The sequence below is a fragment of the uncultured Bradyrhizobium sp. genome, from assembly GCF_964252615.1.
In the GTDB taxonomy this organism is placed as follows: domain Bacteria; phylum Pseudomonadota; class Alphaproteobacteria; order Rhizobiales; family Xanthobacteraceae; genus Bradyrhizobium.
Window position 1 is genome coordinate 1 of record NZ_CAXUNQ010000024.1, and the last position, 54,726, is coordinate 54,726.

A 54,726-nucleotide genomic window follows, 5' to 3' on the forward strand; every position below is an offset into this window, starting at 1 on the left:
CCCCCGTGATGATGCCCGCCGAATGGACGTCCCCGCCATAGAGATCGAAAGCCGCGAGCGGCGAGAGCTCGAGGAATGCCGTCCCCGGATCGAGCAGGAGGTCGACGCGGTGGCGCGCCAGCATCTTGCCGCGCGAGGTGTGCCTCTTGCGGGAGGCTTCGCCGCCGCCGCCGGCCACGCCGCCGAGCTTGTCCTTGAGATCGGCAACCAGCGTTCGCATGGTGTTTGCGTTGTGGGCAAACTCCGATGAGGTGGGATCGATACTGGAACGAAGCGACATGGCCTTCCGGGGTTGGTTGTGCGCCGCAACTGCTCGGGCGGCCGGCTTATGGTGTCACTGCGCCGCGGTCCAGCGCAACCTCAACTTTGGGTCGGCGCCGGGCTTGCACGTCCAAAGAAAGAGAATTAAGCGACTGAGAATATCAGTGGGTCCAGGGTTCGCCGCGCCGAAATGCAAAATTATCGGCATAGGCGGCCTGCCGGCGCGCCGGCACCTTCGGCTCGATCACCTGATAGGGAATGCCCTCGCGCTCACAATAAGCGACGGCGTCTTCTTTTGTATCGAAACCGAGGGTGAGCTGCTGCTTCATGTCGCCCGAGCTGGTCCAGCCCATCAACGGCTCGATCACGCGCGGCTGCTCAGGCTCGTAGTCGAGCTGCCATTGCTTGGTCCTGGAGGTGCCCGATTGCATCGCGTTCTTGGCTGGCTTGGAAATGCGGGCGGTCATGGATTGACGAAGCCTGTTGAGATGCGACACTGCGCGGAATTGGTGGAAAGGACGGGCATAGGCTAGGATCACCTGTCGGGAGTTAATCTGCGATTCCGTCCTCGGACGGGTTTATTTCGGACTGGTATAATCTTTTCGTAGCCTGGTTACAATCTCGGCCGCCCGGCCGCTCCACTGAGCATCATCCATGGAAATCCACGCAATCCTCCCGTCCAAAGGACGCGATCTTCGGCTTGACTTGTTTCGCGGGGTCGCCAACTGGGCGATCTTTCTGGATCACATTCCCGACAACGTGGTGAACTGGATCACGACTCGAAATTACGGATTCAGCGACGCTGCGGATCTGTTTGTCTTCATCTCCGGCTACACCGCATCATTCGTTTACGCGAAAATGATGCTGGAGCGCGGGTTCATCGTCGGTGCGACCCGGCTCTTCAAACGCGTCTGGCAGCTCTATGTCGCCCACATCATTCTGTTCGTGATTTACATCGTATCGATCGGCTATGTCGCGTTGCGTTTCGGCGATCCCGACATCATCAACGAATTCAACGTCGCGGGGCTGGCGGGAGACAGCGCGATCGAAACGTTGCGCCAGGGCTTGCTGCTCAAATTCAAGCCGCTCAACCTTGACGTGCTTCCGCTTTATATTGTGCTGATGGGATTTTTCCCGCCGGTGCTGTGGATCATGTTGCGCCAGCCCGACCTGACCATGCTGGCATCGATCGCATTGTGGCTGGCGGCGCGGCAGGTCGGCTGGAATCTCGCCGGCTATCCCGGCGGGACATGGTACTTCAATCCGTTCTGCTGGCAATTGCTGTTCGTGTTCGGCTCATGGTGCGCGCTCGGCGGCGCGGTGAAGTCGCGCAGGATCGTCGACCTGCCGATCACCCTCTACCTCTGCATCGCCTATCTGATCCTGGCGATGGTCATGACATTTGCCGGAAAGTTCGCCGATTTCGGAGCGCTGTTCCCGCACTGGCTCTATGACACCTTCAATCCGAACGACAAGACCAATCTCGCCTGGTACCGATTCCTGCATTTCGTCGTCATCGTGGTTCTGACGACGCGATTCGTGCGCAAGGATTGGCCCGGTCTGGAGTGGAAAATCTTCGATCCGGTGATCAAATGCGGCCAGCAATCGCTCGCCGTGTTCTGCGTCGGAGTCTTTCTCTCCTTCGTCGGCCACTTCGTACTGGCGTTGAGCTACGGCTCGGTGTGGGCGCAAATCGGCGTCAGCGTCGCTGGAATCGCGATCATGACCGCAGTCGCCTATTACATTTCCTGGTCGAAGCAACAGGACAAGCCGCTGCTGAAGCCGGCCTCCAAATAAAAGGGAGGGCAAGCGCCCTCCCCCGGATTCGGTACCGTTACCAGCGGCGTCCCCCGCCCCGCCGATGGCCGTGATAACGCGGGCCGACATGGCCATACCGATAAACCGTGGGAGCGACATAATAATTCGGTCGCCACCAGCAACGGCCCCACGCATTGCAGACCATCACGACGTTCTCGATGTTGGACGGCCGAACGGCCGCCGGCATGCCGTTCGGCATCGCCGAAGCCTTACCGGGACCGAGCGCTGCGCCGCCAAGCGCAGCCAGTCCGACAACCGCGTATTTGAGATTGATCATCAAACTCCTCCTGGAAATATTTTGTAACACGATGACAACCGAAGAGCGGTCGGCCGAACGTCGCGAGGCGATCTAGTTCTCTGGAATGTGGTTTTTATGGCGATCCCCGCGTTCAACGAACAGGGTTGCCCGCATCAGGAGGCAACCCTGTCGCGATCTAGGGCGCCCGCGCGCCGGCCATTACCAGCGTGGCCACGTCGGTATAGACGCGCACCAGCGGCGCCACGATCGTATGAAGCGCGTTTTTGGCGATCAACGTGTCATGCAGCACCAGGTTGTCGATGCCGGTGGTCAAAAAGCAGATCACGGCATCGCGCGGCGTTTCCACGATCGGCTCGCCCTTGACGTTGAAGGACGTGTTGATCAGCACCGGCACGCCGGTGAGCGCCTCGAACTGCTTGAGCAGGCGATACAGGGCCGGATTGGTGTCGTGCGATACCGTTTGCACCCGCGCGGTCCCGTCGACATGAACGACGGCCGGAATCCTGTGTTGCCATTCGGCGCGGACCCGCTTGGCAATCAGCATGAAGGGAGAATCTTCCTCGCCTTCGAATATCTCTTGCGCCCGCTCGGCGAGGACGATCGGCGCGAATGGCCGGAACGGCTGACGATGCTTGACCCGGCTGTTGAGAATGTCTTTCATTTCCGCCTTGCGCGGGTCCGCCAGCAGGCTGCGATTGCCGAGCGCGCGCGGGCCGAATTCCGACCCGCCCTGAAACCAGCCGATCACCCGCTGCTCGGCCAGCAGTTTTGCGGTGTCGCGGCAGATGTCGTCGCTGCGAACCGCGGTGGTCTGGATCCGCACCAGGAATTTCCGCAGGGCCTTGTCGATGTCTTGTTCGGCATAGGGCTTGCCGACATAAGACTGCTTCATGACGAATGAACGCGGCTGCTTCAAAACCTCGAGCTGGCCATAGGCAGCGCAGCCGATCGCGATTCCGTCATCGCCCGCTGCGGGCTGGATCCAGACATTCTCAAATCCGGCTTCCCGTGCAATCCGGCCATTGGCGACGCAGTTCAGCGCCACGCCGCCTGCGATGCAAAGATTTTTGGCGCCGGTGGTTTCGCGCAGCCAGCGGGCGCGCGCCAGCAGCACCTTTTCGGTATCGTCCTGAACCCGCCAGGCGAGATCCTCCCAGTGCCGCATCGAGCGGCTGGTTTCCCATTTTCCGCCGCTGTCCATGACATAAGGCTGGTTGAACTCGGCCGACCAGCGCGGCACACGCAATTCATTATCGGCGATGTCCAGCAGCGGTTTTATCTGCTCACGGCGTCCATACGGAGCCAGCCCCATCAGCTCGCCGCATTTATTCCAGTCGCCGAAAATGTAGGACGAGGCCCGGCTATACAACGCGCCGAGACCGGGCATGTTGTAGAACTCGTCGCTGAGGAAGCCCCGATCCGGCTCCATCCAGACTTTCTTCAGACATTCGATTCCGGAGCCGCTGAACCGATAGTAGCTCTCCGACTCCCGCGCCAGCGGCGTGGCCGTGTCGGCGGCCGGATATGGCTCGGAGACATCCGACCGGTAGCTGCCGACGCCGTCGACCACCATCACGACGCCTTCCTCGAAAGGCGAGACGGCGAAAGCACTGTAGGCATGCGCCAGATGGTGCGAAATCGTCACCACCTTGGGCGAATGCGACCGATACAGCGGATGTCTGGCGACGTCTGCGCGTTCGTATTCGGGCAGAAAGCCCGGCATGTCCTGATAGACCAGCCGATCTTCCATTTCAGCAACCGGCAGGATGTAGCAGTTGCGGACAACGAGATCGACGTCATCGAGCGTGATGCCTTCAGCATCCAGGCAATATTCGATGACCTCCCTGTAGAAGCCGCTGGCATGTTTTTCGCGCGTGATGCGCTCCTTGGCGATTGCGAAGGCGATCGCGCCGTCCCGCAGCAGGCAAGCGCTCACGTCGTGGTCGTAGGTGTTGAGGCCGAGGACATAGGTGTGTTGGTTGGACATGGACAGTTTCTGCATTCATCAAGTCGATGGCGGAGTTCGTCTGGTCTTAGGCTGCCACCTGATGTTTGGCGAGAGCCGCTAAATGGAAAAATCGTTTATTCATGAAGGTGAACGAATGTTGCAGAGCAACATGTCTTAAATATCTGTTTTCCATGCTGGAACCAGCATTCTGCAACTCGGCTTACTTGACCGGAAGCGCGCCTTCGCTCTATCCTGATTTGTGGAAGCGCGCCCACTTTGTTTTACGTTAACGATCTAGTCGCACGCATCTGAAACAAGGCTTGGCAGTCGAACGACGGAAGAGTCCGCCATGTCGAACTGCTTTGCGGACCGGGAGATCCAAATGGCACAGAAAACCCCTCGCAACTTGCTCACGCGTTGCCTTGCAACGTTTGCGCTGGTCTGCGTTTACATGGTCAGCATCGTCGGTGCTTCGACGCTGCTACTGACCGCATCGAGCACGTCGGCGGACGCCCGCGGCGGCGGAGGTCGTGGCGGCGGCGGACGTGGTGGCGGCGGACGTGGTGGCGGCGGTTTCCGCGGCGGCGGCCGGGGCGGCGGCATTGTCCGTGGCGGTGGCTATCGCGGTCGCGGCTGGGGCCGCGGCATCGGCATATATGGCGTAGGCTGCTACTGGAGCCCGCGCTGGGGCCGGACCATCTGCCCGTATTGATGATCCGCTGATCCGCGCGTCATTCGCGCCGATCCGGGATAGACCACAAATCAGGTGCGCGCCGGTCGCCGGCCGCACCTGATTTCGTTTGCGCGGCCGGCCAGGCCGTCTCGACGCCTTGCTGGCGCCGCATCAAACGTGTATCGACGGTGTTTCCTGGCAATCCTTAAGTAATCCGGGGTATAGCGCAGCCTGGTAGCGCGGCAGTTTTGGGTACTGCAGGTCGTTGGTTCGAATCCAGCTGCCCCGACCATTCTCAAATTGCGATAGCGTTGACGGCGGCTGTTTCAGCGTCCGTTGAATAACGGGTGCGCCACCCGGTCGCCCGGTGCAATGCCGTATTTCCGCGCCGTGCCCGCGATCACTTCCAGCACGCCTTTCGCCAGACCGCCCGACGGAATGATCTTGGTGGAGAGCGGCTCGGTATTCTCGGCAATCCGCAATATCCGTCCGTCGGCCCGGATGAAAATCATGTCGAGCGAAATATAGGTGTTCTTCATCCACATCGACACCGGCTGCTCCGGCGAGAAATCGAACAGCATGCCTTTTCCATCCGCAAGCTCCTTGCGGTACATCAGGCCGGTTTCCTTCTCCTGCTCGGTGGTCACCATCTCGACCGAAAAGACGTGCACCCCGGACTTGGTGACGATCTCGAGCGGCTGGATACTCGCCGCATGCGCCTCGACGTCGATCAATGCGAGCGCCGCGGTCACGGCGACCAGCGCGACCCATGACCTGATAGTCCGGCCGACAAGATGAAATCCCATGAACAGCAAATCCGAAATTCGTCCGCACCCGCCGCACGGCGGGACCTGACCGGAGCGTGGCAATTACCAGACCGCAGTGACGCAGCGCAATGCGGTTTGCGCGCTGGAATGACGGCTTGGCTTCAGAACGCGGGATTGTGATCAATGCGAGGAAAGGCCCGGCGAGCCGGTTTCGGGCTGGATCTCGGCAGCCATCATGCCCTTGGAACCGGGTCCGAACCGGACCAGCACGAACTGGCCGGGGCGCAGTTCGGTCATGCCGAAGCGGCGCAGGGTCTCCATATGCACGAAAATGTCGGGCGTGCCCTCCCCGCAGGTCAGAAAGCCGAAGCCGCGCAGCCGGTTGAACCACTTGACCTGTGCCCGTTCCAGGCCGCTGGTCGGGGTGACGCTGACGTGGGTGCGCGGCGGCAGCATCTGCGCCGGATGGATCGCGGTGGATTCGTCCATCGAGACGACGCGGAAGGCCTGATAACCCTTGGCGCGCTGCACGCACTCGCAGACGAGGCGCGCGCCTTCATAAGCCGTCTGATAGCCGTCTCGCCGCAGCACCGTGACATGCAGCAGCACGTCGGGCCAGCCATTGTCGGGCACGATGAAGCCGTAGCCCTTTGACGCGTCAAACCATTTAATGACGCCGCTGATCTCGACCAGGTTGGCGGCGGCGTCGCCGAGGCCTGCAAACGCATCACTCGCAACGTCGCGGTCGGCCCCCGAAAATTCATTCGGCCCCAGCCTTGACGGTGCGGTCCCGCTCAGCGCGGCGCTTCCAAGCTTTTTGGACTCAAATCCGTCCGACCCCATGACCCCGGACCCCACACGTCTTCTGCGGCCTGCCATTTCTGCGACAGCGCCGAAACACGCGCCCATCCATGACAATTCATGATGACGCAACGCGAATCTTGCGAATCGAAGATAACACTCTCGCCTGCGCCGCATAGACAAAAAACATTTTTGTCCGGACCTATGAACAGTCTTGCGCGGCTGCGAATCATTTCGGCATCAGTTGCCCATGAAGGGGCCGAGGGTTTCCCCGATATCGTGGCGGATCACGAGGTCGGCGAGGTCGTCCTGTTCGGTCGGCTCGTTGTTGATGATCACGAGCTTGGCGCCGCAGTTTTTGGCCAGCATCGGAAATCCGGCGGCCGGCCAGACCACCAGCGACGAACCGATGGCAAGGAACAGGTCGCAATGCTGAGCAAGTTGAGCGGCCCGCCGCATCGCGTCTTCCGGCATCGCCTGCCCGAACGAGATGGTCGCCGTCTTCACCGGTTCGCCGCAGGCCGGACAGTCCGGCGCATGGGCCGTCGCATCCATGCGCTCCCTGACCCAGGCGAGGCCATGGGATTCGCCGCATCCGATGCAGCGCGCATAGGTGGTGTTGCCGTGGAGTTCGATCACGTGGTCGGGGGCGAAGCCTGAATTCTGATGCAGATTGTCGATGTTCTGGGTCACGACAGCGGGAATCTTGCCGGCTCTATAAAGCGCCGCCAGCGCACGATGGCCGCGGCCCGGCTTTGCCGCGGCAAAGGTCGGCTCGATCGCAAAACGCCGCCGCCATGCTTCGTCACGGGCGTCCTGACTGGCAACGAATTCATCGTATGGAATTGGGCGGTTGCGGGTCCAAATCCCGCCGGGCGAGCGGAAATCCGGAATGCCGCATTCGGTAGAAATGCCGGCCCCGGTAAAGGGAACGATGACTTTTGCCTCGGCGATCATGTCGCCAAGCTTTTCCACACCGCCGCGAAGATCTGACGCGATCATCTGGAATTGGTCCGGGCCCGTGAACGATCGTAACGACCATAGTCTGCAAGGCACGCCGAACATTTGCAATGCAACGGCAGCGAACCACCCGGCGCCGGCGGGCGGTTGCAGCGCACATAGAGGAACGCGAGGTTACTTGGCTTTGACCCGTTTCTTTTCCGGCTTTACGATCAGGAAATCTTCCCGCTTCTTTCCGGCCTTGATTTCCTGTGCCAGCCATCCGGCGGTGCCGCCCCTGCCGCTCCACGTTTCGCCGGTCTTGGGATGCCGGTATTTCGGCGCGACCTTGGTCCCCTTCACCGAGCCGGCCTTCCGGACCATGCGGCCGTCGCCGCCGATCTGCGCGAGCTGGGACTGCAATTCGGTCTTTTTCGACTGAAGAAGCTTGTCGATATCGGCCCGCATCGCGAGCAATTGGGATACGGAAAGGTTCTTGACATTGGTCGGTGGCATTACACACTCCAGATGAAAATGGCATAGCTTTATAAAGGCCTTTGAAACCCAATTACAGCACGCCGTAGTTGAATAAATTGGATGGTTGAAATTGTCGGAATGGCGCGGCGAAATTTTTGCAATGACGCTCGGTCATCCTTCAGGACGCGAGGCTGCATGGTGTGTCCCGTGACGCGTCAAGCGTGGCATGCTGTGGCCGACGGGCCACGTGCGGGGCCGATCTCTCGCCGGACCCTGGAAATCCGTTGATCTTCGCATCAACCTCCGGTGATATGTTTCCGGCAATTCAGGGGTATGCAGAATGAAGCGATGGATGCGTGAGCGCGACCAGTTGATCGAACAGACGTTGGCGTTTGTGGAGGGGGTCGCCGCGGCAAGGCCTGCTCGGACTGAGCCGGTTATTTCTGCGCATGGCGGGCCTTCCGGGCCGGTCGAGCCGCCCAAACTGCCTCCGCTTGAGGTCGTTGCCCGTGATCTAACCATCTCCGAACGCGCCGCGATCCAGCGGCGGGTGGCCAGTTTCAAGGCCCATCAGCAGAAATTCCAGCTCCAGCGCGAAGAGCACTACAACGCGATTATTTCAAAAGCCCGCGCATCGCCCGGGAACTCCGCCCGCCCCTGAACGTTATCATGGCGGAGCAACCCCCCTTTGCTCTATCTCGTAGAAAGCCCCGCTCCATCCCCAGCGGGGCTTTCGCGTTTCCGACGGAAACCGAACTTAGCGATTGGCCGCTCGCTGCTGGGAGGCTCGGCACATCTCGGCACATCTTGCGCTATCCGCCGCCCATCCCATTCACGCCTCGATCCCGGTCCCGAATGACGGGCAGGAATCGATAAGGATCAGCATGCCGACACAAGACAGACTAGCCGTAGAGCGCTAGGAAATCGCATCGCGCGTGGCAAGCTTCAGAGCCACCCAGGAAAAATTCCAGCGCGAGCCTGACCAGTATTACGCGACCACGATGGAGAATGTCCGACCGGGGCGGGTCGGCAGACATCCTAACCATACACCGTACAATCGCTCAGGCCGACCGGCGGCTTTCTCTTGAGACATCGTCATACCCGCGCGCATCGCCCTGCCCTTTGCTGCATTTTACTGCTATGGAATGCGCCGCACGGCCCAATGATAATTCTGCGATCAGGTCAGGGAGACGACACCATGCGTTACCTCCACACCATGCTGCGCGTTCGGAATCTCGACGCCGCAATGAAATTCTACCAGGACGCGCTCGGTTTGAAGGAGGTCCGGCGGGTCGACAACGACAAGGCAAAATTCACCCTGGTGTTCTTGTGCGCTTCCGAAGACGAGGGTTTGCTCAAGCAATCGAGCGGGCGCGGTGCGCCGCTTGTTGAACTGACTTATAACTGGGAGGAGGAAAAATACGGCGAGGACCGCTATTTCGGCCATCTCGCCTACGAGGTCGACGACATCTATGCCACCTGCGACCGGCTGATGAAGCTGGGCATCACCATCAATCGTCCGCCGCGAGACGGTCAGATGGCATTCATACGCTCGCCGGATCTGCATTCGATCGAGCTGCTGCAAAAGGGCGACGCAAAGCCTCCAGCGGAGCCCTGGATCTCGATGCCGAACACCGGACATTGGTAGCCAGGCAAAGTTTGCCCAAATCTGGTGCACGCCCGTGGAACCCGCGGCATCGCTTTGCGTTCTTTGATGCGACATTGGTTCATGGAGGCGAAAATGGGACGCGGACTTTTGCTGTGGCTGCTGGGTGTGCCTATTCCGATCATCATCCTGCTATGGTTGTTCTTCGGCCGTTGACGGCCGTCGCCTGCAAGGCAGGCCGGGTTGCTCGATGAATCAGGCTCCGTCTGCGGCGGAGCCTGATTTATTTCCCGCCTCAACCCTTTTCCCTTGAAAAATCCGCTATGAGCGGCAATCAAGACAGCAAGGGAAAACAAACGTGACGACCACCGACCGGCAAGACCTGACGATCTGGGGCCGCGCCAATTCGGTGAATGTTCAGAAGGTGCTGTGGTGCGCCGAAGAGCTGGGCCTCAGCTACCGGCGGATCGACGCCGGCATGGCGTTCGGCCGCAATACCGATCCCGATTATTTGGCGATGAACCCTAATGGCCGCGTGCCCACCCTGGTGGACGGCGACTTCGTGCTGTGGGAATCCAATTCGATCATGCGGTATCTTGCGCTGACCTATGGACAAGGTTCGGCCATCTACCCCGTCGCGCCGAAGCAACGCACCGCTGTCGATCGCTGGCTCGACTGGACGCTCTCCACGCTGCAGCCGGTGGACCGGCCGGTATTCTGGGCGCTGGTCCGGACTCCGGTGGAAAAACGCGACATGGCCGCGGTGCAGAAGGACGCAGACGCCGAGGCGGCGGTGTGGCGGATTCCTGAGGCCCAACTGGCGGCACGGCAATTCATCGAAGGCGAGCACTTCACACTCGCCGATATCGCGCTCGGCGCCTATGCGCGCCGCTGGTTCGGCGTCGAAGGCATCAGCAAGCCGGCGCTGCCGCATCTGGAGCGGTGGTTCGCGCAATTCGCGACCCGGCCGGGCTTCCGGAAGTTTCTAGCGCCGCCGATGACATGACGGCCGCGAATATCAGCGGCCCGTTCGCTCGAACAGCAGAACACAGGCAATCAGCACCAGCGTGACGACGGCGACCGTCAACCGCGCGGTCCAGGTCATTGCGCGGCCGACCCACCACAGCAGCGCGCAGCTCATCAGCACGGGAATAATGATATCGAGTTGCAACCGGCCCTCGTTTTCCGAAACGCTTAGCGCGACCCGCCTGCCCCTACGCTGAGGCTGCCGCCGATCTTCATACAGGTCGACGATCCCTCGATCCGGACAAAGCCGGCGCCATATTCCGCGCATGGATTTGCGGCGGGCTTGGCCGGACGCGGCGGCAATGTGACGGCGGGCTTGTGCGGCCTGCGGTCGCCGGATTGCTGCGCCCACGCCGATGAGGCCGACGACATTGCAAGGACGATAACGAGGAACGTGTTTCGCATCCTGCGCTTTTATCGCGGGCGAGGCGCTTTTACTACCGGACGAACTTGACCCCGAGCGCCTTGCCCCGGCGCCAGATCACCTCACAGGTGCGTCCGGTGCGGGCATCGCGTGTAAATGCCAGCCGTACCTTAGCCGGCACCGCCTGCGGATCGTCGATGGTGATCTTTGCACCTGCCGACGACAGATCGAGTACGGTGCACGGACGCGCGGCGAAACCGCCATCCAGGATGATCCATCCGGACTGGCGGATTGATTTGCGGGCTTCCCGCTTCTTGGGGGCTGCTGCCATCTTCGCCACTCCTGAGGGCTTCTGATTGCTACCGGCATAGGTTTTAGAAAACGTTGCGGCCGCAGGCAAAATCGAAAGGGATGGCCGGGGGTCGAACCGGCTCGGCCAGCGACAAAAACCGGAGCGGAGACGGCTTGCCCGGCCGGACAAACGCCACTATACGTTCGCGCGCCGTGGCTTGCATGTGTGGTCACGGCCCGCCGTCGCCGCAGGTTTAATGCGTTGATTTAGCGGCCATATCTGTTGCGGCACGTGCGAAACGGCGGTTTTTTGCGGCTAGCCCGGTCGCGGTAAACCGGCATTTTCGCTCCCTTCGTCTATCGGTTAGGACGCCACCCTTTCACGGTGGAGAGAGCGGTTCGATTCCGCTAGGGAGCGCCAACCTTCATCAAGACTTCGCATTCAACGGACACCCGTGACCAACGGATCGCCGGACCTTGGACGCGTTTGCCAAAGCAACCGCCGAATGCGCGCGCGATCTTGACGCGCGCCTGTCCGGCCGCCGTCGAGCGCTGTTTTTCGCTGCCCGGTTCCAGAATTAACCCGCAGTGCGGACATCAAGCTTAACCCGCGAGTCTCGTTGCGCGACGGCCCTTCAGGACGCTAGCGTCATCCTCGGTAAGACTTTGCTAACCGTAATGAGTAGCGTCCATGAAAACCCTGTATGCGTTCGCAGTTCTCGCCCTCATGTCGGGTTCGGCACAGGCATGGGACATCAATACCACCTGCACCTACAGCAGGTTCTATGGTTCGACCTGCAAGACCCAGGTGCTTGCCGACCCTCCGCGCGATTACGCGCGCGAAGCCGAAGACGAAGCGGCCAAGCAGGAACGCATCAGGAAATGGGAAGAGTTTTGCAAGCCGGCCCGCACCTATGACAGCGAGGGCGTGATCCGGCTGGTTTACGCGCGCAAGGGCTGCGAGTTCGGTCGGAGCGAATAACGCGGCATTCAAGCCTCCGCCTGAAACTCCGGTGCAGCGTCATCGCATTTCCGCAACCGGACCGCTGCCCTCGCCGCTGCGGCCGAGATCGCAGCCGGCCTTGGCATAGCGCAGCCGGGTAATGCCCATATCGTCGATAAAACTGGTGGGCTTGCAGAATTCTTCCCACTTGCGAATGCGGGCTTCCTTCTCTTCCCGGTAAATCCGTTCTTCCACGATGCTCATCTGCCTCTGATTTGTCGACTCCGAGCCGCTGCCCGTGGTGGTCGTCGTCGTACATTTCGACGGGCCGTAGGCGCTGCTCTTGCAGCTCGTCGAAACCGTGGACACCGTGGTTTCCGCGTGCGCGCTCCACGACGCCAGAACGGCAGCGGACATCGCGATGGCAAAAAGGGTTTTCATGGGACTCTCTCCAAACCAGACCGCACATGCGTTTCGAATGACGATGCTGCAAAGGCATACAGCAGCCGCGTGAATTTCCGGTTCGGGGAACGCTTAAAATTTTAATGGAATGGGAATCAGCCCGCAGCCATCCCTTCGACCCCGGCTCATCCGCATATGCCGACGTGAGCAGCGAGGGCGCGCATCAACGCCCAAATGAGAATATCCGCGGCTGGGGAACGAAGCGCCGCCCTCGCCCCGCGTCTAGAGCATGATGCGTTTTGTTGAATCGTCATTGCGCGCCGACGGGTCCGGCTTTGCCGGCCCGATCAGATCGCTTGGATCATCGGTGCGTCCAAGCCGGGCCAGTGTCTGCGCAAGCGCGTCCGGATCCCCAGACGCCGCGCCGCTGTCGATCGCGCGGCGGAGTGCGGCTGCGGCGACTTCTCGTGCAAGCCGGGTATAGTCGGTCCATACCAGGACCAGCATCAGCGGCGGCTTCTCGCCATTCGCCAGCATCTGGCGGCAGCGCGGACCGGAGCCCTCCGTTGTCCACCATTGCTGCGCGAGCACGACAAGCTTCCTGAAGTGGTGCAGCGTGCCTGAAACTCTGTCGCGATCGACCCCGGCCAGGACCGCGCAGTGATTGAGCCAGTTGAAGCCGGCGAAAACCGCAATGGCGACGTCGTTCATTGAGGATCCGGTGAAATCGATTACGGTATCTCCATGCGGTTGCTGCCGGAGAAAGGCATCGAGCATGTCGGACTGCCGAGCCGGCTCGACTAGCAGATCGATTCCATGGCCGGGGACCATTGTCAGGTAGCGCATGGCTTCCAGCCGGGTGTGATCCCAGACGGCGCGGACATCGGCGGCGCTCGAAATGGATTGTCTGCAGGCGGGATAGGTCAGCCTGCCCTGATCGGCGTCATCGACATATCGCGGGACGCGCTTGGCAAGGTCTTCGAGGATGGCCCGTGGGCCGGACAGCACGGCTTTGTCCGCAACCACCGGTGCTTTCGCGGACCGCCAACCGAACCAGCCCATTCCCACCTCCGGGGTCAATGGCACGATCGGGCACCAACAGACCGGTCAATGTCCGAAGCAAGCCGCTATGTCAGCGCGTGGAAAACCAAAACTGGCGACAGGCCCAGCACCAGCGCCCAAATTCCGAACGCCGAAACCATAAGAATATCTTGTGCCGCCAAAGCGCGGCGGCTGCTCGGATAAAGCGCCGAATGCCTGATCTGAATGTTCATTATCTCCCCCAACGCCTTGTTGCAACGACAATAAGCATCGAATTTTAAACAACCCCGCCGCGATTTCGCGCGCATTTGAACGCCGGTCCGCACCGGGCATTAACCATCCGCTGTTGCCGTGCCGACGCCGCCCCGGAGCAGCCAGGTGCCAGCGCCTCAGCCATCCGGCAACCCCCTCGTGCTTGTTCTGGTCAATTCAACGAGAAATTAGGTTATTTGCCGCTACGTTGCGTCGGATACGGTTACGCTGTGCAGGAACGATCATGTTCAAGGGACTTTACAAGGTTGAATTCAAGACCCCCCGGCGCAAGGCAATTGGCATCCTCTACGCCGCCGACGGCAAACTGCATGGCGGGAATTCTGCATTCGCCTATGTCGGCTCCTTCAAGGAGAACGGCAACACCATCACCGCGGTCGTCTCCAGCATGCGCCATACGCACGATCCCAACCATCCGCCGGTTTTCGGCCTCGACCGCGTGACAATCGATTGCCAGGGATCGGCGAAGGGCGAATTTGCGACCTTCGAAGGCACGGCCGCCGAAGCACCTTCGCTCTGTTTTAAGGCGTTCCTGACCCGAATTTCCGACTGACAGCCGAAACCGGCTCGCGCCGCCCTTTCTGCCGGCGAGACCGGCGTGCGACGTTGGTCGCCCCGATCGCAGCGCGATACATCGATTGCCTGAAACGCCGTCATCCGTGATAAATGGAACAGCCGCGGTTTCCGGCGCGGCCTTTATTGGTGGAGTGCATGTCAGCCAAGATTACCATCAGCGCCAAGCTGCGGTGGCCCGACGTCAAGGACGATTATGTCCTTGAGTTCGACGGGCATTCGATCGGCCGGGTCCGCCTCGACGGAACGAGGTGGATCTGGAGCATCATCATCCCGATGGCGCTGCCGGAATGGGCCGAAGGGACTGCGGCCAACCGCGACGAAAGCTTCAAAACACTTGCGGCAGCCTGGCGCAGGTTGCTGGCTCAGACCGATCCCGGGCGCCTGCAACGGGCGTGGGATATGGAAAAGGCCTTCGAGGCTCGCCAGCGAAGGACCGCGGCCGCAAAACCGGACCAGGTCCAGACCTAATTCTGCCGGCGTTCGCAGCATCGCGCGTTCCAAGAAATCCGGTCATATTTCCCTGCCCATGCATCTGCTCGAATCCCTCCCCACCGTCATCGGCACCGCCGCCATCGCACCGGCCCTGCTGCTGCTATGGCTGGTGATCGCCGCCGAGGAACGGCCCGGGCCGCCGCTGCAGGTCTGGACCGCATTCCTGCTCGGTGCCGCCAGTATTTCGCTGCTGGGTGCTGCGCGCGCGCCGTTCATGTCGGTGCTGGCGGTCACCGATAACCCCCGGCTCGCGCTGGCCTTGCGCTCGGTTTTCGGCGTTGCCGCGCCGGAGGAAATGGTCAAGGTCCTGGTGATCGTCGCGGTATCGTGGCAGCGCCGGCGGTTTGCCGATCCAATGGAAACCGTGGTCTACGGCGCTGCGGCCGGTCTCGGCTTTGCCGCGTACGAGAACCTCGCCTATCTCGTACAGCATCCGGAGATGTGGCGGTCGCTGGCGGTGTTGCGCAGCGTGCTGACGGTGCCGTTTCACGGCGCGCTCGGAATCATCGCCGGCGCCTATCTGGCGATCGCACGCTCCGGCACCGCGCTCGGCGCGCACCGCCGTCACCGCGACTGGGCGCGCGTCAGTACGCGAATTTCGATCCTGCTGGTGCCGGTGCTGCTGCATTCGGGTTTCGATTTCCCGCTGCTGACGCTACAGCAAAATCCCGACATCGAGGGGCCGATCCGGCTGATGCTGGAATGCGCGGGCATGCTGATCGGGTTCGGCACCATCGCATTTGCGGTGCGGCTGGTGCGGCGGGTCGGTCGCCATCATGCGCCGCGAACCGAGATGTCGCGCGAACGGCTGAGCAACCTGCGCCGGATGTGGGCGCTGCTGGTGGCGGGCGGTGGTGCGGGGTTTGCGGGTCTGGCATTCATGCTGTCGTCGGTCCACCATTGGCTGGTGGATCCCGGACGGAGTGCGACGCCGGCGCTGATCCCCATCGGTTTTGTTTCGATCGTGACCGGCATTGCGCTGCTGGTGTTCACGACGGCGGTCTATATCCTCGGCCGCAATCGGCTGCGTACCGCGGCATCCGGCCTGTCGGCGCCCGGCCAGGGCTGAAAACAGCGTGAACAATTTTGGCCCGGCCGCCTCCTTGCGGGATATATTGTTGCCTGCCAGCCTCTTTTCCTCAGCGGCATCGGGAGATTCAAATGACCCTTCCCCGGGACGTGTCAGCCCTCCAAACCAGAATGAGCGCCGCGGTGCGCGGGCATTGGAAGGCCTTTCTGATCGAGGGCATTCTGCTCGTCATCCTCGGCCTGGCGGCCATGATCGTGCCGCCGCTGGCGAGCCTTGCCGTCACCATTTTCTTGGGCTGGATGTTCCTGATCAGCGGCGTCGCCGGCCTCGTGCTGACCTTCTGGGCGCGCGCAATGCCCGGTTTCTGGTGGTCGCTGATTTCAGCCATGCTGGCGATCGGCGCGGGCCTCGTTCTGCTGGCGCAGCCGGTGCAGGGCACGCTGACCCTCACCATCGTCGTCGGCGCTTATTTCCTGGCCGAAGGCGTCGCCACCGTCATGTACGCGCTGGCGCACCGCAACGAACTGTCCGAACGCTGGGGCTGGCTGCTTACCGCCGGCATCATGGACATCCTGGTTGCCGGCTTCATCATCGCAGGATTGCCCGGTTCGGCGCTGTGGGCGCTGGGATTGCTGGTGGGCATCAACATGCTGTTCGGCGGCGCCACGCTGATCGCAATGGCACTGGCGGCGCGCGACGCGGCGTGACGGCTCAGCAGCCCCGGCAGATGCTCTTGATTTTTTTCTCGAGCGCGGCGTTTTCCCTGCCGAGGGGATCGTTCGGATCGCTCGGATTCCTTTCCGACGGCAGGTCGCCCGCGCGCGGCTGACGATGGCCGTTCGGAGCTTCACGGCTTTGCTGCGAGCTTGTCGCCGCCGCCGACCCGGTGCCTGCGGTTTGCGCCGTCACCGGCCCGCCGGCCACGGCCAGCAGTGCCGTCGTCATGATCAGGTATCGCATTCGCTCCTCCTTCATCAGCAACTCCAGTCTAGCGCACCCGGTCGGGAATTTCGAGCGAGGCGCAGTTACGGCGACCCTGTGCCGCGCAATCCTGCACCTTGCGCACGTCGGCCATGGTGCCGAGCAGCCAGATGCCCGCGGCCGCCAGCACCACGAAGAAGCCGAGCATCACCGCGTTCTCGATGGTGCGGTTGTCCTGATCCTCCGGCGGCTCCGGCTCTGCCATTGCAACTCTCCGCCGGTCATGGCTTCGGAGGGTAAAGATGAACGTCGCCGCAGTAATCCACGACCCGATAGCGTGCTTCGGGGTGGGCTTCACCGTCCGTAAACGACAAATAATTCGGACCGACCGGCGCCTTGCCGTGGCCGCCGGGGATATCGAGCACGTACTCCGGCTGGCACAGCCCCGACACGCGTCCGCGCAAAACCCGCATCAATTCCTGGCCCTGCTCCAGCGTGGTGCGCAGATGCGCCGTGCCCGGCGCCAGATCGCCGTGGTGCAGGTAATACGGCTTGATGCGGCATTCGGCAAAAGCCCGCATCAGCGCTTCCAGCGTCGCCGGATTATCGTTGACGCCGCGCAACAATACCGACTGGCTGACCATGGGGATGCCGGTGTCGATCAGGCGCGCGCAGGCGGCGCGGGCGTTGCCGGTCAGTTCGCGGGGATGATTGGCGTGCAGCGCAACCCATGTCGTGGCGCCCGCTATTTTCAGGGCAGCGACCATCTCGGGGGTGACCCGCGCCGGATCGGCAACGGGGACGCGGGTGTGCAGCCGGATGATCCGGACGTGATCGATGGCGGCGAGATCGGCCATGATTTCGCTAAGCCGCCGCGCCGACAGCATCAGGGGATCGCCGCCGGTGAGAATGACCTCCCAGATTTCACCATGCGCGCGAATGTAGTCGAGCGCGCCGCGGTAGGACCGCTGCGACAGCGCCGTCTCCCGGCCCGGCCCGACCATTTCGCGGCGGAAGCAGAACCGGCAATACACCGCGCAGACGTGTACCAGCTTGAACAGCACGCGGTCGGGATAGCGATGCACGATGCCCTCGACCGGCGAATGGGCCTGATCGCCGATCGGGTCGGCGCGCTCGCCGGGATGCACCGTCAGTTCATCGACGCTTGGAATATACTGCCGCGCGATAGGATCATCGGGATCGCCGCGGTCGATCAGCGCCGCTATCTCCGGCGTTACCGCCACCGCATAGCGCGCCGCGACTTTTTCCAGATGGGACAATGCCCTCGCCTCGGCAAAGCCGTGCGCGACCAGCTCCGACGGATGCCGCAACGTCGGAACGGCGTTGCGATTGATCTTGCTCATGAATCACCCGCCGGCGGCGTCCAGACCACCTGATCGATTTTTGCAGCACCAGTTGCCAGCATCACCAGCCGGTCGAAACCGAGCGCAACGCCGCTCGCTTGCGGCATTGCGCCGACCGCATCGAGAAAATCCTCATCGAGCGGATAGCGTTCACCATAGCGCCGTTGCTTCTCGTCCATGGCGCCGGCGAAACGGCGGCGCTGTTCCTGCGCATCGGTGAGTTCGCCAAATCCATTGGCAAGCTCGACGCCGCAGGCGTAAACCTCGAAACGTTCGGCAACGCGGAGATCGCCGGGTTTTACGCGCGCCAACGCTGCTTCCGGCGCGGGATACTCGAACAGCACCGTCAACCGCCCCTGCCCCAGATGCGGCTCGATGTGTTCGACCAGCACCTTGCTGAAAATATCCGACCAGGTGTCGTCCTCCGACACCCGCACCCGATCCGTTGCCGCCAGCGCCAGCGCGGCGCGATCGCCGTGGCGGTCTTTGACGGTGGCCAGCAAATCGATCCCCGCAAAGCGCTCGAATGCCGCAGCCACCGTCAGCAGCTGCGGCTCCGCGAATGGGTCTGCGGTGCTGCCGCGAAACGAAAATTCGCCAATCCCGGTCGCCTGCGCGGCATGGGCGATGACGACGATGCTGTCCGCCATCACGGCGTCGTAGCTGGTGCCGGCGCGATACCATTCCAGCATGGTGAATTCCGGCAGATGCAGGTCGCCACGCTCGCGGTCGCGAAACACACGCGCAAACTCGACGATCTTGGTCTCGCCCGCCGCCAGCAGTTTCTTGGCCGCGAATTCGGGCGAGGTCCTGAGATAGCGTACCGAGCGTTGTCCTGCGCTGTCTCTCAGCTCGGTCCGCGGCGCGTGCAGATGGGTTTCATTTCCCGGAGATAGCTGGAGGATGCCGGTTTCGACCTCGATAAAACCCTGCTCGCCGAACCACGTCCGCAACGCCTGGGTGACGGCGCTCCGCGCGGCTAAAAAAGGCCGGCGATCGGTATGACGCGCCGGAGACCACCACGGCGACATCTGGTCCATCCCGGTCTTCAACGGGCTGCCTCGTCGGCCGGTAAAACACTGGCGTCCGCAGGCAAAATCAGTATGTTGCAGCCCGAAACCGGCACAACGGCCTTGGGACGGGCAACTTCAGGACATACCTGTCGGGATCGGTCCCGCCCCCAAAATCCAGGAAAAACAGCTTTGAAAGTCATCGCCAGTTCTATTCGCAAGGGCAACGTCATCGAGCAAGACGGCAAGCTTTACGTGGTTCTGACCGCCGAGAACATCCATCCCGGCAAGGGAACCCCGGTCAGCCAGATCGAAATGCGCCGAATCAGCGACGGGGTGAAGGTGTCGGAGCGCTACAAGACCACCGACCAGGTGGAGAAGGCGACCATCGAGGATCAGAATTTCAACTACCTTTACAAGGACGCCGACGGCTTTCATTTCATGAATAACGACAATTACGATCAGGTTCAGGTGCCGGAGGACATCATCGGCAATGCCGCCCCCTATCTGCAGGAAAACATGACCGTAAAACTGTCGCTGCACGGCGCCATTCCGGTGGCGATCCAGATGCCGCAGCGGGCGACGCTCGAAGTCGTCGATACCGAGCCGGTCACCAAGGGCCAGACCGCATCGTCATCCTACAAACCGGCCAAACTGTCCAACGGCGTGCGCACCAACGTGCCGCCCCATATCGGGGTCGGAACGCGGATCGTGGTGATGACCGAGGATGGGTCCTACGTCGAACGCGCCAAGGATTGACGCCACTCACGCTGCCGGTCGTCTCCGCGCCGGCGGAGACCCATGCCCTCGCCGTCCATGAAATATCAGTAGATTCAATGACGGCGCGGTCTACGTCATGCCCGGATAACGCCGGGCAGCGCGTTCAACGTCATGGCCGGGCTTGTCCCGGCCATCCACGTCTTTGCTCCACATCAGAAAGAAAGACGTGGATGCCCGGCACAAGCCGGCATGACGGCGAAATGTGTGCATCCAGTAGGGCTTGACCCGGCAATCCGTCCCCTTCGAAACGACTCTTGCGAAGACGGATGGATACGCGGGTCAAGCCCGGCAATGACGGCGGAGATGTGTGAACACGGCAGCGCCTGCGCGGGAACGACGTCAATGCAGCGCACCGCCCGCAAGAGCTGCGCGGCATCCGGGGCGCGAGACGTTACGACGCCTTCGCCTGCGGCGCCTGCCTGCGCATCGGCGGCGTCCAGCGATAGGGCGCGCCAATCCTGTTCCAGACATTGATAGCCGCGATCGCGGTGGAGAGATAGGCCAGCTCTTTTTCCGAAAATTCCGCGCTGACTTCGGCATAGAGTTCGTCGCTGACGCCATGCGACACCAGCGTCAGCGCCTCGGTCCACGCCAGCGCCGCGCGTTCGCGGGCCGAAAAGACCGGCGCCTCGCGCCACACCACGACCAGGTTGAGCTTGTCGATGGGAACGCCGAGCGTTTCCGACACGAGGATGTGGTGCTGCACGCAGAACGCGCAGCCGTTGATCTGCGAGGCCCGCAACTTGATCAATTCAAGCAATTGCTTGTCGAGGCCGTTATGCTCGGCAAGCTTGTTGAGCGCGAGTATGGCGTCGATCGCATCGGGCGCCAGTTGCGTGAAGGTTTTCCGATCGGTGCGAGGAGCGTGATTTTGTGACACGGCTAGCACTCAGGCTGCGCGGGTTTTGACTCAACGGGATTGCTCTCCGGAGCCTGATATTGCGTCCAGTGGGCAACAGCGAGGATGAGGACGAGTGCAAAGACAGGCATAAGGATGGCGATGGCTTGAAATTGCGTCATTCCTCAAGTCCTCCGAGAACCTGCCTTCCAACAAATGTAATATCATGCTCACCGCAAGGCAAACGGCGGAACTGATAAGCACCAAGGTTTGATCGGCACGATTTGACCCAAATCCATCGGTTTGCGACGCTGCGGGAGCAAATACACCAGCGTTCCAGCGGCGAATTGGCCTCTGCCAATGAACCCTCCAGGCCATTACAATGAACCGATGAACCAGATCGATTCTCGAAAATCGCTGACCCGCCGGACCCTGCTGCAATCCGGCTTCGGCGCTGGTGCCCTGCTCGCGCATCCCGCATTGGCGTTCGCCGCGGCACCGCCCGGCTTCGAGCAATGGCGCGACGGATTTCGTGCCCGCGCGCTCGCCAAAGGCATCTCGGACGCCACCTACACCCGCGTCATGGGCCGTATCGAGCCGGACATGACCGTGTTCAAGCAGATGCAGCGCCAGCCAGAGTTCTATGAACAGATCTGGCAATACATCAATCGCCGCGTCTCGGACTGGCGCATCATTGCCGGCAAGGAGGCGTTGCGGAAAAACCAGGCGCTATTCGCCCGCATCGAACAGGATTTTGGCGTCGAGCGCGGCACGCTGCTGGCGCTGTGGGGCGTCGAATCCGCGTTCGGCGATCCCCTGGTGCAGCAGAACCACATGCGCCCGGTATTCCCCTCGCTGGCGGCGTTGGCGTGGAACGAGCCGCGCCGCCGCGCCTATTGGGAAACCGAGCTGATCAACGCGCTGCGGGTCGTCGACCGCGGCTGGAGCACGCCGGAGGAGATGCGCGGCTCGTGGGCCGGCGCCATGGGGCATACCCAGTGGATGCCCGAGGTCTGGCTCAATGTCGGAATGGACTACGACAAGGACGGCCGCGTCTCGCCGTTCGGCAGGCCCGACGATGCGCTCGGTTCCACCGCGCGGTATCTGGTCAATCGCGGCAAATATCACCGTAATGAGCATTGGGGCTACGAAGTACGCGCGCCCGGCGCCGCCCCGAGCGGCAGCCGGAGCTATGCGGCCTGGAGCAGTGCCGGCGTCACCCGAGCCGACGGCGAGCCTTTTCCGCAGCCGAATGCCGGCGCGCAATTATGGGTGCCCGTATCAGGCGGCCCGGCGTTTTTGCTGGGACCGAACTTTTATGCGGTGCGCAGCTACAACCCCTCCATGAACTACGCGCTGGCGATCTGCCATCTCGGCGACCGCATCCTGGGCAGCCCGCCGTTCATCCAGCCGTTTCCCGGCTCCGAGCGTGCCTTGACCCTGGCCGAAGTCCAGGAAGTCCAGACCCGCCTGACAAAAGCCGGCTTCGACACCGGCGGCACCGATGGCCGCGTCGGCAACGACACCATGAAGGCGGTGAAGGATTATCAGACCAGGATCGGCCTGCGGCCCGCGGACGGTTATGGCGGATTGAAGGTGCTGGCGCGGTTGCGGCAGGGCGGTTGATCCATCGTCACTGCGGGGAAGCGAAGCAATCCAGTCCATGTTCGTCAGGATGGATTGCCTGGTCGCACCAGCTCCTCGCAACGACCAAACAAGGTCAGCGATCTAACGGATCACCGCCGGCCCCATATCCGGCGCCGCCACATCCATCACGCGCAACTGTACGCGCTCGGCGCCCTGATAGCGGTCGACCGCGAGACATCCCGCCACATGCAGCGGCTGGCCGCGATGCTCGGCCAGCGCGTTGCCGAGTTTTTGCCCGATCGAACGAAACGCGATGCCGTTGACGATGGCGCCATCGCCGGATTTGAACCGCACCCGCATATGGGCTTGTCCGACCTCGTCGGCGAACACCAGTTGATGCGACGGCAATGCGATCACCGGCTCCGGATTGCCGCTGCCGAAGGGGCCGGCGCGATTGAGCGTCGCGACCAGCTCCGGCGTTACCGCCCGCGCGCTCACCGCGCCATCGATGAAAAGTTCATGGGCGTGGCGCGACTGGGCGACGTCGTTGGCGAGCGCGCTTTCCATCGCGGCGCGGAATTCCGCCAGCCGCTCTTTCCGCAAGGTCACGCCCGCCGCCATGGCGTGCCCGCCCCCTTTGATCAGCAGACCGTCGCTCACCGCCTGGCGCACCGCGCGGCCGAGATCGACGCCGGAGATGGAACGGCCCGAGCCGGTGCCGATGCCGCCCGGCTCCAGCGCGATCGCAAACGCAGGCCGCGAGAATTTTTCTTTCAGCCGCGACGCAACGAGCCCGACCACGCCGGGATGCCAGCCCTCCGACGCCGTCACGATCACCGCACCCTTGTCCTCCAGCCCAAGCGACGCCAGCGCCTCGGCTTCGGCTTGCGCTTCCGCCATCTGTTCGATGACGCGACGTTCGGTGTTGAGCCGGTCGAGCTCGGCGGCGATCCTGGCGGCTTCCGAGACGTCGCCCTCGAGCAATAGCCGCACCCCGAGATCGGCGCGCCCGATCCGTCCGCCGGCATTGATGCGCGGCCCCAGCATGAAGCCGAGATGCCAGGCCTCCGGCGGTCCGTTCAGCCGCGACACGTCCATCAGCGCGGTATGGCCGACATGGTCGCGCCGCCGCATCGCGATCAGGCCTTTGGCGACAAAGGCGCGGTTGAGGCCGATCAGGGGAGCAACATCGGCCACGGTACCGAGTGCCACGTGATGCAGCATGCCGAGCAAGTCAGGCTCCGGCATCTCGGCCGTCCAGAATCCCCGCGCGCGCAATTCCCTGTTGATCGCGACCAGCGTAACCAGCACGAGGCCGACCGCGGCGAGATGACCGAGGCCGGAAAGGTCGTCCGACCGGTTTGGATTCACCAGGGCTTCGACGATGGGCAACTCGTCGCCGCACTGATGATGATCGATCACGACCACCGACATGCCCAGACGTCCGGCCTCGGCCAGCGGCTCCAGGCTGGTGGTGCCGCAATCCACCGTCACCAGCAGCGTCGCACCCTTTTCCGCGAGCATCCGCACCGCTTCGACATTGGGACCGTAGCCTTCGAAGATGCGGTCCGGAATATGGATCAAAGGGTCAAGCCCGCAATGACGCAGGTGCCACGCCAGCAGCGCCGCCGAGGTTGCGCCGTCGACATCGTAGTCGCCGAAGATCGCGATCTTTTCGCGGCGTATCGCGGCGTCCGCGATACGCTTCGCCGCGGTTTCCATCTGCGTTACAGTATGCGGATCCGGCATCAGCTTGCGGATGGTCGGATCAAGGAAATCCGCCACCGCGTCGATCTCGACGTCGCGTCCGGCCAGCACCCGCGCCAGCATTTCGGGCAGTTGATAGCGTTGCGCAATCGCCAGCGCGCGCGCAGCCCCGCGCGGATCGAGCCGATCGCGCCACAGTTTTCCCGTCGCCGACAGCGACACGCCGAGAAAGGCCTGCGGCGATTCGACCGGGAGTGCGGATGCGGGGAGTGTCATGCTAGGTCAGGAGATAGGCAGGTCGGCCTGCAGTTCAATGATTCGCGCAGACCGCCGCGGCTTAAATCCATCATCTTAAGCGCAACACGTCCGCCGTGATCCTGACGAGGTGCTCGCCGTTCTTCACGGCGAGCCCCGAAGGATGGGCCGCAACATGTGCCTGGCTCCATCCTTGGAGACGCCGCCTTGCGGCTTGTTCAGGATGACGGCGGTGGATGCGGCGCAGCCTAGCAGCCCATCCGCCCCGCGATCTCGTTGAAATCCTTGGCAACGATATCCCAGTCGCCCTTGGCCTCGAAATCGTATTTCTGCAGCGGGCCGTATTCGGTCGGGCGCGCGACGAAGGCCGTCTTCAATCCCAGTTTCTGCGCGGCCTTGAGGTCGTGATTATGCGCCGCCACCATCATCACCTGCTCCGGCGGCAGGCCGAGCAGCCTTGCCGCGCCGAGATAGGTTTCCGGATCCGGCTTGTAATGCTCGAACAGTTCTGCCGACAGCACCAGATCCCACGGCAGCCCGGCGAACTTTGCCATGTCGGTAAGCAGCGCGACGTTGCCGTTCGAGAGCGGGCCGATGATGTATTTTGTTTTCAGCCGCGTCAGGCCCGACACGCTGTCCGGCCAGGGATGGAGCCGATGCCAGCCCATGGTCAGATAATGCAGGTCCGCCTCGTTCAGTCCCGAAATCGAATGTTGCGCCACCAGTTTTTCCAGCGACCGCCGATGCAGCGTGTCCAGTATCACGTAGCCGCGCTCCGGGTGCTTGCGCACCTCGTCCATCGACGCCGCATACACCGCGCGCCAGCCATCTACCAGCCCGGTCCAGTCCGCGGTGATGCCGCGAGTGGCCGACCATGTCGTGAAATCGGCGATCAGACTGCTGCGCCAGTCGACCACGGTGCCGAACACGTCGAATACGAGGGCTTTTACGGTGGATACGTCAGGCATGTTTCACTCCTATTTTTCCGTCATTCCAGGATGCGCCTCCTGGCGCAGGCCGGAATCCATCATCCCGATCGTGTTGATGGATTCCGGGCTCGCTCGCTTCGCTCCCGCCGCGGAATGACGCTGTCAGAGCACTTTCCGGTATTGAATGAATCCGAGATTGTCGGCGACCTTGTCATACAGCGCGCGGGCCTGCGCGTTGTTCGACTGCGTCAGCCAGTACACGCGGCTCGCGCCGGCGGATTCCGCCTTGCGGTAGACTTCTTCGATCAATGCGCGGGCCAGCCCGCGATTGCGCGTCTGTTCCGACACGTACAAATCCTCGAGATAGCAGTAACGGTTGCGCGCCCATGTGGAGCGGTGAAACAGATAATGCGCGAACCCCATCAACCGGCCGTCGACATAGCCGCCTAATGCAAATAACGGCTCGCCGGGATCATGAAACCGCGCCCAGGTGGTATCGCTGATCTCCTGCGTCAGCGTCGATTTGTAGAATGTGAGGTATTCGGCCCACAGCGGATTCCACGCGTCACGTTCGTCTTCGCCAATTGCACATACCAGGACATTGGCCGCCATGGTCGACTCAATCCAGGTGGAATTTTTCGAACTGGCGGTGTTCGGCCTTGATGTAGCGCACGGTGCCGGTCACCGAGCGCATCACCACGGTTTCGGTCTCGATCACGCCCTTGCGGAACTTTACGCCGGACAGCAGCGAGCCGGTGGTGACGCCGGTTGCCGCGAACAGGCAGTCGCCTTTCGCCATGTCCTCGATGCCGTAGATGAAGCGCGGATCGGTGACGCCCATTTTGCGGGCGCGCTCCCGCTTCTCCTCGGTATCGAGAATCAGCCGGCACTGCATCTGCCCGCCGATGCAGCGCAACGCCGCCGCCGCCAGCACGCCCTCGGGCGCGCCGCCGGTGCCGATATACATGTCGACCCCGGTGTTGTCCGGATCGGCGGTGTGAATGACGCCGGCGACGTCGCCATCGGTGATCAGGCGCACGGCGGCGCCGGTGCCGCGCACCGCGGCGATGATATCGGCGTGACGCGGACGATCGAGCACCAGCACCGTGATGGCGGAAGCGTCGACACCTTTGGCCTTGGCGAGGCGGCGGACGTTGTCGGCGGGAGTAGCATCGAGTTCGACCACGCCTTTAGCGTAGCCCGGACCGACCGCGATCTTCTGCATATAGACGTCGGGGGCATGAAGCAGCGTGCCGCCGTCGGCCATCGCCATGGTCGCGATCGCGCCCGGCATGTTCTTGGCGCACAGCGTGGTGCCCTCCAGCGGATCGACGGCGATATCGACCTGCGGACCGGCATTCATTCCGACTTTTTCGCCGATGAACAGCATCGGCGCCTCGTCGCGCTCGCCCTCGCCGATCACAATGGTGCCTTCGATCGGAAGTTTGTTGAGTTCCCGGCGCATTGCGTCAACGGCGGCCTGATCGGCGGCTTTTTCCTGGCCGTGGCCGCGCAGCCGCGCCGCCGACACCGCGGCGCGCTCGGTGACCCGCACGATTTCCAGGGTCAGGATGCGCTCCAGCAAAAGCTGCTGCGGAACGGAAATTTGGGTCGACATCGATATAAACTCCTCAGGCATCTTAGCGGGCAATGGCCCGAAGCATTTCATCGAAGCGCCTGACCTTTCGGATCACGCGCTGGTTCGTTGCGCTAGTTCTTCTCAATTCGTATCACCTGCGGACGTCCGCTGATGACCTTGTCTCGCTGCACCGCCTGCAGGGCGCGGCGCACCGCGTCCTCGCTGGTCGCGTAGGTAATCAGAATCACCGGCACCGGGGACGGTTTCCGCGCCGCGCCGTTGGCGTCAACGCCATCGGGATGGCGTTGCACAATGGATTCAATGGAAATTTTCTGCTCCGCAAGGCGGGTCGCGATCGTCGCTGCGGTGCCGGCGAGATCGCGCGCCATCAGGCGAATGTAGTAGCCGCCTTCATGGCGCTCCATCGGAGCTTTTTTGGTGGCGCGCAGTTTCGCCACCGGGCGGCCGAACGGCATGGCACGAATGCCGCGCGCAATATCGGCAATGTCCGCAACGACGGCAGACGCGGTCGCCGCCCCGCCCGCGCCGGGACCTACCAAGGTAATCGGCGAAATGCCCTCGCCGTCGATGGTCACGGCGTTGGTGACCCCCATCACCTGCGCGATCGAGGACGACTTCGGCACCATGGTCGGATGCACGCGCTGCTCGATGCCCTTGGCGGTCCGCACCGCGACGCCGAGCAGCTTGACGCGGTAGCCGAGGTCTTCGGCAGCGCGCAGATCGGCCGGCGCGATCGAGGATATGCCTTCCACGTAGACTGCGCCCTGCGCGACCTTGGTGCCGAAGGCGAGACTGGCCAGAATCGCAAGTTTCTGCGCGGTGTCGTGACCGTCGACGTCGAACGACGGATTGGCTTCGGCATAACCGAGCCGCTGGGCGTCCTTCAGGCATTCGGCGAACGACAGCCCCTCCTGCTCCATCCGGGTCAGGATGTAGTTGCAGGTGCCGTTGAGAATGCCGTAGATGCGGTTGACGCCGGTACCGGCAAGGCCCTCGCGCAACGTCTTGATGACCGGGATCGCCGCACCGACTGCGGCTTCGAAGTTGAAGGCGCCGCCATGCTTTTCGGCCGATGCCGCCAGCCGCAGCCCATGCTTGGCGATCAGCGCCTTGTTGGCCGTGACCACTGATTTTCCGGCTTTCAAGGCGGCCTCGATGGCGGAGAGCGCAGGTTCGCCGGAGCCGCCCATCAGTTCGACAAAGCAGTCGACGCCGGGATCGTTGGCCAGCGCCAAAGCGTCGGCGGTCCACGTGATGCCGCGCAGATCGAGACCGCGCTTCCTGGCTTTCGAACGCGCGGTCACCGCGACCACGCGGATGGCACGGCCGGCGCGGGCCGACAGCATCCCGCTTTGCGCTTCAATGAGGCGGACCACCTCGGCGCCAACAGTGCCGAGCCCCGCAATACCCACTTTCAGGGGTGCGACCATAACGCGAAAACCTGCCGGAATAAGCCTTGTTGAGGCACGATCTGGCCCGAAAACCGGAGTCCGCTTTTCGGGATCATGCCTATCGCCGGTTGGCGAGAGGAACCACGTTGTGCAACGTTTCGATGCCGCTTTCAAGGAAGCGGCGCACGCCGCGCGCGGCCTGGCGGATACGCTGCTCGTTTTCCACCATTGCGATGCGTACATAACCCTCGCCATGCTCGCCGAAGGCGACGCCGGGCGAGACCACAACGCCGGATTTCTCCACCAGCAGGGTTGCAAATTGCATGCTGCCGACGTCTTTGAATGCCGGCGGCAGCGGCGCCCAGGCGAACATCGAGGCGCTCGGCGGCGGAATCTCCCACCCGGCACGGCCGAACGATTCCACCAGCGCGTCGCGGCGCTTACGGTAGGTGTCGCGCATCTCGCGGATGCAGTCTTCCGGACCGTTGAGGGCCGCGGTTGCCGCGACCTGCACCGGCGTGAAGGCGCCGTAATCCAGATAGGATTTCACGCGCGTCAGCGCGCCGATGATGCGCTCGTTGCCGACCGCGAATCCCATGCGCCAGCCGGCCATGGAAAACGTCTTTGACATCGAGGTGAATTCGACGGTGACGTCGATGGCGCCGGGAACCTGCAGCACGGAGGGCGGCGGATCGTTGTCGAAATAGACCTCCGCATAGGCGAGATCCGACAGGATGAAGACCTCGTGCTTCTTGGCGAACGCCACCAGGTCCCGGTAGAAATCGAGGCTCGCCACATAGGCCGTCGGATTGGATGGATAGCAGACCACGATCGCCAGCGGCTTTGGGATCGAGTGAATGATGGCGCGCTCGCACGCCTCGAAGAACTGCGGCGTCGGCTCCGACGGAACCGATCGGATCACGCCGCCCGCCATCAGGAAGCCGAAGGCGTGGATCGGATAGCTGGGGTTCGGGCACAACACCACGTCACCCGGTGCGGTAATCGCCTGGGCGACGTTGGCAAAGCCCTCCTTGGAGCCCAGCGTCGCTACGATCTGGGTTTCCGGGTTGAGCTTGACGCCGAAACGCCGGTCGTAATAGGCCGCCTGCGCCTTGCGGAGGCCGGTGATCCCGCGCGAGGCGGAGTAGCGGTCGGTCCGCGGCTTGCCCAGCGTATCCTTGAGCTTGTCGATGACATGGGCCGGCGTCGGCAGGTCCGGATTGCCCATGCCTAGGTCGATGATATCTGCGCCTGCGTTCCGCGCGGCTGCCTTGGCCCGGTTGACCTGTTCGAAGACATAAGGCGGCAAGCGGCGGATGCGGTAGAATTCTTCCATGGGTCCAAAACTCCGGGAGCCGGCTACGGCAGGCCCGACTGGCAGGAGAAACGCGTTCGGTCAGTGATTTAGAGCGAATTCGGACGCTTATCGGGTCTGGTTCGCTGTAAGCTTGGCCGTTGAATCAGGTTCTTTTTATCACGGACGCCATCCGACGCCACCTGTTACCGCGCTGCCCGTCACTTCCCGGCCGGGTTTTTTGCAGCCGTGGCAGCGGCCTCGGCCGCGGCGATCGAGGCTTGGCGGTCGCGGGCGGCAATCAGCTCGGTCGAAACCTTGCTGCGCTCCGCCGCGTCCATCGCGTTTTCCGGCCGGTCCTGCGGCAGGTCGTGCACGGCCGGGTAAGCGCCGACCTGCTTCGGCCGCGCCGGCGCATCGGCCGGAGTTCCCACCAGCGGCAAATCCGCAATCGACGTCGAACAGCCGCCGGCCGGAAGCGCCAGCAGCAGCGCGCCCGCAACCACTATTCTTTTGACTCGATCCGCCGAAATCAACTCGTGGTCCTCTCCGCTCGGAAACCTTTGCCGCCCTGATGCTTATTTCATCGGCCGGCGCTGTACCGGGGACAGTAGCGCCAAACGATTAAAGCCTGAACAACAGATCGTACCGGTGGGACGCCAATATGACCGAACCAAGACGTTTTGTCGCAGTGCAGCAGCCCCGGATCAGGCGGCCTGCCGCAAACCTGCCTGGTCGATCACGGCGTGACGAACCTGAAATGACGCTATAGTGTCGAGCCATGAACGACGTCAGCACCACAACCAGAACTGCGAAAACCTTCGACCCGGAAGCGTTCGCGATGAATGTTGCGAAGGCGATGGAAAGCAGCGGCCAGGCGCTCGCGGCCTATCTCAAGCCGCGCGAGGGCGAAACCAAGGACAAGCCGCCGACCGAACTCGGCGAAGTGATAAAAACCTTCAGCACGGTAGCCGACTATTGGCTGTCGGATAAAACACGCTCCGCCGAACTTCAGATGAAGCTCGGCAAGGCCTATCTCGATTTGTGGGGCTCGTCGATGCGCCGCCTGCTCGGCGAGGAGGCGGCGCCTGCGATCGCTCCGGCGCCGCGCGACAAGCGGTTTGCCGATCCGGAATGGAAGTCAAACCAGTTCTTCGACTTCGTGATGCAGGCCTATCTGCTGTCCACGGAGTGGGCGCAGTCCCTGGTGCGCGACGCCGAGGGGCTCGACCCGCACACCCGCAAAAAAGCCGAGTTCTACGTCCAGCAGATCGCCAACGCGCTGGCGCCGTCGAATTTCGTCCTCACCAATCCGGAAGTGCTGCGCGAGACGCTGGCGTCCAGCGGCGACAATCTGGTGCGCGGCATGAAGATGCTGGCCGAGGATATCAACGCCGGAGGCGGCACGCTGCGCATCCGCCAGTCCGACCCGTCCAATCTCGAAGTCGGCGTCAACCTCGCCACGACGCCGGGCAAGGTGATCTTCCAGAACGACCTGATGCAACTGATCCAGTATCAGCCGGCCACCGAAAAAGTGCTGCGCACGCCGCTCCTGATCGTGCCGCCCTGGATCAACAAGTTCTACATCCTCGATCTCAAGCCGGAAAAATCCTACGTCAAATGGTGCGTCGAGCAGGGCATCACGGTGTTCCTGATATCGTGGGTCAATCCGGACAAGGCGCTGGGCCAGAAGACGTTCGACGATTACATGAAGGAAGGCCCGCTCGCGGCGATGGATGCCATCGAGAAGGCGACCGGCGAATTGAAGGTTCACACCGCCGGCTATTGCGTCGGCGGCACCCTGCTCGCCACCACGCTGGCATGGCTCGCGGAAAAGCGCCGGCAACGCGTGATGTCGGCGACATTCTTCGCAGCTCAGGTCGATTTCACCCACGCCGGCGATCTGCTGGTATTCGTCGACGAAGACCAGATCTCGGCGCTGGAACGCGACATGCAGGCGACCGGCGTGCTCGAAGGCAGCAAGATGGCGATGGCCTTCAACATGCTGCGCTCGAACGACCTGATCTGGTCCTATGTCGTGAGCAATTACCTCAAAGGCAAACCGCCGACGTCGTTCGACCTGCTGCATTGGAATTCCGACGCGACCCGGATGCCGGCGGCAAACCATTCCTTTTATCTGCGCAACTGCTATCTGGAAAACCGGCTGTCCACCGGCAGCATGGTGCTGGACAACACCCTGCTTGACCTGTCGAAGGTGAAGGTCCCGGTCTACAATCTGGCCACCAAGGAAGATCACATCGCCCCGGCGGATTCGGTGCTGTACGGCTCGCAGTTTTTCGGCGGCCCGGTAAGGTTCGTGCTGTCCGGATCGGGGCATATTGCCGGCGTGGTCAATCCGCCGGCATCGAACAAGTACCAGTTCTGGACCAACGACGACATCAAGGACATCACGCTTGCCGACTGGTTCAAGGGCGCCCAGGAGCACAAGGGTTCCTGGTGGCCGGACTGGCGCCAATGGCTGGCGGGCATCGACGCCGAGGAAGTGCCGGCGCGCGCGGTCGGCACCGAGGCGCTGCCCGCGATCGAGGACGCGCCGGGCAGCTACGTCCGGGTTCGCGCGTAGCGCAACGCAGCGCATTTGAATATAACACGCCGTCCCGCCGGTACGGGGATTCGAACTTGAATGAGGGGGAGCCTATGACGCGCGAACTGTTCTGGCTGACATGGACGGTGATCCTGACCGGGTTGATGTGGGTTCCCTACATCCTCAACCGCTGCCAGGTGCGCGGTCTTTCCGGCGCCATGGCCAATCCATCGCGCGGCGACAAGCCGCAGGCCGAATGGGCCAACCGATTGATGTTCGCCCACGACAACGCGGTTGAAAATCTCGTGGTATTCGCGCCGCTGGTGCTGATCCTCAACGCCATCGATTATTCCAGCAAATGGACCGTGCTGGCGTGCGCGGTGTATTTCTGGGCCCGCCTTGCGCATCTGATCGTCTACACCATGGGCTTGCCGATCTTCCGCACGCTGGCATTCACCGTGGGCTTCCTCGCACAGGCGGTTCTCGCGCTGGCGATTTTCAAGATCCTTTGACTGTGCGACCTGTTCTGCAAAGGGCGGCTGTAAGATCTACATTTCGTCATACGCGGGGCTGACCCGCCTCTCCGGGCAAGCCCCTGCCGGATTCACACATCTCGTCATGCCCGGGCTTGACCCGGCCATCCACGTCTTTGCTCCACATCAGGAAGAAAGACGTGGATGCCCGGCACAAGGCCGGGCATGACGGCGTGTTGGCGTCGCAGCGCAGTGTAGCGCCGCATCACGCCAGGACACGAGAGGCCGTCATTGCCGGGCTTGACCCGGCGTGTGTTGCGGCGTGTTGCGCGCTCCACGGGACGCGTTCCCCGGACGCAGCGCAGCGCGCAGCCCTTGCGGAGCGGTGCGCTGCAGAGCCGGGGTCCCGGTTCTGCGAAGCGGCATGAAGAATGCCGCATCGCGCCCGGGACACGGGGAGGCCGTCATGGCCGGGTCAAACCCTACTGGATTGACACATCTCGTCATACGCGGGCTTGACCCGCGTATCCATCCGTCTTCGCAAGAGTCGTTTCGAAGCGGATGGATTGCCGGGTCGAGCCCGGCAATGACGGCGGAGATGTCTGCATCCAGTAGGGTTTGACCCGGCCATGACGGCCGGGACGATGCGTGAATACCGCAGGAGAGGTTTAGGAGGCGCGTTTGTTGCATGGGCCGCCTCGACCATGCAACCGCGCCCGACCAGCGTCAGATCAAGGCAAGATGAACCGCGCCGCCTCCGACCTTAAAACCATAGTCAGGGAAATCGCCGACGAGATGGCGCAGCGGACGGACCGCGGCGAGGTCGCGAATTACATTCCGGAACTGGCAGGCGTTCACAACAAGCGCTTCGGCCTCGTCGTGATCGACGGCGCAGGTCACGTCGCGGCGGCGGGCGACAGCGAGATGCCGTTTTCGATCCAGAGCATCTCGAAAGTCTTCACGCTGACGCTGGCGCTTGGCCTGGTCGGCGACAAACTATGGCAGCGTGTCGGCCGCGAACCGTCGGGCAGTCCGTTCAACTCCATCGTCCAGCTCGAATATGAGCGCGGCAAGCCGCGCAACCCGTTCATCAATGCCGGCGCCATCGCGGTCACCGACGTCATCCTGTCGGGACATCAGCCGCGCGAGGCGATTGGTGAAATCCTCCGCTTCATGCAATTTCTTGCCGACGATCCTTCGATCGCGATCGACGATGCCGTCGCGGCTTCCGAGCAGCGCACCGGATTTCGCAATATCGCTCTCGCCAATTACATGAAGTCGTTCGGCGTGCTCGACAACCCGGTCAATTATACGCTCGGGGTCTATTTCCACCACTGCGCGATCGCCATGTCGTGCCGGCAGCTTGCCATGGCCGGGCGTTACCTCGCCTGGTCCGGCGTCAATCCGTCCACCGGCCATTCCGTCGTCTCGGTTGAGCGCGCCCGCCGCATCAATGCGGTCATGCTGACCTGCGGCCACTATGACGGCTCGGGAGAATTCGCGTTTCGCGTAGGTCTGCCGGGAAAGAGCGGCGTGGGCGGCGGGATCCTCGCGATCGCGCCCGGCAAGGCTTCCATCGCGGTCTGGTCGCCGGGGCTCGATGTCCACGGCAACTCGCATCTCGGCCGCGTCGCGCTCGAAAGCTTAAGCAAGAAGGTGGGCTGGTCGATCTTCGGCGTTTGAGGCGCACATCGCCGCCGGCCGCGCAATCACGTAGTGCGCGACCGCTCGGCCTCCTGGATCGCCGCGTCGTGATACCAGCCGCTGCCGGCAATCACCCTCGCCGCCTGCATCGGCGCAAGATTGGTGTTGGCTCCCTCCCCGGCGCTTGGAGCGAAGCGGCCCCGCGGTGGAAATTGATAAATCCGGGCGGACCCGTCTGGAATAACCGTCGTCATCGCTCGTCTCCGTTTGCGCGCCTGACCCAACGCGTGAATTGTTGTCTCGATCCGATATAAGCCTGTTGCACTCACATTGCTCAGTTTGCCTCACAAAAAACCGGCAAATGCATACAATATCAGCAGTGGCCGTTTTGCATCTTGCCCCGGCATCACCGATGCTGCGCCGCGGCGGCCCTGCTCAATGTCTGCCCATCGCAACGATTTTGCTGCGCGGATTGGCATGTTTAGTGCTTCGGGAAGCCTCAAGGCGGTTGGCGGCGGGTGCCGTTGGCGGCAGAACGCGAACAAGATCTTCGTCATCAGCTCATGAGAGATAGGTAATGACAAAATACAAACTCGAGTACATCTGGCTCGACGGCTATACGCCGACACCGAATTTGCGCGGCAAAACCCAGATCAAGGAATTCGCTTCATTCCCGACGATCGAGCAGCTTCCGCTGTGGGGATTCGACGGCTCGTCGACCCTGCAGGCGGAAGGCCGGAGCTCGGACTGCGTGCTCAAGCCGGTCGCGGTTTATCCGGACGGCGCGCGCACCAATGGCGTTCTGGTGATGTGCGAAGTGATGATGCCGGATGGGATCACTCCGCACGCGACCAACAAGCGCGCCACCATTCTCGACGATGAAGGCGCCTGGTTCGGTTTTGAACAGGAATACTTCATGTACAAGGACGGCCGGCCGCTGGGCTTCCCGGCGACGGGTTATCCGGCGCCGCAGGGCCCTTATTACACCGGCGTCGGCTACAGCAATGTCGGTCCGGTCGCGCGCGAGATCGTCGAGAAGCATCTCGACCTCTGTCTGTTCGCCGGCATCAACCATGAAGGCATCAACGCCGAGGTGGCCAAGGGCCAGTGGGAATTCCAGATTTTCGGCAAGGGCTCCAGACGCGCCGCCGACGAGATGTGGATGGCGCGCTATCTGCTGCAGCGGCTGACCGAAAGCTACGGCATCGACATCGAGTATCACTGCAAGCCGCTCGGCGACACCGACTGGAACGGATCCGGCATGCACGCCAACTTCTCGACCGAATACATGCGCACGGTCGGCGGCAAGGAATACTTCGAGGCGCTGATGGCAGCCTTCGAGAAGAACCTCATGGACCACATCGCCGTTTACGGCCCCGACAACGACAAGCGCCTGACCGGCAAGCACGAGACCGCGCCCTGGAACAAGTTCAGCTACGGCGTGGCCGACCGCGGCGCTTCCATCCGGGTGCCGCACTCGTTCATGAAGAACGATTACAAGGGCTATCTCGAAGACCGCCGTCCGAACTCGCAAGGCGACCCCTACGCCATCGCTTCCCAGATCCTGAAGACGGTCGCGGAAGTTCCGACCGCCAAGAAGGCGGTTGCGGCGTAAGCGTTTCGTTATACGACCGACCATTCCAACACGGCCTGGACTTCGGTCCGGGCCGTGTTTCGTTTTAGCGTCATTGCCGGGCTTGAGCCTGCTGGATTCACACATCTCGTCATACGCGGACTTGACCCGCGCATGACGGATTGCGTCCGGAGCACGGACGTTGTTACTGCTCCGAAAATCCCAGCATCAGCCGCATGTTCTGCACCGCCGCGCCGGAAGCGCCCTTGCCGAGATTATCGAGCCGCGCCACGAGAATCGCCTGGCGGTGTTTGGCGCTGGCAAAGACGTAGAGTTCGAGCCTGTTGGTCTCGTTGAGCGCCTCCGGTTCGAGTCGTCCGCTCTTTGTCGCATCGTTGTCGAGCGGCATCACCGAGACATAGCTGCTGCCGGCATACCGCTTGGCCAGTGCTGCGTGCAGATCGGCGCCGTCCGGCCTGGCCGGAAGCGTATCGAGGTGCAGCGGCACCGAGACCAGCATCCCCTGCCGGTAGTTGCCGACCGACGGCACGAAGATCGGCCGGCGCGTCAGATGGGAGTAACGCTGCGTCTCCGGCACATGCTTGTGCTCGAAGCCGAGACCATAGAGTTCGAACGCCGGCGCGGTGCCGTCTTCGAAATTCTGGATCATGGACTTGCCGCCGCCCGAATAGCCGCTCACCGCGTTGATGGCGACCGGGTGATCCGCCGGCACCAGACCGGCGTCGACCAGCGGCCGCAGCAGCGCGATCGCGCCTGTCGGATAACAGCCGGGGTTAGAGACCTTTCGCGCGGCGCGGATCTTGTCGGCCTGATCCGGCGCAAGTTCCGGGAAGCCGTAGACCCAATCGGGCGCGACCCGAAACGCGGTGGAAGCATCCAGCACTTTCGGAGCCGCGGCGCCCAGGCCGTCGATCAGCGCGACGGTTTCCTTTGCGGCGTCATCGGGCAGGCAGAGGATCACGAGGTCCACCTCCGCCATCAGCGCACGCTTGGCAGCCTGGTCCTTGCGGTTTTCCGCAGCGATGCTTCTGACCGTAACGTCGCTTTGCCGGTCGAGGCGTTCGCGGATTTCCAGCCCCGTCGTACCGGAGGCGCCATCGACGAACACGGCGGGTGTTCGGGACGTTTTGGCGGTTGGCATCAGGGCTGTCGGCTGGCTGGTTTCGGAGAGGGTCATGGCGTGTTCCTTCCACCGGCGGGTCCGCTGACGGGCACGAGTGATTTGTAGTCCAACTGCGGCCGCAGCGCGACCATCCGTTTTCCGACCGCCTGCGCGGCGGCATCGCTTTGCCGTGACAGCGCAGTCGCAATCGCGGCGTGGTCGACATCGGATTTGTGCTGGTTCAGCTTGAAACTGCCTTCGATCTCTTCGACCGTCATCACCAGCCCGATGATCGCCGTCATCATCGCCTCGCGCCGCCCCGCGGCCATCATGTCGGGCGTCCAGCACGGCTTCGGCGCCAGCCAGCTTTCAAACTTGCCGCTGAGCGCATCGAGATGCTCGCCGAGTTGGCGACCCGACATGGTCCGCACCGGGCCCGACAGATGCACCGCCTGATAAAGCCAGGTCGGCACCTGATCCGGCGACGCGTACCAATGCGGCGACACATAGGCGTCGGCGCCGCTAACCGCAATCAGCCAGTCCGATTGCCCGTCCGCAAGAGCGGCCAGCCTGTTGCCGCGCGCAACATGAAACGACACGCAAGGCGTACCGTCGCTCGAATATTCGAGGCAGAACGGCAGCGGCGAAGCGACCGGCCTTGCCCCGTCGTAAGCGCAGACCGTGCCGAAACCGCGCGCGGCGGCGAATGCGAGGCTTGCGACGCGGTCGGCCTGAAAGAACGGTGGTGCATACATGGCGATCTCCTGCGGGCTTCAATGCAGCCGCCGGGACCAGATCGCGCTTAGTGCAGGGAAATACCGCGGACCGGATCCGGCGGCAGGGGCTGATTCAAACGCGTGAAACCGCCCATGCCGCGAGGGTGCGGCGGCGGCGGGCGATCGATGGGGTCGCAGCGCTGATCATGGGCGCGGCTATAAGGCCACGCCCGGTTTTCGTCAAGTTGTTATCGTGTCCCGGCTCACATTAGCGCATGCGCAGGCTCGATCCGCGCGCAAGGCCGGGCGCGCCTTCAACGTCATGGCCGGGCTTGTCCCGGCCATCCACGTCTTTGCTCCACACCAGAACGAAAGACGTGGATGCCCGGCACAAGGCCGGGCAACGACACATGAGAGCGTTTAAATCACCGGATTCCACGGCGCCGGGACCAGCCGGTAGCCATTGCCATCCTTCTCGACATAGCCGTTGGCCGGGAATGGATAATGGAAGCCCTGCACCCGCATCTTGTCGGCGGCCAGCATGTCATAGACCTTGCGGCGGGTCTTTTCCGCCAACGCCGGGTCCTGATCGAACACCAGGTGCCAGCCCGGATTGGTCACGAACAAGGCCGGAAGGTTGGTAACGTCGGACTGGATGAATATCTTGTCCGATCCTGACGACAGGACGTAGGACGTATGTCCCGGTGTATGGCCGATGGATTCCACCGCGAGCAGGCCGGGTGCGACGTCCTTGCCCCACTCGTAGGGCGTCACCTTCTTCTTCAGCCCGGTCTCGAACACCCGGCGGTTGTTCTTGAACAGCCCGGTCAACCGCTCGCCGCTGGCGCGACTCATCTCGCCGTCATCCATCCAGTATTTATACTCGGTGGCGGGCACCAGCACTTCGGCGTTTGGGAACGCCGGCCCGCCGTCGGCGGTGAGCAGGCCGTTGACGTGGTCGCCGTGGAAATGCGAGATCACCACCATGTCGACGTTCTTCGGGTCGAAGCCCGCGGCGGTCATGTTGGCGATGAACTGGCCGACCGCGCCCTTGCTCGCGGCGAACGCGGCGGGACCGTTGCCGGTGTCGATCACCACCAGCTTGCCGCCGGTATTGATCACCAGCGGTGCGAACTGGATGCTCATCTTGTCCTTGGGCATGAAGGCCTTTTCGAGCGCGGCGTTGACCTCATCCTTCTTGACGTTGAGAACGAAGCCGTCGCCCAGCGCGAAATTGTTGACCCCATCGGAAATGACGTTCACCTGCGCATCGCCGACCTTGTAGCGATAGAAACTGGGCGCCTGCTTGTCCGCCACGGGCGCGGCCGCCTGTGCCGAAACGGTCGGCAGCAGCGGCGCGGCGGCGAGCGCGGCGGCGCCGGCCAAGGCGTGACGTCGGGTCAATTCCATGGTGATGTCCTCCCTGTGAGAAATCGAACAGGCGCGGATTTCCCGCTTCCTGGCCTTTTATCGCGGCGAGTCGTACCAGCATTCTGGTCCCGGCGCGATCACGGCGGTTGCGGTACCACGTCCGTCATCTCAGGGGACTAACCCCCGCCTCAGCGGCTTATTCCTGCGGCCACGACGTCAGACCACGCGCCACAGCCATTCGGCGATCTGCGAGATCACGTCGCCGAACAGCAGCAGTGCTGCGGCCCACACCAGCGCCGAAATGAAATTGGCGGTCTGAAAACGCCAGTACGGCATTTCGAAGATGCCCGCGGCCAAGGGCACGGAAGCTCGCAGCGGCCCGAAAAACCGGCCGATAAAGATGCTGGGGACGCCCCAGTTCTTCACAAAGGCTTCGCCGCGCGGCAGCAGATCGGGATAGCGCGACAGCGGCCACATCTGTGCGACATGTTCCTTGTATTTGATACCGAACCAGTAGGACAGCCAGTCGCCAAGGGCGGCGCCGATGCCGCCGGCGATCCAGACCGGCCAGAAGCTGATCTCGGCAGCGCCGATCAGCGCGCCGATCGCCACCAGCGCACCCCAGGCCGGAATCAGCAATGAGATGAACGCCAGCGATTCCCCGAATGCCAGCAACAGCACGATCGGCGCGGCCCAAGCCTGATGCTCGCGGACAAAACCGGCGACGCCGCGAAACGCTTCTTCCATTCCCTGAACGCCTTCATGCCCGCGATCTTTCCGGAATCGATTTGGACCATTGCGGCGACCAATGTCCAGTTAACGCTCCGGCCGTCACTTTTTAAGCTCATCCGTGGCATAGTCAGGGGTGCCGATTCGTCGCCTCATTGATGCGTGCAACACATGAAAAGCCATGCCGAAGCCATTGAAAAATAATGACAAAACGCGATCAGTCAACGACTTATTTGGGGCCCCCGAGCCGCGCGGCCGGGCGATCTCCAAGGCTGCGCCACGCGGTTCCAGCGCCGAGGCCGGATACACCGCCGCCGATATCGAGGTGCTCGAGGGTCTCGAGCCGGTGCGCCGCCGCCCCGGCATGTATATCGGCGGCACCGACGAAAAGGCGCTGCATCATCTGTTCGCCGAGGTCATCGACAACGCCATGGACGAGGCGCTGGCGGGGCACGCCTCCTTCATCGAAGTCGACATGAGCGCCGACGGATTTCTGACCGTCACCGACAACGGCCGCGGCATCCCGGTCGATCCGCATCCGAAATTCCCGAAAAAATCCGCCCTCGAAGTCATCATGTGCACGCTGCATTCCGGCGGCAAGTTCGACTCCAAGGTCTACGAGACCTCGGGCGGCCTGCACGGCGTCGGCGTCTCCGTGGTCAATGCGCTGTCCTCGCGGCTCGAGGTCGAAGTCGCGCGCAGCCAGAAGCTCTATCGCATGGCGTTCGAGCGCGGCCATCCCAGGGGCAGGCTCGAGGATCTCGGCAGGATCAACAACCGTCGCGGCACCAGGATCCGCTTCAAGCCCGACGTCGAGATTTTCGGGCCCAAGGCCGCGTTCAAGCCGCAGCGCCTGTTCAAGATGACGAGGTCGAAGGCCTATCTGTTCGGCGGCGTCGAAATCCGCTGGCGCTGCGATCCCGAACTGCTCAAGGGCGTCGACGACGTGCCGGCCGAGGACAGTTTCCACTTCCCCGGCGGGCTGAAGGATTATCTCGGCGCCGCCATCCATGCCGACACCCTGGTGCATCCGGATATCTTCTCCGGCAAATCGGGCCGCAACGGCGCCCACGGCGCCTGCGAATGGGCGGTGGCGTGGACCGCCGACGCCGACGGGTTCCTGTCGTCCTACTGCAACACCGTGCCGACCCCCGACGGCGGTACCCATGAATCCGGCATGCGCAGCGCGCTGCTGCGCGGCCTGAAGGATCACGCCGAGCGCGTCGGCCAGGGCAAGCGCGCCGCCTCGATCGTGTCCGAAGACGTGATGGTGGGTGCTGCCGTAATGCTGTCGGTGTTCGTGCGCGAACCCGAATTCCAGGGCCAGACCAAGGACCGCCTTGCCACCGCCGAGGCGCAGCGCATCGTCGAGCAGGCCATCAAGGACCCGTTCGACCACTGGCTGTCCGGCAATCCGGTGCAGGCGAGCAAGCTGCTCGAATTCGTCGTGGAACGCGCCGACGAGCGGCTGCGGCGCCGCGCCGAAAAGGAAATCTCGCGCAAGACCGCGGTGCGCAAATTGCGTCTGCCCGGAAAACTCGCCGATTGCACCAACACCGCGGCCGAAGGCTCGGAGCTGTTCATCGTCGAGGGCGATTCGGCCGGCGGCAGCGCCAAGCAGGCGCGCGACCGCAAGACCCAGGCCATCCTTCCCCTGCGCGGAAAAATCCTCAACGTCGCTTCCGCAACCAAGGACAAGCTCACCGCCAACGCCCAGCTTGCCGACCTGATGCAGGCGATCGGCTGCGGCACGCTGGCGCATTACCGCGAGGAGGATCTGCGCTACGCCCGCATCATCATCATGACCGACGCCGACGTCGACGGCGCGCATATCGCCTCATTGCTGATCACGTTCTTCTACCGCCAGATGCAGCCCTTGATCGATCAGGGCCACCTCTATCTTGCGGTGCCCCCGCTCTATCGCCTCACCCACGGGGCGAAGACGGTCTACGCCCGAGACGATGCGCACAGGGATCAACTCTTGAAGAGCGAATTCAACGCCAACGCCAAGGTCGATGTCGGCCGCTTCAAGGGGCTCGGCGAAATGATGCCGGCGCAGCTCAAGGAAACCACCATGGATCCCGCCAAACGCACGCTGCTGCGCGTCAAACTGCTGACCGAAGACCGCGACGGCACCGCCGATTCCGTGGAGCGGCTGATGGGTACCAAAGCCGAAGCGCGGTTCGCGTTCATTTCCGACAAGGCGGAATTCGCGCGCGAGGACCTGCTGGACGTATGAGTGGACGGACCGCCATGCGCATCCTCGGTACCCTCGCTTTCCTGATCGGCCTGCTCTGGATCGGCCAGGGCACCGGCATCGTCGCCTGGCCGCAGTCGAGCTTCATGATCAGCCAGATGCAGTGGGCGTATTACGGCGCGGCGCTGGCAGTGGTCGGACTGATCCTGATCTGGCGCGGCTGGCGCTAGATGGAACGCGTCATGGCCGGGCTCGTCCCGGCCATCCACGTCTTTGCTCCACATCAGAAAGAAAGACGTGGATGCCCGGCACAAGGCCGGGCATGACCCTACCATATCCACACATCTCGGCCGTCATTGCCGGGCTTGACCCGGCAATCCATCTCCTTCGAACGACTCTTCCAAAGGTGATGGATACGCCGGTCGAGCCCGCGTATGTCGAGAGGGGCGAATCCAGCACGGCTTGTCCCGGGCATGACGAAGAAAAGCACATTACCCATTGGCACCCTCTTCTTTCGACCTCAGCGGCCGCGTCGCCATTGTCACCGGCGGCAATGGCGGCATTGGGCTCGGCTGGCGCGCACGCCGGCGGCGCGATGGGGCGAGATCGGCGATTTCGCAGGGGTTAGCGGCATTCCTCGCCTCACCCGGCCTGCGGCGAGTGCACATGCTCCGGCCGCACGCCGAGGCCGATAAATCGCGCGGTGATGCCTTGCAGCCACGGCACCGAATTGATGATCCGCGCGGCCAACGGCGGCTTGAGCCGCGCATCGCCCGCCTTCAGCGCGACGCTGATGATGTTGTTCTGTACCATGACCTGCATCGCTTGCGTCATCCGCACCGGAAATTCGCGGCGTTTGCGCACCGCGTCGAGCCCGGATTCGCGCGGGCATCCGCCGGCAAGCTTCGCAGCCAGCAGGTTCGCGGTCGCGACCGCGTCCTGCACCGCGAGGTTGACGCCGACGCCGCCGACCGGCGACATCGCATGCGCGGCGTCGCCGATGCACAACAGTCCGGGCCGGGTCCAGCGCTTCAGCCGGTTGATCGCTACCGTCAGCAGCTTCACATCGTCCCAGGTCTTCACGTCCGATATGCCGGATTGCAGGACCGGCGCCATCCGCACGATCTCGCTGCGCAGCGCATCGAGCCCCCTCGCCTTCACCGCGTCGTACTGGTTCTTGGCGATCACATAGGCGCATTGCCAGTAATCGCCGCGGTCGAACGTCACCATCATCCTGCCGGCCTCGACCCGGGCAAACACGCTTTCGCTTTCGTCTTTCCCCTTGCCGGCGCGAAACCACAGCACATCCATCGGCGCGCCGATTTCCTCGACCGCGAGCGCCGCTTTCTCGCGCACGATGGAATGCCGGCCGTCGCAGGCGACCGTCAGGTCGGCGCGGATTTCGACCGGCCCCTCCGCCGTCTCGGCCTTCACCCCCGCGACCGCGTCCCCGGACCAGATCAGGTCGGTCGCCTCCGCGTTCATCATCACCTTGAGCGAGGCGAAGCGTTTGCCGTGCTCGCGCAAGAAATTGAGAAAATCCCATTGCGGCATGAAGGCGATGAAGGGATATTTTGCGTTCAGGCGGCTGAGATCGGCGATGCGGATCGAACTGCCGCCGAACTGGCCGTCCATCTTCTGCAGCTGCTGATGCGGAAGTTGCAGAAAGCCGTCGATCAGGCCCAGTTCATCCATCACCTGCAAGGTCGACGGATGCACGGTGTCGCCGCGAAAATCCCGAAAGAAGTCGGCATGCTTTTCCAGCACGACGGTGTCGATACCGGCGCGTCCCAGCAGATACCCCAGCATCATCCCGGCGGGCCCGCCGCCGACGATGCAGCAGCGGACGGTCAGCGTGCGCTGCGGTGATCGTTCTGAAAAATGACCGGCGTCCATGATGGCTCTCGCAGGAATGGTAATGCGTCGCTCGATTCGAATGGAGGTTGGGTTCAACCGGACGGGCGGGTAGGAGATCGAACGGTCGCGATAACCGCAGCATAACCTCGATTTAGGCCTGAACATTAAGCTTTTTAACCCGGTCCCGCCCCCGCTCCATTGACTTTGGCCGCTCAGACCCTATGTTCCGCCTCAACGCGGCCCGGAATCGAAACGCGATATCCTGAGTAAGCCGCCTGTCTGCGTGTCCTGACAAATCCCGTGCATGTTTGCGTGCCGTTCCGGGGTTGAGCGCAACAGTTTTTTCCGAGATTCCAAACGGCGGATTCTTGTAGAGGCTCAATGTCTTTTTCCCAACTCGGCTTGTCCGACAAGGTGCTCGCCGCCGTCGCGGCCACCGGCTACACCACGCCCACCCCGATCCAGGAACAAGCGATTCCCCACGTGCTGGCGCGCCGGGACGTCCTCGGCATCGCCCAGACCGGCACCGGCAAGACCGCCGCCTTCGTGCTTCCGATGCTGACCATGCTGGAAAAGGGCCGCGCCAGGGCCCGAATGCCCCGCACCCTCATCCTCGAGCCGACCCGCGAACTCGCCGCGCAGGTGAAGGAGAATTTCGACAAATACGGCGCCGGCCAGAAGCTCAACGTGGCCCTCATCATCGGCGGCGTTTCCTTCGGCGACCAGGACACCAAGCTGACGCGCGGCGTCGACGTCCTGATCGCGACCCCGGGCCGGCTGCTCGATCACACCGAGCGCGGCGGCCTGCTGCTCACCGGCGTCGAACTGCTGGTGATCGACGAAGCCGACCGCATGCTGGACATGGGCTTCATTCCGGACATCGAGCGCATCTGCAAGATGATCCCGTTTACCAGGCAGACGCTGTTCTTCACCGCGACCATGCCGCCCGAAATCCGCCGCATCACCGAAACCTTCCTGCACAATCCCGAAAAAGTCGAAGTTTCGAAACCGGCGACCACTGCCGTCGGCGTGGCCCAGTTCCAGGTCAGCGTCAGCCGCGAGCCTCATGAAAAGCGCGAGACGTTGCGCCGCCTGCTCCGCGACGCCACCGATCTGCAGAACGCGATCATCTTCTGTAACCGCAAGCGTGAGGTCGCCTTGCTGTACAAATCACTGCAGAAGCACGGCTTCAGCGTCGGCGCGCTTCATGGCGACATGGACCAGTCCGCGCGCACCGCGGCTCTCGACCAGTTCCGCAAGGGCGAACTGCCGCTGCTGGTGGCCTCCGACGTTGCCGCGCGCGGTCTTGATATTCCGATCACCAGCCATGTATTCAATTTTGACGTTCCCCACCATGCCGACGATTATGTCCACCGCATTGGCCGCACCGGCCGCGCCGGACGCGCCGGCACCGCGATCACCATCGTCAGCCCGCTGGACTTCAAGTCGATGGCCGCGATCGAAAAGCTGATCGGCCAGGCCATTCCCAAGGTCGAAGGCATTGAAGCCGGCGAGCCGCCGGAAGCGGCCGAGGCGCCGGCCCGTGATGAGGAGCCGGTGCGCAAGCCGAGACGGCGGAACGGCAATCGTGAAGCGAATTTCGGCGCGCCGCGCGAGGGCTCCGGCGAGGGCCGCAAGCCGCGCCGCGAGCGCGGACCCCGCCGCTCCGGCGGCGCTGAGGGCAGCCGCGGCTCACCGCCCCATGTCCAGACCCAACAGCCGGAAGCCCCGTTTACTCCTCCAGCGGCTCCCGCGCCGTCGCAAACCCCATCCATCGGCCGCGCTCAGGCGCCCCGCGCACCGCGTGACACCGCCTCGGAGCCCGCCGATCATTCGCATCTGCCGGCATTTCTGCTGCGTCCGGTCCGCGCCCGGGTCTAAGGCGGACGGACGTTACGGCACCATCCTGCCCTGCGCGCAACGGATAGGCGTGGCGGGGCACACCCGGCCGAACCGAATCATTTACCCCTCGTTCATTCTCGTCCGTTAACTTGGTGGCGATAATTTTAGCTATTGCCGGCCAGGACGACGGGCAGGATGCCCGGATTGGGGACGCAGTGATCAAGGCTCTCGATGAACATGAACGCTCGATGGCGTTCGCGGATGTTGCGCTTGGCCAGATCAAGTCGCTGCGGCAGACCGCGGTGCCGCGCAATTACGAAATCTGGTACGTCTACGCCAGCGGCTACAACGCCCCGCTCAACAAGATCATCAACGAGACGCTGGCGCGCCACGGCAAGCTGACCGAGGCCGACCTCGACCAGATCTACGACACCTACCTTTCGCAGATCAAAACCACCGACCGCATCGACAAGGTCGGGGCGCGGGTGATCAACGAGATCGACGATGTGATGAGCCTCATCACCGACGCGCTCGGCATGTCGGCGAGCTACGACGACAGCCTGTCCGGCGCGAGCCAGAAGCTGTCAGTGGCGAAGAATCGCGATCAGGTCAAAGCGGTGGTCGAACAACTGGTGGTCTCTACGCGCGAGATGCGCGAAACCAACAAGGCCCTGGAAGACCGGCTGACCCTGTCGAAGCAGGAGATCAGCAACCTGCAGCAGAGCCTCGAGGCGATCCGCGCCGAAAGCCTGACCGACCCCCTGACCAGCCTCGGCAACCGCAAATATTTCGATCGCGCCATCGCCGCCGCCGTGCAGAGCGCCGCGGCGAGCGGTGAATCGCTGTCGCTGCTGATGCTCGACATCGACCACTTCAAGTCGTTCAACGACAATTACGGCCACCTCACCGGCGACCAGGTGCTGCGGCTGGTCGGGATGTCGCTGAAACAGACCATCAAGGGCCAGGATATTACCGCACGCTACGGCGGCGAGGAATTCGCCGTGGTGCTTCCCGCTACCGCCCTCCGGCAGGCGCTGACCGTGGCCGACCACATCCGCCGCGCCGTGATGTCGAAGGAACTGAAGAAGAAATCGACCGGCGAGATCCTCGGCCGCGTCACTATTTCGATCGGCGTGTCGATGCTGCAGCCGGGCGACGATACCGATTCCCTGATCGAGCGCGCCGACGCCTGCCTCTACGCCGCCAAGCGCAACGGCCGCAACCGCGTGATCTGCGAATCCGATCCTGAATATTCGGCGGAGATCCAAAGCCAGGTGGCGTGAAGGGTAACACCGATGTCGTCCTCCGCGAAGGCGGCGACCCATAGGCCCAGGATTTTCAGTTGGAATGAGACGTTGCAACAGTCGTTCGTGACCGCGACCACGGTGGTTATGGATCCCCGCCTTCGCGGGGACGACTCGCGGAAAATTGGTGCGCCCTTTTCTTTGTCTTTTTCTTCGTAGACTTCTTCTTGACGACCTTCCCCTTCGCCCGCTTCTTCACCTCTCGTCAGCCCGGCCTTCGCCGGGACGACAACAATCAGTCCTCGACCTTCGCAGCCGTCAGTTGTACCGACTCCCCGCAGCCGCAGGCGCCGGTCTGGTTGGGATTGTTGAAGATGAACTGCGACTGCATCCTGTCGGACTTGTAGTCCATCTCGGTGCCGAGCAGAAACAGCACCGCCTTCGGATCGACCAGGATCTTGACGCCCTTGTCCTCGACGACCTCGTCGGTCGGCTTGACGTCGTGGGCATATTCGACCGTGTAGGACTGGCCGGCGCAGCCGCCATTCTTGATCCCGACCCTGAGACCGACGATCTCGGAATCGGCGCGCTTGGTGAGCTCGGCAATCCGCGCGGCCGCGGCTTCGGTGAGCTTCATCACCTGCGGACGGGGCCGCTTCGGCTTGGCAGGTGTGGTGGAGGCTGGTGTCATGTCAGTCATCTATTCAGTCCTTACGGCACATCAATCCCAAAGCGCGCCATTGCCGGCCTGACCCTACCAGATTCACCCATCTGGTCATATGCGGGCTTGACCCGCGTATCCATCCTTCTTCGCACGAGTCGCTTCGAAGGGATGGACTGCCGGGTCAAGCCCGGCAATGACGGCAGAGATGTGAGCATACGGTAGGGCCTGACCCGGCAGTCCATCATCCTCCTTGAGACTCTTGCGAAGAAGGACGGACGCGCGGTCAAGCCCGCACGACGGCACCTCACCACATATTCAAGACCAGGCGCGCCTCGTCGGTCATGCGGTCCGGCGTCCACGCCGGCTCCCACACGATGTTGACGTTGACCACACCGACGCCGGGGACGCTGGCGACCGCGTTCTCCACCATCTGCGGCATTTCGGCCGCCGCCGGACAGTTCGGCGTCGTCAGCGTCATTTCGACGTCGACGGTACGATCGTCCTTGATGTCGACCTTGTAGATCAGGCCGAGTTCGTAGATATCGGCCGGAATTTCCGGATCGAACACCGTTTTCAGCGCGGCGACGATTTCGCCGCCCAGACGCTCGGTTTCCTCGGGCGCCAGCGCCGAAACGGTTTCCATGTTGGGTTTTGCGATCTCGGCGGTATCGGTCATGAAAACAGCTCCCGGGCCTTGATCAGCGCCTGTGCCAGATGGTCGACTTCTTCGCGGGTATTATACATGCCAAACGAGGCGCGGCACGTCGCGGTGACATTAAATCGTTCCAGCAGCGGCATCACGCAATGGGTGCCGGCGCGTACCGCGATGCCCTGCCGGTCGATCACGGTGGCGACGTCGTGCGGATGGGCGCCTTTCATCTCGAACGAAATCACCGGACCCTTGCCGCGGGCGGTGCCGATCAGCCGCAGCGAATTGATCTCGCGCAGGCGATCCTGCGCGTAGGTCAGCAAATCCTGTTCATGCGCGGCGATGCGCTCCTTGCCGATCGAATTGACGTAGTCGATGGCGGCACCGAGCCCGACCGCCTCCACGATCGCCGGCGTGCCCGCTTCGAACTTGTGCGGCGGATCGCCATAGGTGACCCAGTCCCTTGCGACCTCGCGGATCATTTCGCCGCCGCCATTATAGGGACGCATCGCGGCCAGATGCCTGTGCTTGGCGTAGAGCACGCCGATGCCGGTCGGGCCGTAGAGCTTGTGGCCGGTGAAAACGTAGAAGTCGCAGTCGATGTCCTGTACGTCGATCGCAAGATGCACCGCGGCCTGGCTGCCGTCGACCAGCACCGGAATACCGCGCGCATGCGCCAGCTTCACCACGTCCTTGACCGGCACGACGGTGCCCAGCGCGTTCGACATCTGCGTGATGGCGACCAGTTTTGTGCGATCGGTCAAAAGCTTCTCGAATTCGTCGATCAGGAAATTGCCTTCGTCATCGACAGCCGCCCATTTGATCACGGCGCCGTGGCGTTCGCGCAGGAAATGCCAGGGTACGATGTTGGAATGGTGCTCCATGATCGAGAGCACGATCTCGTCGCCGGCCTTGATATTCGGTTCACCCCATGACGACGCCACCAGATTAATGGCCTCGGTAGCATTGCGGGTGAAGACGATTTCTTCGGATCGCGCCGCGTTCAGGAATGTCGCAACCTTGGCGCGGCCGCCCTCATAAGCTTCGGTCGCCGCGTTGGCGAGATAATGCAGACCCCGGTGCACGTTGGCATATTCGGTCTTGTAGGCCTCGGTCATGCGCTCGAGCACCGCCGTCGGCTTCTGCGCCGATGCCGCGTTGTCCAGATAGACGAGCGGCTTGCCATAGATCTGCAGCGCCAGCGCCGGGAAGTCTTCGCGGACGCGGGCGACGTCATAGCAACCGTTTGAGACCGCAGGATGGGTCATTGCTTGCCTTCACTTCCGATAGCCGTCATTGCGAGCGAAGCGCCGCGCCAATCCAGGTATTCCGCGCCGTCCGGATTGCCTCGCTCTGCTCGCAATGACGGTGCATCATGCTCACCGTCGCGCCGTCAACCAGCGTTCCGCTGCGCCGACCGCCAGTTCGCGCAAATTGTCGTTGACGATGGACTCGATCGCCTCGCCGACGAACGCCTGAATCAACAGCGCCTGCGCTTCTTTCTCGGAAAGTCCGCGCGCGCGCAGATAGAACAACAAGCTTGCGTCCAGCGCCCCGGTGGTGGCGCCGTGGCCGCAGGTAACGTCGTCGGCAAAAATTTCCAGTTCGGGCTTGTTGTCGGCTTCGGCCTCGTCGGACAACAAAAGCGCCCGCGTCATCATCTTGGCGTCGGTCTTCTGCGCTTTCGGCTGCACGATGATGCGGCCCTGGAATACCGAGTGGCCGCGATCGTCGACGACGCTGCGAAAAATCTCGCGGCTCGCGCAATGCGGCACCGCGTGGTCCATGTACAGCGTGGTGTCGGCATGCTGGCGGCCGTTGAGCAGGTTGACGCCGTTGGTTCCCACCTGCGCGCCCTCGCCTGCAAATGCGATCCTGGCCTGGTAGCGGCTGACGCCGGCGCCCGAGGTCATGCCGAACGTATTGAAATGCGCATGCGCGCCAAGGGTCACCGTGGATGAGGAAATATTGAAGGCCGCGCGGCTGTCCTCGATCAAACGGACATGGTCGAGCCGCGCGTTGTCGCCGATGAAGACCAGCAGCGAATCGTGGACCTGATAAATCCCGGCGCCATCCACCGCGATATAGCTTTCCACCAGGGTGGCACCGGCGGACTTGCCTATCGTCAGCAACGATCGGGTGAACATCGCCGAGGGCGCGCCGCCGGCGATATGGACGATGTGCAGCGGCCGGGTCAGCATCGCGCCGTCGGCCACCTCGATCACCAGCCCGTCGGTCATCATCGCCGAATTCAGCGCCACCATCGGGTCGGAATTATCGGGCGAAAGCAATTGCGCATGCAGCGCTGAATCGCCGGATTCCAGCACCTCCTGCACGGTGCGGATGGCAAGACCCTGTTCCAGACCGGCGAGGTCGGACAGTTTCGGCGCGAAGACGCCATCCACCAGGACCAGCTTGCGCACGCCATCGATGGCATGAAGCTGCAGGGCCGCGCCGGCGCGGGCGAGTGCGGCCGCATCGGGGGCCGCCGCCGACGGCAGCACCTCGCGCATCAGCGCGCGCAGGTCGGTGTATTTCCATTCCTCGATTCGCCGGTGCGGCAGGCCGGCGCGCTCATAGGCCTCAAACGCGAGCTTACGCGCGTCCGCGACCTTTCCCGCGCCGGGCAGCCTGTCCCGGGCCACGGCGAAGAGATCGCCCAAGGCGCGTCCGGTTTCCGTTTTTGCCAAAGCCAAATTCATACCACAAACCCTTCAGCCGTCATGGCCGGGCTCGTCCCGGCCATCCACGTCTTGGACACGCCGGAACAGAGGACGTGGATGCACGGGACGAGCCCGGGCATGACGATCGGGAATGGTGCGGTCTGCCGCATCACGCTGCGTCTTCGAACTGCGCATAGCCGGACCGTTCCAGCTCAAGCGCCAGCTCCTTCGCCCCGCTCTTCACCACGCGGCCTTTCGACATCACATGCACGACGTCCGGGACGATGTAATTCAGCAGCCGCTGGTAGTGCGTGATCACCACCATGGCGCGGTCCGGCGAGCGCAGCGCGTTGACGCCATCGGCCGCAACCCGCAGCGCGTCGATATCGAGTCCGGAATCCATTTCGTCCAGGATGCACAGGCTCGGCTCGAACAGCGCCATCTGCAAGATCTCGTTGCGCTTCTTCTCGCCGCCTGAAAACCCGACATTGACGCCGCGGCGCAGCATGTCCTGCGGAATGTTGAGGGAGGCCGCGACCTGGCGCACCTTCTTCAGGAAATCCGGCGTGGAAAACTCGCTCTCGCCGCGGGCCTTGCGCTGCGCATTCAATGCGGTGCGCAGGAACGTCATGGTGGCGACGCCGGGGATTTCCACCGGATACTGGAATGCGAGGAATACGCCTTTGGCGGCGCGCTCGTCCGGCGCCATCGCCAGCAGGTCCTCGCCCTGGAACAGCAGTTCGCCCGAGGTCACTTCATACCCGGGCTTGCCGGCCACCACGTGGCTCAGCGTCGACTTGCCGGAGCCGTTCGGCCCCATGATCGCATGCACTTCACCTTTGTTCACGGTAAGCGACAGCCCGTGGAGAATCTCGCGCTCCTCGACACGGACGTGCAGGTTTTTGACTTCGAGCAGTGGCATTCGTTCTTTCCTCTTGCGGCATCCTGAGGTGCGCGCCACTTCTGCGGCGCGCCTCGAAGGATGCTGTCTCAATCCTGGCCATCCTTCGAGACGGCCGCCTTGCGGCCTCCTCAGGATGACGGCTGGTTATCCAACCGACCCCTCTAGCGAAATCGAGATCAGCTTCTGCGCCTCGACCGCGAACTCCATCGGCAGCTGCTGCAGCACGTCCTTGACAAAGCCGTTGACGACGAGGCCGACCGCTTCTTCCTGGTTCAGCCCGCGCTGCACGCAGTAGAACAGCACGTCCTCGGAAATCTTCGACGTGGTGGCTTCGTGCTCGAACAGCGCCGACGAATTCTTCGCCTCGATATAGGGCACGGTATGCGCGCCGCATTTGTCGCCGATCAGCAGCGAATCGCAGGCGGTGAAGTTGCGCGCGCCGGTCGCCTTGCGATGCGCGGTGACGAGGCCGCGATAGGTGTTCTGCGAGACGCCCGCGGCGATGCCTTTGGAGATGATCCGGCTGGTGGTGTTCTTGCCGAGGTGAATCATCTTGGTGCCGGAATCGACCTGCTGGTGGCCGTTCGAAATCGCGATCGAATAGAATTCGCCGCGCGAATTGTCGCCGCGCAGGATGCAGCTCGGATATTTCCAGGTGATCGCGGAGCCGGTTTCGACCTGGGTCCAGGAAATCTTCGAATTGTTGCCGCGGCAATCCCCGCGCTTGGTGACGAAATTGTAGATGCCGCCCTTGCCTTCGGAATTGCCGGGATACCAGTTCTGAACCGTCGAATACTTGATTTCGGCGTCGTCATGGGTGACCAGTTCGACCACCGCGGCGTGCAGCTGGTTCTCGTCGCGCTGCGGAGCGGTGCAGCCTTCGAGGTAGCTGACATAGGCGCCGTTGTCGGCGATGATCAGGGTGCGCTCGAACTGGCCGGTGTTGCGCTCGTTGATGCGGAAATAGGTCGACAGCTCCATCGGACAGCGCACCCCCGGCGGCACATAAACGAACGAGCCGTCGGAAAACACCGCCGAATTCAGGGTCGCGAAATAGTTGTCCGAGGTCGGCACCACCGTGCCGAGATACTTCTGCACCAGTTCGGGATGCTCCCGGATCGCTTCCGAGATCGGCATAAAGATCACGCCGGCCTGCTTCAGTTCCTTCTGAAACGTGGTCGCGACCGAAACCGAATCGAACACGGCATCGACGGCGATGCGGCGCTCGCCTTCAGGGCGGACAACGCCTGCCAGCATTTCCTGCTCGCGCAGGGGAATGCCGAGCTTTTCGTACGTCCTGAGAATCTCCGGATCGACCTCGTCGAGCGAGGCCAGTTCCTTCTTCTTCGGCGCCGAGTAGTAATACAGATCCTGATAGTCGATCTTCGGGTAATGGACCCGGGCCCATGCCGGCTCCTTCATGGTGAGCCAGCGGCGATAGGCCTCCAGCCGCCACTCGAGCATCCAGCCCGGTTCGTTCTTCTTTGCCGAAATGAAACGGACAGTCTCTTCCGACAGCCCGCGCGGGGCCTTGTCGGACTCTATAACCGTTTCGAATCCATATCGATATTGGTCGACATCGATCCGGCGAACCCGGTCGACTGTCTCTTGCACGGCCGCCATTATTATCCTCAGCTCGCGGTTTCAAGGACCGCGGTGAATCAATTCGAAGCTTGACACTATCAACGACGACACGCGCTTAGAACCGTTCAAGCTGTGTTTCGTCGTTCTCTTTAAGTAATGCACTTGCGAGCTTTCGCCAAGCCTCCAGGCACCGATCAATGTCGGCTTCCGTGGTCGAGCAGCCCAGACTGAGACGCACCCCTCCTTTTGCCAGCCCGGGACCAGCCCCCATCGCCTGCAGCACATGGGACGGCTGTACCTTGCCGGAGGAGCAGGCGGAACCGGACGATACCGCGATACCTTCAAGGTCGAAACCGATCACGACGGTTTCCGCCTTCATGCCGGGAACCGCAAATAAGGTGGTATTAGGCAAGCGCGGCACATTTTCACAGAACACAAAAAGGCCTGGGGTTTGCCGCAACCCGGTCTCAAGGCGGATGCGGAGGTTTTCCATCCTGTTCCTGGCGTCGTCGAGCGACGTCGTGGCCGCCTTCGCCGCGGCTCCAAAACCGGCGATGCCCGGCACGTTCTCGGTCCCGGCCCGCCGCCCCAGCTCCTGCCCGCCGCCGCGGATCGAGGCTTCGAGACCGCTTACGGCTCCCGTCAGCACAAGCGCGCCCGTACCCTTCGGACCGCCGATCTTGTGCGCAGAAACCGATATAAGATCGGCCTGTACTTCCTTGATATCGAATGATGTTTTTCCAAAAGATTGAACTGCGTCGACATGCAGCAAACCACCCGCGCGATGGACGATATCCGCAATTTCCGTGACCGGCTGCAACGCGCCGGTTTCATTGTTGGCTGACATGACAGATACCAGCGCCGGCGGACTAGCGGCCACCATATCGCGCAGACGATCGAGGTCAGCGACCCCCGATTTGGTAACGTCGAGCGTTTCGATTGCGTCGCGCCGGAATCGGCCACCGGCGAGTACCGATGCGTGTTCGATCGTAGCAACTATCAACCTGTTGACCGGTAAACCGGAATTTCGTTGGAGCCGCGGCGTCAATGCGAGCGAGTTCGCCTCGGTAGCGCCTGACGTGAAAATGACGTGTCGGGCGTCGGCGCCGAGCGCCGCCGCCACGGCCACCCTCGCATCCTCCACCATTTTCCGCGAGGCCCGCCCCTCGGCATGGACTGAGGAGGGATTGCCGCTCAGATCCCAGGCGGCGGCCATTGCCGCCCGGGCTTCGGGCCGCAGCGGCGCCGTCGCATTCCAGTCGAGATAGACCCGGTCGAATGCCAACGA

Annotated in this window: 58 protein-coding genes, 2 tRNA genes and 1 pseudogene; 22 read left to right on the forward strand and 39 right to left on the reverse strand. The window is 62.7% G+C overall.

From position 1 onward, the window contains the following. Together ACFE72_RS13815 and ACFE72_RS13820 are read right to left on the reverse strand one after the other, a co-directional pair. Positions 1-280: pseudogene (locus ACFE72_RS13815) on the reverse strand (methylcrotonoyl-CoA carboxylase); the annotation flags it as partial. A 142-nt stretch (positions 281-422) separates the two neighbouring features. Further along, a complete protein-coding gene (locus tag ACFE72_RS13820) occupies positions 423-728 on the reverse strand; it encodes an ETC complex I subunit (protein WP_375413670.1) in 306 nt (101 codons plus the stop codon). Positions 729-915: 187 nt separating this feature from the next. Between ACFE72_RS13820 and ACFE72_RS13825 the strand changes: the two genes are divergently transcribed. Continuing rightward, on the forward strand, positions 916-2,058 hold the full coding sequence (locus tag ACFE72_RS13825) for an OpgC domain-containing protein (protein WP_375413671.1): 1,143 nt from the start codon (positions 916-918) through the stop codon (positions 2,056-2,058). Positions 2,059-2,095: 37 nt separating this feature from the next. Here ACFE72_RS13825 and ACFE72_RS13830 read toward each other — a convergent pair whose 3' ends face one another. Together ACFE72_RS13830 and ACFE72_RS13835 are read right to left on the reverse strand one after the other, a co-directional pair. Further along, the gene (locus ACFE72_RS13830) at positions 2,096-2,353 is read right to left on the reverse strand and encodes a hypothetical protein (protein WP_375413730.1); all 258 of its coding nucleotides are present in this window, start codon (positions 2,351-2,353) and stop codon (positions 2,096-2,098) included. Between the two features lie 160 nt (positions 2,354-2,513). Beyond that, positions 2,514-4,325, reverse strand: a complete 1,812-nt coding sequence (locus ACFE72_RS13835; protein ID WP_375413672.1) for a carbamoyltransferase — start codon at positions 4,323-4,325, stop codon at positions 2,514-2,516. 343 nt (positions 4,326-4,668) lie between these two features. Here ACFE72_RS13835 and ACFE72_RS13840 point away from each other — a divergent pair, with 343 nt between their 5' ends. Further along, positions 4,669-4,998 (forward strand): hypothetical protein, encoded by a 330-nt coding sequence (locus ACFE72_RS13840; RefSeq protein WP_375413673.1) that lies wholly within the window; start codon positions 4,669-4,671, stop codon positions 4,996-4,998. Between the two features lie 176 nt (positions 4,999-5,174). Then, positions 5,175-5,251: transfer RNA gene (locus tag ACFE72_RS13845), tRNA-Pro, on the forward strand. 34 nt (positions 5,252-5,285) lie between these two features. Here the strand turns inward: ACFE72_RS13845 and ACFE72_RS13850 are convergent. From ACFE72_RS13850 to ACFE72_RS13865, 4 genes are all read right to left on the reverse strand, one after another. Then, positions 5,286-5,765 (reverse strand): DUF192 domain-containing protein, encoded by a 480-nt coding sequence (locus tag ACFE72_RS13850; protein WP_375413674.1) that lies wholly within the window; start codon positions 5,763-5,765, stop codon positions 5,286-5,288. 141 nt (positions 5,766-5,906) lie between these two features. After that, a complete protein-coding gene (locus ACFE72_RS13855) occupies positions 5,907-6,569 on the reverse strand; it encodes a cold-shock protein (RefSeq protein ID WP_375413675.1) in 663 nt (220 codons plus the stop codon). A gap of 198 nt (positions 6,570-6,767) precedes the next feature. Then, positions 6,768-7,529: an NAD-dependent deacetylase gene (locus tag ACFE72_RS13860; protein ID WP_375413676.1), complete on the reverse strand. Its 762-nt coding sequence runs from the start codon at positions 7,527-7,529 to the stop codon at positions 6,768-6,770. Between the two features lie 132 nt (positions 7,530-7,661). Beyond that, positions 7,662-7,982, reverse strand: coding sequence for an H-NS family nucleoid-associated regulatory protein (locus ACFE72_RS13865; protein WP_375413677.1), 321 nt, complete (start codon positions 7,980-7,982; stop codon positions 7,662-7,664). Positions 7,983-8,295: 313 nt separating this feature from the next. Between ACFE72_RS13865 and ACFE72_RS13870 the strand changes: the two genes are divergently transcribed. The 3 genes from ACFE72_RS13870 to ACFE72_RS13880 all read left to right on the forward strand — a co-directional run bounded on the left by ACFE72_RS13870 (position 8,296) and on the right by ACFE72_RS13880 (position 10,555). Next, positions 8,296-8,604: a hypothetical protein gene (locus ACFE72_RS13870; RefSeq protein ID WP_375413678.1), complete on the forward strand. Its 309-nt coding sequence runs from the start codon at positions 8,296-8,298 to the stop codon at positions 8,602-8,604. A 537-nt stretch (positions 8,605-9,141) separates the two neighbouring features. Beyond that, a complete protein-coding gene (locus tag ACFE72_RS13875; RefSeq protein ID WP_375413679.1) occupies positions 9,142-9,591 on the forward strand; it encodes a VOC family protein in 450 nt (149 codons plus the stop codon). Between the two features lie 316 nt (positions 9,592-9,907). Next, the gene (locus ACFE72_RS13880) at positions 9,908-10,555 is read left to right on the forward strand and encodes a glutathione S-transferase family protein (RefSeq protein WP_375413680.1); all 648 of its coding nucleotides are present in this window, start codon (positions 9,908-9,910) and stop codon (positions 10,553-10,555) included. A gap of 12 nt (positions 10,556-10,567) precedes the next feature. Here the strand turns inward: ACFE72_RS13880 and ACFE72_RS13885 are convergent, their stop codons facing one another. From ACFE72_RS13885 to ACFE72_RS13895, 3 genes are read right to left on the reverse strand one after another with little or no spacing between them, the layout of a single operon-like run. Beyond that, on the reverse strand, positions 10,568-10,720 hold the full coding sequence (locus ACFE72_RS13885) for a hypothetical protein (RefSeq protein ID WP_375413734.1): 153 nt from the start codon (positions 10,718-10,720) through the stop codon (positions 10,568-10,570). 23 nt (positions 10,721-10,743) lie between these two features. Then, positions 10,744-10,980, reverse strand: coding sequence for a hypothetical protein (locus tag ACFE72_RS13890; protein ID WP_375413681.1), 237 nt, complete (start codon positions 10,978-10,980; stop codon positions 10,744-10,746). Between the two features lie 32 nt (positions 10,981-11,012). Continuing rightward, entirely contained in the window at positions 11,013-11,270 is a 258-nt protein-coding gene (locus ACFE72_RS13895; protein ID WP_375413682.1) for a PilZ domain-containing protein, read from the reverse strand. Between the two features lie 306 nt (positions 11,271-11,576). On the opposite strand from ACFE72_RS13895, the gene ACFE72_RS13900 reads away from it, so the two are divergent. Beyond that, a tRNA-Glu gene (locus ACFE72_RS13900) sits at positions 11,577-11,651 on the forward strand. A gap of 270 nt (positions 11,652-11,921) precedes the next feature. Then, entirely contained in the window at positions 11,922-12,212 is a 291-nt protein-coding gene (locus ACFE72_RS13905) for a hypothetical protein (RefSeq protein ID WP_375413683.1), read from the forward strand. A 39-nt stretch (positions 12,213-12,251) separates the two neighbouring features. On the opposite strand, the gene ACFE72_RS13910 is transcribed toward ACFE72_RS13905, so the two are convergent. The 3 genes from ACFE72_RS13910 to ACFE72_RS13920 form a co-directional block, all read right to left on the reverse strand. Continuing rightward, positions 12,252-12,614 carry a hypothetical protein gene (locus ACFE72_RS13910; protein WP_375413684.1) on the reverse strand — a complete coding sequence of 121 codons (363 nt, stop codon included), beginning with the start codon at positions 12,612-12,614 and terminating at the stop codon, positions 12,252-12,254. A gap of 243 nt (positions 12,615-12,857) precedes the next feature. Beyond that, positions 12,858-13,637: a hypothetical protein gene (locus tag ACFE72_RS13915; RefSeq protein WP_375413685.1), complete on the reverse strand. Its 780-nt coding sequence runs from the start codon at positions 13,635-13,637 to the stop codon at positions 12,858-12,860. Positions 13,638-13,702: 65 nt separating this feature from the next. Next, positions 13,703-13,849: a hypothetical protein gene (locus tag ACFE72_RS13920; protein ID WP_375413686.1), complete on the reverse strand. Its 147-nt coding sequence runs from the start codon at positions 13,847-13,849 to the stop codon at positions 13,703-13,705. Between the two features lie 263 nt (positions 13,850-14,112). Between ACFE72_RS13920 and ACFE72_RS13925 the strand changes: the two genes are divergently transcribed. The 4 genes from ACFE72_RS13925 (at position 14,113) to ACFE72_RS13940 (ending at position 16,691) form a co-directional block, all read left to right on the forward strand. After that, positions 14,113-14,439 carry a GrlR family regulatory protein gene (locus ACFE72_RS13925; RefSeq protein ID WP_375413687.1) on the forward strand — a complete coding sequence of 109 codons (327 nt, stop codon included), beginning with the start codon at positions 14,113-14,115 and terminating at the stop codon, positions 14,437-14,439. 158 nt (positions 14,440-14,597) lie between these two features. Further along, positions 14,598-14,930, forward strand: coding sequence for a hypothetical protein (locus tag ACFE72_RS13930; protein WP_375413688.1), 333 nt, complete (start codon positions 14,598-14,600; stop codon positions 14,928-14,930). Between the two features lie 58 nt (positions 14,931-14,988). Further along, positions 14,989-16,023 (forward strand): PrsW family glutamic-type intramembrane protease, encoded by a 1,035-nt coding sequence (locus tag ACFE72_RS13935; protein WP_375413689.1) that lies wholly within the window; start codon positions 14,989-14,991, stop codon positions 16,021-16,023. A gap of 92 nt (positions 16,024-16,115) precedes the next feature. After that, entirely contained in the window at positions 16,116-16,691 is a 576-nt protein-coding gene (locus ACFE72_RS13940) for an HdeD family acid-resistance protein (RefSeq protein WP_375413690.1), read from the forward strand. Between the two features lie 4 nt (positions 16,692-16,695). On the opposite strand, the gene ACFE72_RS13945 is transcribed toward ACFE72_RS13940, so the two are convergent. Genes ACFE72_RS13945 through epmA form a run of 4 tightly spaced genes read right to left on the reverse strand, consistent with a single transcriptional unit; the run spans position 16,696 to position 19,309 of the window. Beyond that, a complete protein-coding gene (locus ACFE72_RS13945) occupies positions 16,696-16,929 on the reverse strand; it encodes a hypothetical protein (RefSeq protein WP_375413691.1) in 234 nt (77 codons plus the stop codon). A 43-nt stretch (positions 16,930-16,972) separates the two neighbouring features. Then, a complete protein-coding gene (locus ACFE72_RS13950; RefSeq protein WP_375413692.1) occupies positions 16,973-17,170 on the reverse strand; it encodes a hypothetical protein in 198 nt (65 codons plus the stop codon). A gap of 16 nt (positions 17,171-17,186) precedes the next feature. Then, positions 17,187-18,269 carry a lysine-2,3-aminomutase-like protein gene (locus ACFE72_RS13955; protein ID WP_375413693.1) on the reverse strand — a complete coding sequence of 361 codons (1,083 nt, stop codon included), beginning with the start codon at positions 18,267-18,269 and terminating at the stop codon, positions 17,187-17,189. Continuing rightward, a complete protein-coding gene (gene epmA / locus ACFE72_RS13960) occupies positions 18,266-19,309 on the reverse strand; it encodes an EF-P lysine aminoacylase EpmA (protein ID WP_375413694.1) in 1,044 nt (347 codons plus the stop codon). Before epmA ends, ACFE72_RS13955 begins: the two co-directional genes overlap by 4 nt. A gap of 162 nt (positions 19,310-19,471) precedes the next feature. Here epmA and efp point away from each other — a divergent pair, with 162 nt between their 5' ends. Beyond that, positions 19,472-20,038, forward strand: a complete 567-nt coding sequence (gene efp, locus ACFE72_RS13965) for an elongation factor P (RefSeq protein ID WP_375413695.1) — start codon at positions 19,472-19,474, stop codon at positions 20,036-20,038. A gap of 412 nt (positions 20,039-20,450) precedes the next feature. Here the strand turns inward: efp and ACFE72_RS13970 are convergent, their stop codons facing one another. Beyond that, complete coding sequence (locus ACFE72_RS13970) at positions 20,451-20,939, reverse strand: carboxymuconolactone decarboxylase family protein (protein ID WP_375413696.1); 489 nt, start codon at positions 20,937-20,939, stop codon at positions 20,451-20,453. Positions 20,940-21,287: 348 nt separating this feature from the next. Between ACFE72_RS13970 and ACFE72_RS13975 the strand changes: the two genes are divergently transcribed. After that, the gene (locus ACFE72_RS13975) at positions 21,288-22,523 is read left to right on the forward strand and encodes a lytic murein transglycosylase (protein WP_375413697.1); all 1,236 of its coding nucleotides are present in this window, start codon (positions 21,288-21,290) and stop codon (positions 22,521-22,523) included. Between the two features lie 102 nt (positions 22,524-22,625). Here ACFE72_RS13975 and recJ read toward each other — a convergent pair whose 3' ends face one another. From recJ to ACFE72_RS14010, 7 genes are all read right to left on the reverse strand, one after another. Continuing rightward, the gene (gene recJ, locus ACFE72_RS13980) at positions 22,626-24,467 is read right to left on the reverse strand and encodes a single-stranded-DNA-specific exonuclease RecJ (protein ID WP_375413698.1); all 1,842 of its coding nucleotides are present in this window, start codon (positions 24,465-24,467) and stop codon (positions 22,626-22,628) included. 227 nt (positions 24,468-24,694) lie between these two features. Further along, entirely contained in the window at positions 24,695-25,414 is a 720-nt protein-coding gene (locus ACFE72_RS13985; protein WP_375413699.1) for a haloacid dehalogenase type II, read from the reverse strand. A 123-nt stretch (positions 25,415-25,537) separates the two neighbouring features. Beyond that, a complete protein-coding gene (locus tag ACFE72_RS13990) occupies positions 25,538-25,987 on the reverse strand; it encodes a GNAT family N-acetyltransferase (protein ID WP_375413700.1) in 450 nt (149 codons plus the stop codon). Positions 25,988-25,994: 7 nt separating this feature from the next. Then, positions 25,995-26,993, reverse strand: a complete 999-nt coding sequence (gene glpX, locus ACFE72_RS13995; protein ID WP_375413701.1) for a class II fructose-bisphosphatase — start codon at positions 26,991-26,993, stop codon at positions 25,995-25,997. Positions 26,994-27,085: 92 nt separating this feature from the next. Beyond that, on the reverse strand, positions 27,086-28,405 hold the full coding sequence (locus ACFE72_RS14000; RefSeq protein WP_375413702.1) for a homoserine dehydrogenase: 1,320 nt from the start codon (positions 28,403-28,405) through the stop codon (positions 27,086-27,088). A 79-nt stretch (positions 28,406-28,484) separates the two neighbouring features. After that, positions 28,485-29,702 carry an LL-diaminopimelate aminotransferase gene (locus ACFE72_RS14005; protein WP_375413703.1) on the reverse strand — a complete coding sequence of 406 codons (1,218 nt, stop codon included), beginning with the start codon at positions 29,700-29,702 and terminating at the stop codon, positions 28,485-28,487. A 179-nt stretch (positions 29,703-29,881) separates the two neighbouring features. Continuing rightward, entirely contained in the window at positions 29,882-30,196 is a 315-nt protein-coding gene (locus ACFE72_RS14010; protein ID WP_375413704.1) for a hypothetical protein, read from the reverse strand. A 245-nt stretch (positions 30,197-30,441) separates the two neighbouring features. On the opposite strand from ACFE72_RS14010, the gene ACFE72_RS14015 reads away from it, so the two are divergent. The 3 genes from ACFE72_RS14015 to ACFE72_RS14025 all read left to right on the forward strand — a co-directional run bounded on the left by ACFE72_RS14015 (position 30,442) and on the right by ACFE72_RS14025 (position 34,361). Then, complete coding sequence (locus tag ACFE72_RS14015) at positions 30,442-32,244, forward strand: PHA/PHB synthase family protein (RefSeq protein ID WP_375413705.1); 1,803 nt, start codon at positions 30,442-30,444, stop codon at positions 32,242-32,244. Positions 32,245-32,318: 74 nt separating this feature from the next. After that, the gene (locus ACFE72_RS14020) at positions 32,319-32,717 is read left to right on the forward strand and encodes an MAPEG family protein (protein WP_375413706.1); all 399 of its coding nucleotides are present in this window, start codon (positions 32,319-32,321) and stop codon (positions 32,715-32,717) included. Between the two features lie 702 nt (positions 32,718-33,419). Further along, entirely contained in the window at positions 33,420-34,361 is a 942-nt protein-coding gene (locus ACFE72_RS14025; protein ID WP_375413707.1) for a glutaminase, read from the forward strand. A gap of 26 nt (positions 34,362-34,387) precedes the next feature. On the opposite strand, the gene ACFE72_RS14030 is transcribed toward ACFE72_RS14025, so the two are convergent. Next, positions 34,388-34,576: a DUF2735 domain-containing protein gene (locus tag ACFE72_RS14030; protein WP_375413708.1), complete on the reverse strand. Its 189-nt coding sequence runs from the start codon at positions 34,574-34,576 to the stop codon at positions 34,388-34,390. 323 nt (positions 34,577-34,899) lie between these two features. On the opposite strand from ACFE72_RS14030, the gene ACFE72_RS14035 reads away from it, so the two are divergent. Then, a complete protein-coding gene (locus ACFE72_RS14035; protein ID WP_375413709.1) occupies positions 34,900-35,937 on the forward strand; it encodes a glutamine synthetase beta-grasp domain-containing protein in 1,038 nt (345 codons plus the stop codon). 163 nt (positions 35,938-36,100) lie between these two features. Here the strand turns inward: ACFE72_RS14035 and argC are convergent, their stop codons facing one another. From argC to ACFE72_RS14055, 4 genes are all read right to left on the reverse strand, one after another. Continuing rightward, on the reverse strand, positions 36,101-37,057 hold the full coding sequence (argC, locus tag ACFE72_RS14040) for an N-acetyl-gamma-glutamyl-phosphate reductase (protein ID WP_375413731.1): 957 nt from the start codon (positions 37,055-37,057) through the stop codon (positions 36,101-36,103). 32 nt (positions 37,058-37,089) lie between these two features. Next, positions 37,090-37,773: an FMN-binding negative transcriptional regulator gene (locus ACFE72_RS14045; RefSeq protein ID WP_375413710.1), complete on the reverse strand. Its 684-nt coding sequence runs from the start codon at positions 37,771-37,773 to the stop codon at positions 37,090-37,092. A gap of 381 nt (positions 37,774-38,154) precedes the next feature. After that, a complete protein-coding gene (locus ACFE72_RS14050) occupies positions 38,155-39,144 on the reverse strand; it encodes an MBL fold metallo-hydrolase (protein WP_375413711.1) in 990 nt (329 codons plus the stop codon). A 177-nt stretch (positions 39,145-39,321) separates the two neighbouring features. Then, a complete protein-coding gene (locus ACFE72_RS14055; protein WP_375413712.1) occupies positions 39,322-39,852 on the reverse strand; it encodes a DedA family protein in 531 nt (176 codons plus the stop codon). 163 nt (positions 39,853-40,015) lie between these two features. On the opposite strand from ACFE72_RS14055, the gene parE reads away from it, so the two are divergent. Together parE and ACFE72_RS14065 are read left to right on the forward strand one after the other, a co-directional pair. After that, positions 40,016-42,073, forward strand: coding sequence for a DNA topoisomerase IV subunit B (gene parE, locus ACFE72_RS14060; protein ID WP_375413713.1), 2,058 nt, complete (start codon positions 40,016-40,018; stop codon positions 42,071-42,073). Between the two features lie 14 nt (positions 42,074-42,087). Further along, complete coding sequence (locus ACFE72_RS14065) at positions 42,088-42,261, forward strand: hypothetical protein (protein WP_375413714.1); 174 nt, start codon at positions 42,088-42,090, stop codon at positions 42,259-42,261. Positions 42,262-42,673: 412 nt separating this feature from the next. Here the strand turns inward: ACFE72_RS14065 and ACFE72_RS14070 are convergent, their stop codons facing one another. Continuing rightward, entirely contained in the window at positions 42,674-43,927 is a 1,254-nt protein-coding gene (locus tag ACFE72_RS14070; RefSeq protein ID WP_375413715.1) for an FAD-dependent oxidoreductase, read from the reverse strand. Between the two features lie 342 nt (positions 43,928-44,269). On the opposite strand from ACFE72_RS14070, the gene ACFE72_RS14075 reads away from it, so the two are divergent. Together ACFE72_RS14075 and ACFE72_RS14080 are read left to right on the forward strand one after the other, a co-directional pair. Next, positions 44,270-45,769 (forward strand): DEAD/DEAH box helicase, encoded by a 1,500-nt coding sequence (locus tag ACFE72_RS14075; protein ID WP_375413716.1) that lies wholly within the window; start codon positions 44,270-44,272, stop codon positions 45,767-45,769. A gap of 176 nt (positions 45,770-45,945) precedes the next feature. Next, positions 45,946-47,013, forward strand: coding sequence for a GGDEF domain-containing protein (locus ACFE72_RS14080; protein WP_375413717.1), 1,068 nt, complete (start codon positions 45,946-45,948; stop codon positions 47,011-47,013). Between the two features lie 256 nt (positions 47,014-47,269). On the opposite strand, the gene ACFE72_RS14085 is transcribed toward ACFE72_RS14080, so the two are convergent. From ACFE72_RS14085 to ACFE72_RS14115, 7 genes are all read right to left on the reverse strand, one after another. Further along, positions 47,270-47,674: a HesB/IscA family protein gene (locus tag ACFE72_RS14085; RefSeq protein WP_375413718.1), complete on the reverse strand. Its 405-nt coding sequence runs from the start codon at positions 47,672-47,674 to the stop codon at positions 47,270-47,272. A gap of 268 nt (positions 47,675-47,942) precedes the next feature. Next, complete coding sequence (locus tag ACFE72_RS14090) at positions 47,943-48,314, reverse strand: SUF system Fe-S cluster assembly protein (protein ID WP_375413719.1); 372 nt, start codon at positions 48,312-48,314, stop codon at positions 47,943-47,945. Continuing rightward, the gene (locus tag ACFE72_RS14095; RefSeq protein WP_375413720.1) at positions 48,311-49,555 is read right to left on the reverse strand and encodes a cysteine desulfurase; all 1,245 of its coding nucleotides are present in this window, start codon (positions 49,553-49,555) and stop codon (positions 48,311-48,313) included. The genes ACFE72_RS14090 and ACFE72_RS14095 overlap by 4 nt, the downstream gene beginning before the upstream one ends. 111 nt (positions 49,556-49,666) lie before the next feature. After that, positions 49,667-50,989 carry a Fe-S cluster assembly protein SufD gene (sufD, locus tag ACFE72_RS14100; protein ID WP_375413721.1) on the reverse strand — a complete coding sequence of 441 codons (1,323 nt, stop codon included), beginning with the start codon at positions 50,987-50,989 and terminating at the stop codon, positions 49,667-49,669. Between the two features lie 130 nt (positions 50,990-51,119). Next, positions 51,120-51,872 (reverse strand): Fe-S cluster assembly ATPase SufC, encoded by a 753-nt coding sequence (sufC, locus tag ACFE72_RS14105; protein ID WP_375413722.1) that lies wholly within the window; start codon positions 51,870-51,872, stop codon positions 51,120-51,122. Between the two features lie 126 nt (positions 51,873-51,998). After that, positions 51,999-53,477 (reverse strand): Fe-S cluster assembly protein SufB, encoded by a 1,479-nt coding sequence (gene sufB, locus ACFE72_RS14110; protein ID WP_375413723.1) that lies wholly within the window; start codon positions 53,475-53,477, stop codon positions 51,999-52,001. A 76-nt stretch (positions 53,478-53,553) separates the two neighbouring features. Continuing rightward, positions 53,554-54,654: a cysteine desulfurase family protein gene (locus ACFE72_RS14115; protein ID WP_375413724.1), complete on the reverse strand. Its 1,101-nt coding sequence runs from the start codon at positions 54,652-54,654 to the stop codon at positions 53,554-53,556. Positions 54,655-54,726: the final 72 nt, after the last annotated feature.

Bases quoted from the DNA above. Each gene is read 5' to 3' on its own strand.
- epmA (WP_375413694.1), bottom strand. From the start codon at position 19,309: ATGGACCAGATGTCGCCGTGGTGGTCTCCGGCGCGTCATACCGATCGC.
- ACFE72_RS14020 (WP_375413706.1), top strand. From the start codon at position 32,319: ATGACGCGCGAACTGTTCTGGCTGACATGGACGGTGATCCTGACCGGG.
- ACFE72_RS13985 (WP_375413699.1), bottom strand. From the start codon at position 25,414: ATGCCTGACGTATCCACCGTAAAAGCCCTCGTATTCGACGTGTTCGGC.
- ACFE72_RS13945 (WP_375413691.1), bottom strand. From the start codon at position 16,929: ATGACGACGGCACTGCTGGCCGTGGCCGGCGGGCCGGTGACGGCGCAA.
- ACFE72_RS13875 (WP_375413679.1), top strand. From the start codon at position 9,142: ATGCGTTACCTCCACACCATGCTGCGCGTTCGGAATCTCGACGCCGCA.
- ACFE72_RS13905 (WP_375413683.1), top strand. From the start codon at position 11,922: ATGAAAACCCTGTATGCGTTCGCAGTTCTCGCCCTCATGTCGGGTTCG.
- ACFE72_RS13955 (WP_375413693.1), bottom strand. From the start codon at position 18,269: ATGAGCAAGATCAATCGCAACGCCGTTCCGACGTTGCGGCATCCGTCG.
- ACFE72_RS13840 (WP_375413673.1), top strand. From the start codon at position 4,669: ATGGCACAGAAAACCCCTCGCAACTTGCTCACGCGTTGCCTTGCAACG.
- ACFE72_RS13820 (WP_375413670.1), bottom strand. From the start codon at position 728: ATGACCGCCCGCATTTCCAAGCCAGCCAAGAACGCGATGCAATCGGGC.
- ACFE72_RS13975 (WP_375413697.1), top strand. From the start codon at position 21,288: ATGAACCAGATCGATTCTCGAAAATCGCTGACCCGCCGGACCCTGCTG.
- ACFE72_RS13910 (WP_375413684.1), bottom strand. From the start codon at position 12,614: ATGAAAACCCTTTTTGCCATCGCGATGTCCGCTGCCGTTCTGGCGTCG.
- ACFE72_RS14055 (WP_375413712.1), bottom strand. From the start codon at position 39,852: ATGGAAGAAGCGTTTCGCGGCGTCGCCGGTTTTGTCCGCGAGCATCAG.
- ACFE72_RS14025 (WP_375413707.1), top strand. From the start codon at position 33,420: ATGAACCGCGCCGCCTCCGACCTTAAAACCATAGTCAGGGAAATCGCC.
- sufB (WP_375413723.1), bottom strand. From the start codon at position 53,477: ATGGCGGCCGTGCAAGAGACAGTCGACCGGGTTCGCCGGATCGATGTC.
- parE (WP_375413713.1), top strand. From the start codon at position 40,016: ATGCCGAAGCCATTGAAAAATAATGACAAAACGCGATCAGTCAACGAC.
- ACFE72_RS14050 (WP_375413711.1), bottom strand. From the start codon at position 39,144: ATGGAATTGACCCGACGTCACGCCTTGGCCGGCGCCGCCGCGCTCGCC.
- ACFE72_RS14115 (WP_375413724.1), bottom strand. From the start codon at position 54,654: ATGGCCGCCGCCTGGGATCTGAGCGGCAATCCCTCCTCAGTCCATGCC.
- ACFE72_RS14075 (WP_375413716.1), top strand. From the start codon at position 44,270: ATGTCTTTTTCCCAACTCGGCTTGTCCGACAAGGTGCTCGCCGCCGTC.
- sufC (WP_375413722.1), bottom strand. From the start codon at position 51,872: ATGCCACTGCTCGAAGTCAAAAACCTGCACGTCCGTGTCGAGGAGCGC.
- glpX (WP_375413701.1), bottom strand. From the start codon at position 26,993: ATGTCGACCCAAATTTCCGTTCCGCAGCAGCTTTTGCTGGAGCGCATC.
- ACFE72_RS14000 (WP_375413702.1), bottom strand. From the start codon at position 28,405: ATGGTCGCACCCCTGAAAGTGGGTATTGCGGGGCTCGGCACTGTTGGC.
- ACFE72_RS14005 (WP_375413703.1), bottom strand. From the start codon at position 29,702: ATGGAAGAATTCTACCGCATCCGCCGCTTGCCGCCTTATGTCTTCGAA.
- ACFE72_RS13825 (WP_375413671.1), top strand. From the start codon at position 916: ATGGAAATCCACGCAATCCTCCCGTCCAAAGGACGCGATCTTCGGCTT.
- ACFE72_RS13870 (WP_375413678.1), top strand. From the start codon at position 8,296: ATGCGTGAGCGCGACCAGTTGATCGAACAGACGTTGGCGTTTGTGGAG.
- ACFE72_RS13855 (WP_375413675.1), bottom strand. From the start codon at position 6,569: ATGGGGTCGGACGGATTTGAGTCCAAAAAGCTTGGAAGCGCCGCGCTG.
- ACFE72_RS13850 (WP_375413674.1), bottom strand. From the start codon at position 5,765: ATGGGATTTCATCTTGTCGGCCGGACTATCAGGTCATGGGTCGCGCTG.
- ACFE72_RS14065 (WP_375413714.1), top strand. From the start codon at position 42,088: ATGCGCATCCTCGGTACCCTCGCTTTCCTGATCGGCCTGCTCTGGATC.
- ACFE72_RS14045 (WP_375413710.1), bottom strand. From the start codon at position 37,773: ATGTATGCACCACCGTTCTTTCAGGCCGACCGCGTCGCAAGCCTCGCA.
- ACFE72_RS13925 (WP_375413687.1), top strand. From the start codon at position 14,113: ATGTTCAAGGGACTTTACAAGGTTGAATTCAAGACCCCCCGGCGCAAG.
- ACFE72_RS13860 (WP_375413676.1), bottom strand. From the start codon at position 7,529: ATGATCGCGTCAGATCTTCGCGGCGGTGTGGAAAAGCTTGGCGACATG.
- ACFE72_RS13835 (WP_375413672.1), bottom strand. From the start codon at position 4,325: ATGTCCAACCAACACACCTATGTCCTCGGCCTCAACACCTACGACCAC.
- ACFE72_RS13915 (WP_375413685.1), bottom strand. From the start codon at position 13,637: ATGGGCTGGTTCGGTTGGCGGTCCGCGAAAGCACCGGTGGTTGCGGAC.
- ACFE72_RS14035 (WP_375413709.1), top strand. From the start codon at position 34,900: ATGACAAAATACAAACTCGAGTACATCTGGCTCGACGGCTATACGCCG.
- sufD (WP_375413721.1), bottom strand. From the start codon at position 50,989: ATGAATTTGGCTTTGGCAAAAACGGAAACCGGACGCGCCTTGGGCGAT.
- ACFE72_RS13990 (WP_375413700.1), bottom strand. From the start codon at position 25,987: ATGGCGGCCAATGTCCTGGTATGTGCAATTGGCGAAGACGAACGTGAC.
- ACFE72_RS13920 (WP_375413686.1), bottom strand. From the start codon at position 13,849: ATGAACATTCAGATCAGGCATTCGGCGCTTTATCCGAGCAGCCGCCGC.
- ACFE72_RS13930 (WP_375413688.1), top strand. From the start codon at position 14,598: ATGTCAGCCAAGATTACCATCAGCGCCAAGCTGCGGTGGCCCGACGTC.
- recJ (WP_375413698.1), bottom strand. From the start codon at position 24,467: ATGACACTCCCCGCATCCGCACTCCCGGTCGAATCGCCGCAGGCCTTT.
- ACFE72_RS13940 (WP_375413690.1), top strand. From the start codon at position 16,116: ATGACCCTTCCCCGGGACGTGTCAGCCCTCCAAACCAGAATGAGCGCC.
- ACFE72_RS13950 (WP_375413692.1), bottom strand. From the start codon at position 17,170: ATGGCAGAGCCGGAGCCGCCGGAGGATCAGGACAACCGCACCATCGAG.
- ACFE72_RS13935 (WP_375413689.1), top strand. From the start codon at position 14,989: ATGCATCTGCTCGAATCCCTCCCCACCGTCATCGGCACCGCCGCCATC.
- ACFE72_RS14090 (WP_375413719.1), bottom strand. From the start codon at position 48,314: ATGACCGATACCGCCGAGATCGCAAAACCCAACATGGAAACCGTTTCG.
- ACFE72_RS14015 (WP_375413705.1), top strand. From the start codon at position 30,442: ATGAACGACGTCAGCACCACAACCAGAACTGCGAAAACCTTCGACCCG.
- ACFE72_RS14085 (WP_375413718.1), bottom strand. From the start codon at position 47,674: ATGACTGACATGACACCAGCCTCCACCACACCTGCCAAGCCGAAGCGG.
- ACFE72_RS13890 (WP_375413681.1), bottom strand. From the start codon at position 10,980: ATGCGAAACACGTTCCTCGTTATCGTCCTTGCAATGTCGTCGGCCTCA.
- ACFE72_RS13865 (WP_375413677.1), bottom strand. From the start codon at position 7,982: ATGCCACCGACCAATGTCAAGAACCTTTCCGTATCCCAATTGCTCGCG.
- ACFE72_RS13895 (WP_375413682.1), bottom strand. From the start codon at position 11,270: ATGGCAGCAGCCCCCAAGAAGCGGGAAGCCCGCAAATCAATCCGCCAG.
- ACFE72_RS14070 (WP_375413715.1), bottom strand. From the start codon at position 43,927: ATGGACGCCGGTCATTTTTCAGAACGATCACCGCAGCGCACGCTGACC.
- argC (WP_375413731.1), bottom strand. From the start codon at position 37,057: ATGCCAACCGCCAAAACGTCCCGAACACCCGCCGTGTTCGTCGATGGC.
- ACFE72_RS14095 (WP_375413720.1), bottom strand. From the start codon at position 49,555: ATGACCCATCCTGCGGTCTCAAACGGTTGCTATGACGTCGCCCGCGTC.
- ACFE72_RS14030 (WP_375413708.1), bottom strand. From the start codon at position 34,576: ATGACGACGGTTATTCCAGACGGGTCCGCCCGGATTTATCAATTTCCA.